The following is a 56731-nucleotide window of genomic DNA, read 5'->3' on the forward strand; positions in this document are numbered from 1 at the left end:
CGTGCTGTTTTTCGATCAGACGTCGTGGTTGCCCGACAATCTCCTGGAACGAGGCGACCGGATGATGATGGCCGGTTCAATCGAAGGAAGAATGCCTTTCCTCGATCGCGATCTGGTTGCCTTTGTCAGTTCGTTGCCCGATCGCTACAGACTGGGCCGGCGGCACAGCAAGCAGATCTTGCGCGACAGCATGGCCGACATGCTTCCCGAGGGAATTCTCCATCGCCGCAAAATCGGCTTCAAGGTCCCTGTCGCCGAATGGTTTCGCGGGTCGATGAGGAACTACGTGCACGACCATCTCTGCTCCTCCCATTCCGTCATCCGTGGCTATTTGAGTGCCAAGGAGCTGGACCGGATTGTCTCGGAACACGTCAAGGGCGCCGCGGACCACGAAAAGCTGATATGGGCGCTGTTGAACTTGGAGATATTCCACCGCGAATTCGAGCTTGGAGCGCCGCAGTGACGCCATAGGGTCAGCGTCAGCGCTTGACCGATTGGACGGTCTTCGACGCGGCCGACCTCCAGACATCGCAGATCGCGTTGACAAATGGTGCGAGATCGAGCCGCTCCCGATGCACCGCCATGGCGCCGGCGCCCAGGCGCTCGCGCAAGGTCTTGTCGTCGACCAGCCGTGTCAGCGCCTTGGTCAACGCCGCGACGTCGCCGGGCGGCACCAGCAACCCGGATTGCTCATTGGTGACGATATCCTCCACGGCGCCGACAGGCGTCGTCACCACCGCGAGACCGGCGGCCATCCCTTCGATGACCGAGACCGGCAGGTTTTCGGCAAAGGAGGGCAACACCAGAATATCGGCCGAAGCGATCAGCGACGCGACCTCATTGGGCCCGACCCATCCGGGAAAGGCGACGCGCTCGGCCAAGCCCAGTTCGGCCGATCTCGTTCGTGCCGTCTCGACTTCACCATCGCCGGCGATCGTGGCGCGCCAGCCCTTGATGGCCTTCATGCGGTGCAGCGCATCGCACAATTGCGGCACGCCCTTGCGATCGCCGATACGGCCCAGGAACAGGATGTGAACGCTGTCTCCGCCGCCGACATGCGCCAGGGATGGAACTTCAGTGGCATTGGGCACGATCACGATGTTGTCGGCAGCGCCTGGCGCCCGGCTTGCGATGAAGTCGCGCCAGATGCGGCCGAGAACCACAACGCGGCTGGCATGCTCGAACATCTGCCGGATGCGGTGGCTGATAAAGCTGCGGTCTTCATGCCAGAACGTCTGGTACTCCGCTCCATGCAGATGCAGCACATAGGGAATGCCGAGCAGCCGCGCGCATTTGGCAATCACCAGTTTGCGGTAGGTGCTGCCATATCCCGACAGGTTGATGTGGACGACATCGGCATGCCCGGCGATGCGTGCGGCCAGCATCCGCAGGCAAAAGCCGGTCATATAGAAGATCGACAAAGCGACCGGGCCCGAACCGCGGCTGGGAAGGAAACGGGCGTCGATATCGGGGCTCGCCCGCCGTTTGAGCCCGTGATTGAGCGTGGCCATGATGCGGTCGATGCCGCCCTGCCCCGAAACGCCCGAGGGCGTCGCGACCAGGACATGTACTTTTCGATTGTGAATGAGACGCTGGAGCATGACGGTGTTTCGGATAGCACAAGCCGCGTAACTGGAAAGCTAAGGTTCCCCATAAGGTTTACGACAAATCTCTTGTCTCAAACTGAATCTGTTCACCCTTCGCCGTCATCGCGCTGGCTTTTCCGCCGGTCGACAGTTAATCGAAGCTGAATTACCCAGGGACGTCCCCCTTTGCTGCTCCGCTCCACGCTCATCTATGCTCCGGCGATCTTGCTGACGCGTATCTCCGCGCTGCTCTTGCTGGTCATCGTGACGCGTCTGATCGACCAGACCGAGTACGGCCTGCTGACCCTGGTGGTGACCGTCGGCGAAATGACCGACATTGCCGTCACCAACTGGCTGCGCATCGCCTTGCTCAGGCTTGGCGGCAAGGGCGATGTCAGCCGTGGCAGCCTGATGCTGGCCGGACGGGTGCTGCTTGCCTCCACGACGCTGGCGCTAGTTGTATCCGTGGTCGCCTCGGCACTGATCGTACCGGAGCGCTGGGTCGAGTTTTCGATCGCCGTCGGCAGCTATCTCATTGCCGGCGCCGTCGGCCGCTTCGCGTTGACGGTACTGCAGATGCAGCAGCGTCATTCGGTCTATTCGATGCTGGAATTCCTGCGCGCGGTGCTGCAGCTCGCGCTGCCGATCTGCGCCATCGTCCTGTTCCAGGATTCCTTTCTGACGGTTTCGCTTGGCACGAGCCTCGGCGTTTTGATTGCCGGTATCGTGGCGGGCATCATGGCGTCCCGGCGCGTCGTTACCGGCCCGCCGCGCTTCACCCAGAAGGAGTTCTTCGCTCTCGGCGTGCCCCTGGTCATCATGGCGCTGGTGGGCTTCGGCCTCAACAGCGCGGAGCGCTTGTTCCTCAAGGTCTATTACGATGCTAGCGCCGTGGCCATCTTCGCCGCGGCCTATGCGTTGGCTCGCCAACCGATCGATATGGTCGCCAATGCCATCAACATGGGCGCCTTCCCCGAAGTTGTCAGCCGGTTCGATGAGGAAGGGCCCGCGGCTTCGGGCCGGCTGCTGTCGCAATTGATGGCTTTGATGGTCCGCCTTTGCCTGCCGATTGCAGCAATGCTGATCGCGCTCAGCAACGATATCACGCAGCTCATGCTGCCCGCCCAGTACCACGGGCGCTTCGGCCTGCTGTTTCCGATCATTGCCTTCAGCGTGCTGTGCGCCAACCTCACGAGCTTTGTCTACGGCGTCGTGGTGCACGCGCACAAGCGGCCGTGGCTGCTGATCATCGCCAACGCTTTCGGCTCGACAGCGACCATTGGACTGTCTTTGCTGTTGATCCCACGGATGGCGGAGGTCGGCGCCGCTTTGGCGCTGGCAGGCGGATCGCTGGTGGGTCTGGCAGCCTGCATCGTCATCAGTGAGCGGCTCACGCCAGTGCCGGTGCCATGGCGCGACATCGGCGTCTCAGTCGTCATATCGTTTGCCACCGGGCTGGCCGCGAGCATTGCCAGCGCTTTGCTCGCCGATGTGCCGACGATCTTCTCGCTTGTCGGGGGCGGCACTGCTGGCGCGGTGGTTTTCTTTGGGCTGACCTGGCTGTTCCACCCTGCGGCCACGATGCAATTCGTCGGCAAGCTCCGGGCGCGGCTACGGACCGCATAGACCGCGACGGCGCCAGCGCCGAGCGGTTCCGCCTTTGAGGCCGGTCAGCAGCCCAACGCGGAATTTATGAGTTGACGTTCCGGCGCCGCTGACGGTTCCAAAATTCCTGAAACAGCAGCCCTGCATAGGCGGTGTTGGTATCGTAGTAGCGGCGCCACAGGCGGCGTGGCTCCTGTGCAACGCGAAACAACCACTCCAGACCGGCCGCCTGGATCAGTTTCGGCGCCCGCGCGACCTTGCCGCCATAGACGTCGAAACTGCCGCCCACACCCATGACGAAACTCGGAGCGAGTTCGTTGCGATAGCGCTTGAGAAAGCGTTCCTTGCGCGGCGTCGGCATCGCCACCAACAGGCAATCGGCGTCAGAGCTATTGATCGCCTCGACGACAGCGGCCTCGTCTTCAGGCCTGAAATAGCCATTGCGCATGCCGGCGACAACGAGGTTCGGATGATCCTTGGCAAGTCGCTTTGCAACGGCATCGAGAACGTGCTGTTCGGCGCCCAGGAGGTAAGGTCTGTAGCCACGCTTCGCGCAGAGGTCGAGCAGATTGATCATGATGTCGACGCCGGCGACCCGCTCAGGAAACTCGACGCCGCAAAGACGCGCGCCCCAAAGCACGCCGATGCCGTCTACGTTGATAACATCCGCCGTCGCAACATCCTCTTGCAATTCGGCATTCTTGCGCATGTTCACCAGCTTGGCGACATTCACCACCACATGATGCAGCGGCCGCCGCAGGGTCATCGCCTCATCGGCGATTGCCAGCGTCTCGGCCATGGTCAGAGCATGGAGCGGAGCGCCAAGGAACTCCCGGCGCCGTGACGCCAACAGGGAATGCTGCGCCCATGCGGAGTCGTGCGCATTCATGCTGCCTCATCCCTGCTTGCTGGGAGTGCCCGGCGTTCGACCTGTGCTTTCTTCCCCTCGATGCGGGCGTCGGGCTTGCGTGCCTTGCGCCATGTCCACAGACCCCTTGTGTCGACGAGCTTCTTGTCCTTGAGGGCCTCGGGGTCGACAAAATTGAACTGCCGATGATCGACCAGAAGGACGACGATATCGCATTTGTCGATGGCGGAGAGTGCGTCGGTAAAGACGATGCCCCTGCCCTCCAGCTCATGCGGCAGCGCATGGGCATTGGGTTCAGCCGCGACGATCTTCAAATTGGGGATATCGGACAGAAGCTTCACCACTTCGACAGCCGGGCTCTCGCGCATATCGTCGATGTTGGGTTTGAAGCTGAGGCCCAGGCAAGCGATCGTCTGCTTGCGGGAAGGGTCGAGCAAAGCCTGGATGTCCCTGACCACCGACATGGGGCGCTCGGAGTTGATCCGGCGCGCTGAAGCTATCAGCCGCGTGCTGTTGGGCGCCGCGTCGATGATAAAATACGGATCGACCGCGATACAATGACCGCCGACGCCCGGGCTCGGCTGGAGGATGTTGACGCGCGGATGCCGGTTGGCAAGATCGATCACCTCCCAGACGTTGAGCGACAGATCCTGACATACTGCCGCAAGCTCATTGGCGAAGGCGATATTGACGTCGCGAAATGCGTTCTCGGTCAGCTTCACCAGTTCGGCGCTTTCGGCCTGGGTCATGAACAGGTCGCCGGCAACGAAGGTTGAATAAAGGGTCGCGGTCCGTTCGGACGATTTGCGGGACAGTCCACCGATCGAACGATCGTTGTTGATCAGCTCGGTCAGCACCTTTCCCGGCAACACGCGCTCCGGCGAATAGGCGACCAGGACATCGGCCTCCTCGCCATGCGCTAGAGGAAACTTGAGATCGGGCCGCAACTCGGCAAGCAGCCCGGTCATGATGCGCGTCGTGCCGACCGGCGATGTCGATTCCAGCACCACAAGGTCTCCCCGCTTCAACACCGGGGCGATGCTTCTTGCCGCCGCAAGCACGTAGCTCACATCCGGCCTGTGGTCTTCGGTCATCGGCGTCGGCACGGCGATGATATGGGCATCCGCCGGCTGCGGCGTGTTGAATGCTTTGAGCTTGCCGTTGGCGACGACCTTCTGGATCAGGCCGTCGAGGTCCGGCTCGACGATATGGATTTCACCGCGGTTGACCTTCTCGACCACCGCCTCGTTGACGTCGACGCCGATCACGTCGAGCCCGCGACTGGCGAAAATGGCGCAGGTCGGCAGGCCGATATAGCCCATGCCGATAACGGAAACGGTCTTGATGTCAGCCATGATGCAGCAATTCCTCAACGATCCGGTTACTGGCCCGGCCATCGCCATATGGGTTGTGTCGTTCCGCCATGCCGCGATAGGCCGCCTGGTCATCAAGCAGGCTATTGGCATTGGACAGGATTTTTTCGATATCGGTGCCGACGAGACGCGCGGTGCCCGCCACAATCCCCTCGGGCCGCTCGGTGTTCTCACGCATCACCAGCACCGGCTTGCCGAGCGAGGGCGCCTCCTCCTGCACGCCGCCGCTGTCGGTCAGTACCAGATAGCTCTGCTTCTGCAGGTACAGGAACGGCAGATAGTCCTGCGGGTCGACGAGATGGATGTTCGGCACGCCTTCCAATTCCCTGTTGACCACCGAGCGCACATTGGGGTTGGGATGGACGGGGTAGACGATCTGCACGTCCCCGCGTACCGCCAGCCCCTTCAATGCCGCACAGATGCGGTGGATGCCGCCGTCGAAATTTTCACGGCGATGACCGGTGACCAGGATCATTCTCTTGGCGGGATCGAGGAAGGGAAACCGGGCGGCGAGCCCGGCGCTCATCAGCCTGTCGGCGTCGATCGCGCTGGAAAAATGCAGCAGCGTGTCGATCACCGTGTTGCCGGTCACGAAGATGGTGTTCTCGGCCTTTCCTTCGGCGATGAGGTTGTCGCGCGCCTGATCGGTCGGCGCGAAATGCCAGGTCGCGATATTGCCGGCGATCTTGCGGTTCAGTTCCTCCGGAAAGGGAGAGTTGATATCGTGGCTGCGCAAGCCCGCTTCGACATGGGCGACCGGAATGCGCTTGTAGAAGGCAGCCAGAGCGGCGGCCATCGCCGTCGTCGTGTCGCCCTGTACGAGGACGATATCGGGCTTCGCCTTCTCCAGCACTTCGGCCATGCCCAGGAGCACGCGCGAGGTCACGTCGAACAGCGTCTGGCCTGGCTGCATGATGTTGAGGTCGTAATGCACCGGCAGGCCTGTCAGCTCGATCACCTGGTCGACCATCTCGCGGTGCTGGGCGGTGATGCATGTTTCGGTGACGAAACCTGGATGGGCAAGTGCCGCACGCACCACCGGAAAGCACTTGAGCGCCTCCGGCCGCGTGCCGAATACGATCAGCAGTTTCTGCCTGGAAGGCAGTTTTGGATGCGAAAGGACGTTCATTGCTGATGCTGATCCTGGGCGGCTGCAAGACCCTTAATAGCGGCAGAAAGCGGCTTCGTGGTGCCAAATCTTAATATATGATTAACAGCCAAGACCCTCTTATTCTCCCCTGATAAGCCTTTTGAAAGTCTAGGCAGATAGGTAGTCTACGAGGACAGTCTTGAAAAAGAACATATTCGATTGAGTAACATTTTAATCATCGGTCACGCCGACGGATCCCGGCGCTGGGAAAATGAACTTCTGAGGCGATTGAAGGCGGCTGGTCACGTGGTTTCGAGTGGCCTCGCGCCCGCGCCCGTGCCCGCCGCGCGCTGGCTGGACAAGGTGCTTGATATCGAGAGCCGGCGCTTCGGTCCCTCACTGGCAAGCCGCTCAGTGCCGTTGCCGTCGGGCGAGCCAGGTCCGGTCGACCTCATAGTCGATCTCACTGCCACTGCCGCGCGACGAGACACGCCGGTTCTGACGCTCGAGTTTTGCGGCCACGGCGCCTTTCCCGCCGGCGTGGCCGAGATGCTGGCGAGCGACCGATCGCCCGAACTCGCCGCTCGCCTCGATGGCGTTGCCGTCGCCAGGGGACGGCCTATGCTCAGCGATCGGCTCTGGCTGTCTCGCAGCTGCAACGACCTGCTCGCCGGGGCCATATCGCTGGTTGCTCAAAGTGTGGCCCGCTTTTTTGCGGGCGAACTTGTGCCAATTGCCGACAGCCCAGCGCCAATCCCAAGGAGCCGCGGTTTTTTCCGAAGCTATCTGCCCTTTTTCTGCAAGGGGTTGGCCGAACGCGTCGTGCAAAAAATCAGACTTGGACGCCGCCCCTTCTATTGGCAGGTTGCCTATCGGCTGATCGACGGGCCAGGCGTAGCCGAAACCGGACAACTCGACGGCACCCCGTTCACTGTGCTTGCCGACGACGGCCAGCGTTTCTACGCCGACCCGTTCGTCCTCGAGCGCGATGGCCGCCACTATCTGTTTGTCGAGGAATTTCCCTATGCCACGGGTCGCGGCGTGATTTCCGTCGCTGAACTTGATGACGACGGCGCTTTCGACGTGCCGAGGGTGGTGCTGGAAGAAGCGCACCATCTGTCCTATCCGCAGGTGTTCGCCCACGCTGGCGAGATTTTCATGATCCCCGAAAGCAGCGCGGCGCGCGAAGTTGTGCTCTACCGTGCCGCGCAATTTCCAGATCGCTGGGTACGCGACACCGTGCTGATCGCGGACAGGAATTTCAATGACGCCACGCTGCTCGAATCCGATGGACGCTTCTGGCTGCTGGGGACGGAGTGGTTCGGTCACGGCAGCGCGTCGGACACGATGGCCGTTTATTCCGCGCCCTCGCTGCGCGGGCCGTGGACCGCCCATCAGCTCAATCCCATCGCCGTCGATCACTCGGCCACTCGACCCGGCGGCGCCTTTATCCGGCAGGGCCACGCTCTGGTGCTACCGGTGCAAAACGGGTCAAGAGCCTATGGCGGCGGACTGGGGCTGATGCGGCTGGAGCGGCTTGACGATTTCGACGTCCGTTTTACGCCGCCCCGCCCGATTGAGCCGGGGACGGCATGGGCCCGCGCCGGCATCCACACGCTCAATCGCGCCGGCAATGTCGAAGTTGTGGACAGCGCTGGCTGACTGTTTCCCGAGACCTATCGAACCCGATCCAGTTTCGGCCTGGCTGCGACAGCGGCCGAAGCCGCGGCCACCGGCGGATTTCTATAGGCAAGCAGCAGCACCACGATGATCGTTATCTCCGGCGTCTTTGACGAGAGCGCGTTGTTCGATAGCGAAGCAAGCAGGAAAGTTATGGTGCCGATCCATGCCGGCATCGGCGTCCCCCGCAGCAGCCGAAAAATGAACCAGAATATCAGCGCGGTAAAAAGCAGCGCTATCGGCAAACCGAAGAGCATGACGATGACCACCGGCGCGCTTTCGATATAGGGCAGATGCAGCTTCTCGTTGACGATCGCCAGCAGGTCATCAACGTTCATGCCAAACAATATGTCCTTCCAACTGACAAGCCCGAACACCTGGTAGATCGTCACCCGCGCCATGAAGTTTTCGTCGAAGATCGTCTTGCTGAAGCGGTTCAGCAGGCCGCCCGAAACCAGCACGGTCGCCAGCACCGCGCCGACCGCCAGGGCGAACAGCAGCACGACGGACTTGGCCTGCCGCTGATGCTTGGGCGTCAGGCGCGGCCACGGCACGAACAGCAGTAGAATGAGGGTTTCACAGGCAGCGAGGATCAGGGCGGCGCGAGCGCCTGACGCTGCACAACCGACGAGCAGGACGAGGATCGCCGTCACCCTCACCCATATGCGCCAATGCGTCAGCGGCACAAATCCGATTGCTGTGGCGCAGAGCGCGCCCAGTGCCAGTGGGTGCGCCGACAGGCCGGTTGGCCTGAACTGCAGTTCGTTCAGACCGTAAGGCAGAAGCCGGTGTTGAGTGAGCGCCTCGATCGTGCCGATCACGGCGCTTAGTATCGCCATGCCAAGTACCACGTCTCCCAACGCCCGCCGCACATCTGGATTCAATGCCAGCATCAAAAGGCCCGCGGCGCCCGCGACCAGATAGGTATCGATGATGAACCCGGAAGAGCCCGCACGACCGGTGATGAACAGATACGGCACCAGCGCGAACATCAGCGCCGAGTAGCGCATCAGCGCCTTGAACAGTCCAATTTCCTCGCCCCGCAGCAAAAACGGTCGGCTGAAAAGAACGAAAGCAAGCAAGAGGAAGATGGCATAGGTGCCGAAATGCAGTTTCTCGTAAAACGAGCCGCCCTGGGCCGTATAGTCGACGACCATGTTCATCACCTGCGGCGACACCGTGAAGCGAAGCAGGAACGCGAATGCCGCGCACAGGAAAAACAGAATCGACAGCGCGTTCTGGCGGCGAGCCTGGCTGGACAGCAATCGTTCCGATCCGGTGGCGGTAGAGCTCATGGCCATCCAAGCGGGCATCCCAAAGGCATCCCGGCCAATGACGTTCATTCAAGATTCAATGAACGGATGTGGCGCGTGAAATGGTAAATAAGCCAACTTGGAAAATGAGATGTTAACGATGTTTCTGTAAGCAGGGCACGCGTAACGAATAACAGGGTTGCATCATGCCTGCCGCCTCCGGCCCATCCTCCCCGTCCGCGGCGGATTCCGATATCAGCGCACTCGAACGGATCGCCAACGCGCGGCGCAGGGCAATGGCGCAACAAGGCGCCCCAAGCGGCGCCCCATCCACGGCGGGCGTCGCCGGGCCGGTCGTGCCACCACATGCGTCAGAGCCAGTCGCGACGGTGACGCTGGACAAGATCGGCGATTTCCTCGAACTCGATTTTCGACGCCTGTTTGTCTGGTTGCGGGCCGGGCTTGCCCTGGCTTGCATGCTGGCGGTGGTCGGCGCGGTCGTCGGTGGCGCCTATGCCCTGCTGAGCAAACAGCGCTACACCGTCGCGACGGAAATCCTCATCAATCCCGCCAATTTGCAGGTTGTGGAAAACGATCTCTACTCGCAGTCGGGCCAGATCGACGGCCAACTGCTCAACGCGCGCAGCAAGCAGCGCATCCTGATCTCGGGCAACGTGCTTTCGCGTGTGGTGGACGAGCTCAACCTGACCAGCGATCCGGAATTTGTCGACCCGGATCGGAGCGCCTCGTCTGGCGTGAGCGGCAGCAAATCCGATCCGAAGCTTATCGCCCTGAAGAACCTGGATGAGCGGGTCAGCACCACCGCCGATGAAACGTCGTTTGTCACAACCCTCTCGGTATCGGCGGAAACCGCCGGCAAGGCGATCGAGATCTCGCAAGCCATAGTCAAGACTTTCAAGGAAGAGCTGGCCAAGGCCGAGGCTGACGGGGCCAGTCGTGCCGCGGCTGCGCTTGACGCTCAGCTCGGCCAGCTCAAGCGCGACGTGCAGACGGCCGAAGAGAAGGTCGAAGCCTACAGGCGCAGCCATAATCTGTCTTCCAGCAATGGCCAGCTCGTCAGTTCGCAAACGCTGACGCAGCTCAACAGCCAAATCGTAGAGGCGCAATCACGCGTCATCGCCGCGCAGGCGAGCTACGACGCTCTGGTTGCCTCGGGTGTCAATGGCTCCAACCCTGATCCGGCTGTCTCTGAGGCGCTCGCCGCGCTTCGCGAAAAGGCAAACCTCCTGCGGCAGCAGATCGATTCGCAGTCCATGACCTTTGGGCCACGCCATCCGACGATCGTCAGGCTAAAGACGGAATTGGCAACTGTCGGTTCTCAACTCAACGCAGAGTTCTCCCGCACCGTCGGCACGGCAAGAGCCAACCTTGATAGAGCCAAAGCCTCGTGGGCTTCTCTCAATACCAAGATGAATGATCTGCAGGGCAATGTTTTCTCCGACAACGAGTCCGAGGTGGCTCTGCGTGAGCTTGAACGCGACGCCGCGTCGAAAACGGCGATCTATGAGAGCTTCCTGTCGCGGGCGCGCCAGATCGCCGGGCGCGAGCAGATCGACACCACCAATGTTCAGGTGATTTCCAGCGCGGTGCCGCCAAAGGCGCGCTCCTGGCCACCCCGCACTGCCTTGGTGATAGGCGCGGGAGCGTTCGCTGGCTTTGCACTCGGCATGCTGCTTGCCTTGGCCATGGGCATCATGCGCGACATATGGCAGCCACCGAACCGATCGGGCGTTGGCGCCAGGCGAGCCTGAACCCCAAGGCATGGGAAAGCGCGTCATTTTTCATGTTGCCAGTCTCAGGGGCGGCGGCGCCGAGCGCGTCTTCGTCCTCATGGCAAATGAGTTGGCGTCGCGTGGGCACGATGTCACGCTTTTCACCTGGAACGCGGCAGGGCCTAACGCGGCGCTGCGCTCCCCTGCCGTGCATCTGGTCGATTTCGGCCTTCCCATCCGGGGTGAGGGTTACGGCAAACTGGCAACGCTGAAAGGCCTCTTGCGAAGCGCGCGTTTGTTCAGATCGCTCGATCCCGATGCGGTCTATAGCGCCCCGGAATTCGCCAATCTGGTCGTGGCGCTGGCGCTTTTCTTGGCGCGAAGCCGGGCGAAGTTCTTTCCAAGCTTCCACGCGGCCGCCTCCCTGCCTTCGGGCAGCCTCGGCGCAAGAATGGCGATCTGGCTTTCAGCGCTGGTTGCAGCGCGCGCAACCAAAGCCATCACCGTCTCAGTGGGTGTCGGCCGCGATATCATGGCCCGCGGCTTCCCCAAATCCAAGGTCGTCGTCATCCACAATCCCCTGCCCCCGGCAGCAGTGCCTCAGGCATATCCCTGGCAGGCGGAATTGGCGACGATGGGTGACGGCCCGGTCATCGCCACCGCCGGACGCCTGGTGCCGGTCAAGGACCATCTGACCTTGCTCAGGGCCTTTGCTCTCCTGCGCGCCAGCCGCCCCGCCCGGCTTGTCATCTTTGGCGAAGGGCCGCTGGCCGCAGAGTTGCGCGCCTATGCCGAAGAATGCGGTATCCGCGCCAACGTGCTCTTTGCCGGCTATGTCAACGATCCCGCGGCCTGTTATTCCGCGGCCGACCTGTTCGTCCTTTCATCCACGAGCGAGGGCTTTGGCAATGTGCTGGTCGAAGCGATGGCCGCCGGTGTCCCTGTCGTCTCGACGGATGCGCCTCATGGCCCGCGGGAGATTCTTGCCGACGGCCGTTTCGGCGCCCTGGTGCCGGTTGGCGATGCCGCTGCCTTGGCCAAGGCGATGGCCGAGATGCTGGACCATCCGACCCCCGTCGCCGTGCTGAAGAGCAGAGCAGCCGATTTCGAGGTTGAAAGGATCGGAGATCAATACGAAGCGTTGCTCTAAGCGCGTCGCGTTTGTGATCCGAGCCGACAAAACTCAATTCGCTACAAGAACTTTAATCTCGGTTTACCCGAAATTGGTAACAGCTAGAACTGCTGGTTTTCATCCGCCTAGCAAAGGGCCTGCCTTGCTGCAGCATCAAAATTCACCGGTCAGCCGCAGCAGCGATTGCAACTGGTTGATATTGCACCGCTTTTCCTGCGAACGCCTGACGTCCGTCGCGATAGCCAATGAGAAACCCCGGGTTGCGATGACCCGTGGGCGGGACCTCGGCGCCGGGATCTGGGCTTGAGCACCATCCGCGCTCTGGAAGCTGGCGACCTTCAGGCCGTCGCGGGCATGTTTCAACGCGTGCTGCGCAAGGACCGGACCGAAGCATCGGCCTCCCTTGTCGAGTACATGAGACGATTCTATCTGGACGCGCCCGGTGGCGACAGTGACCTCCGATCGCTTGTCCACGTCAACGACACCGGTCGCGTTTCCGGATTTGTCGGCGTTCATACGCTACCGATGACGTTCAGCGGCCGGCAACTGCGCGCCGCGGCCTGCAGCTCGCTGATGGTCGAGGATCATGAGCGCGACCCCATGGCCGGGGCCCGCCTGCTGAAGGCTTTCCTGGATGGTCCGCAGGACATCTCCTTCAGCGAGACGGCCAATGATATTTCCGCGAGATTGTGGACCCGGCTGCGCGGCGTGGTTCTGCCGCAATACAGCCTCGACTGGGTGCGCGTCATGCGTCCGTCGACCTTCATGGTCAGCCTTCTCGCCAATCGCACCGGGTTTGCCCGGATACTCAATCCGTTCGCACGTGCCGTGGACCGGTTCTACTGCAGGGGAATGCACCACAACGAGCGGCGCTGGTCCGGCGTGGCGGCGGACGGCGCAGGCCATGGCGCATTTCGAACGGCAGACATCGACAGCAGCGCATTTGCCAAACTCATCGAGCCGTTTACCGCTCACTTCGCGCTGCGCCCGGATTGGACGGAAAGCCAACTCGATCATATCTTGACCGACGCAGCACAAAAGCCGGATCTGGGCGAGCTTGTCTATGTTTCCGTGTCATCGCCGATCGGCGCCGATGTCGGCGCTTTCGCCTATTACGCACGACCGGACAGGATAGGTCGCGTGCTGCAGATCCTCGCCCTTCCCAGCCAGGTGGGCTCGGTGATCGATTGCCTGATCGATCATGCCGCGGCGCGCCGTGTCTGCGGCCTGCGCGGCCGCATCCAACCCGCGCTTCTGGAAGCAATGCTCGGACGGCGGATAGCTTTCGTGCCCGTTGCCTCGACCGTCGTGCATTCACGCGATCCCGCGCTGATGGATGCCATGAAAAACGCGCAAGTCTTCCTCAATGGGCTTGCGGGCGAGCAGTGGAGCCAGCTCATTGGCGGCCGCTTCACCTGAAACGCTGTTCAAGGCCCGGTCGAAGCAGCTTAGGTGCCGACTTCCTCGACTTCGTCGACGAGTTGCGGGCGCAGGTGCAGATAGCGCGTGGCCTTTCGCTTGGCGGCGATGTCGGCCCAGACGCGTTCCACTTGCGAGGCGTCCAGTCCCGCCGCCTGCCCGACCACTTCGGCCGCCATGCCCTTGTTGAGGCCGCAGAGGCAGATATCCATGCGGTCATAGGGAAGCGAGAAGTAGAACTCCTCCTGCGTCTGCGCCAGCGAGTAGGTATCGGTGGTCGGCGGCCGGTTCAGGATTTCCTCTGGGACACCGAGATAGGCCGCCAGCGCATAGACCTGCGTTTTGTAGAGATGTGCGATCGGCTTGACGTCGGCGGCGCCGTCACCGTTCTTGACGAAGAACCCCTGATCATATTCCAGCCGGTTCGGCGTTCCAAGAACGGCGAAGTTCAGGCGATCGGCATGATAATATTCGATCTGCTTGCGGGTGCGCTGCTTCATGTTGGTGGCGGCGACGACACCGAGATAGACCGGCAGCGGCATTCTTGTCTTGGTCCGCTTGCCCTTGGGATCCTGCACCACCAGCGACGAAATATTGTAGCCCTCGCTCTCGAGCGCATTCGCGATCACGATCTTCGAGGCCCAGCCTTCGCCGTATTCCGGGACCAGTTCGCGGAAGAAGGCGTCGCGACGCTCATAGCAGCCCATCGCGCGCAGAGCCGGGCCGATATCCTCCACAATGGCCTCGACACCGAACGTGTCGGCGACAAGGCGGCCGAGCCGCAGGCTTTCCGGATCGGAATCGTTTTCCGGCATGAACAGGCACAAGACATTCTGCGGGCCCGCGGCTCGCGCGGCCAGCGCCACCGAAACGCTTGAATCGATCCCGCCGGAAAGACCGAGCACGAGGCCCCGCTTGCGAATCCCGCGTAACTGCTGGCGCAAGGCGGTCACGATCCTGTCCGTCTCGGCGGCGGGGTCTATCGCCAGCGCCTGCGCCAAAATTGCCTTCGCGTCCTCGCTTGGACGGACACTCATTGCGCGGCCTCCATCATTTCCGCCGCAAGCCGGCGGCTTACCTTGCCCGTATCCGTCTTTGGCAATTCCGAGCGAAATTCGATGACCTTGGGAACCATGAAATCCTCGAGATGACGTGCGCAGTGGCGCATGACATCCTTTTCGCTGAGCGTCGGATCCGAGCGTATGACGACTGCGCCGATCGCATGTCCAAGCACGGGATCGGGCACGCCGACGACAACGGCCTCCGCGATGCCCGGATGGGCGTGAAGCACGGCTTCCACTTCCTTCGGAGCCACCTTCTCGCCCCGCGTCTTTATGATGTCGTCCTTGCGTCCGACGAAATAGAGAAAGCCGTCCTCATCGGTCCTGAACAGGTCGCCGGTGTAGAGAACCTTCTCCCAGGGGTTCGGTCCTGGCCGCAGGGCCTGCTCGGTCGCAGCTTCGTTTCGCCAGTAACCTTGCATGACATGCGGCCCGCGAATGACCAACTCACCGGCCACGCCCGGCGGCACGATTTGCCCGTGATCGTCGACGACGAAGGCTTCGGTGTTCGGAATGGCTATTCCGACCGAACCCGGCCGGCGATCGAGCTCCTCAGGCGGCAGATAGGTGCATCGCTTGCATTCCGTCAGGCCATACATCGAATACAGCCTGACACTGGGAAAAAGGAAGCACAGGCGTTCTATGTGAGCCTGCGGCAAGGCCGCCGCCGTGTTGGAAATATAGCGAAGACTGGGCAGGAAGCCCGGCGTCAGGTCCCGCATCTGCAGGATCATCGCGGCCATCGTGGGCACCAGCGGAAGACCGGTGACGCCCTCCTCGCGGATACGTTCGAAGATCGCTTGAGGAAAGGCGAAGGACTTTTCGAGCACGAGCGTGGCGCCCAGTCTGACAGCCATCAGCAACTGATAGAGACCATAGTCGAAAGCAAGCGGAAGAACATTCAAAATGACGTCATCCGGCGAGTTGCGCAGATAGGTGGTGATGGAGTCGGCGGCCGCGTCGCAATTGCGGTGGGTCATCATCACGCCCTTGGGCCGGCCCGTTGAACCCGAGGTGTAGATCAGCATCGCAAGATCGATGTCGATGCCGCGGTGGTCTATCTCTCTGGCTTCCAACGTCAGGCAGTTCGCCAGGGACGTCGCCCCTGCCGGGCATTGGTTGTCGGCGCCAACGGTGGAAGCCACGAAGATGCCGGTCTTGCCGCCCGATCCACAGGCTTCAGCGACGACGGGCATCAGTTTTGCTAGCGTGAGGATCGCGGCTGCGTCGCAATCGCCGATGATATAGGCAAGCTTGTCGGCCTTGGTGGATGAGTTGATCGGGCTGAACGTCGCCCCTGCCTTGAGGACCGCGAAAATCGAAACCGCGGCCTCCCAGCAATTGTCCATGAAGATCAGGACCCGGTCGTTGCGCCTGACGCCGTTCGCGAAAAGAGCGGCGGCCAGGCGGCTGGAAAGATCGTCCAGTTCTTCGTAGCGCAGCCTTTTGTCCTTGGTGATCAATGCCGTTTTGGCGGGATGGGCAGCGGCCTTCGCGGCCAGGAAATGTTCGATCCGCATAACCCCTCCTCGCCGACCGCAATTACGCTGCCAGCGCCTTTGCTCTTGCACTGATGAAGGATGAGAGACGTTCAATCGAATCCAGATTGGCCGGCACGACGTCGGAATCGACCATCGCTATGCCGAAATCGTCCTCTATGAAGGCCACCAGTTCCAGCACCGCGGTCGAGTCGATGATGTCGTTCTCGATCAGCGAGTCTGTGTCCGCAAGCTGGTACGACTTGTCGCCGAACAGGAAGTTGTCGACGATGAAAGTTCTGACCTTGTCCTTGACTGTAACCATTTTTCTTTCCTTCCCTTCTCAGGCTGCTCGTGCCGCGCCGACCTCTTGGCCGGTGAAATTCTTCTGCCACAGTTGCGTCGACAGGATGCCGACGAAGGCCGCATTGTCGCGAAACCCGGACGCAGGCTGCGTGCGGCATTTCTCATGAAGCTTTGCGACCGCCTTGGCGTTGAACAGTCCGCCGGCGGCGATGCTCGCTTCGCTCAAAGCGTCGCGGACGTAATCCAATTCTCCGGCTCCCACGAAGGAGCTGGCGTCCGGGGCCCGGTAAGGCTGTTTGGTGCGCTTCCCGATCGCCTTCGGAAGCAGGTGCCCGGTTGCCTTGCGTAATATGTGCTTTTCCACCAACCCCTTCAGCTTCATTTCCGGCGGAAGCCTTGCTGCGAACTCCACCAAACGATGGTCGAGGAATGGGAACCGTCCCTCGATGCCGTGCGCCATGGCCATGCGATCGCCTTGGCTGGAAAGGATGTAGCCTGGCAGAAGGAAGCGGGTTTCGAGATATTGCGCCTGATGCAGCGGGTGCCAGAGCGAGAATGCCTCTGGCAACCGGTCGGCCAGTTCCTCGACAGCGTTGTATCCGTCCAACATCGCACGCAGATCGCCTGAGAAGAATATCTTCGCCGCCGACGTGGTCTTGAAGCGTGGCCGATGCGAGAATAGTGGGTCGTCGAGAGAGGCGTTATCAACACCAAAGAATGCGGACAGATACTCGACGGATTGCTGTTGCAGACCAGGCAGATAGGGATATAGCTTGCGGAACAGCTTTGGCCTCATGCGCGATGCCGGCTGACGCGCGCAGAACCGGCGAACACGTGCCTCTTTGAAGATGTCATATCCAGCGAAGACCTCGTCGGCGCCCTCGCCGGTCAGCACGACCTTCAGACCGGCCTGGCGAACCAGGCCGGACAATTGATAGAGCGGCGCCGGCGCCGTGCGGATGATCGGCTTTTCGGCAAAATGGATGACTTCGGGGAAGACACGGGCGATATCGCCAGCACGGCTGAGGATGGTTCGGTGATCAGCGCCAATTGCTGACGCCATCTCGGTCTGGAAGGCGCTTTCGTCATGCTCGGCGCTGTCAAAGGCCACGGAAAATGTCTGCAATTTCCGAGGCGTCATGCCGGTGGCGAGCGCCGAAACAACCGAGGAATCGAGCCCGCCCGAAAGATAGGAGCCGACCGGCACGTCCGCCCGCATGCGAAGCTTCACCGCATCGGTCAAAAGCGCCTGCAGTTCCTCAGCCGCCTGATCCTCGTTGGTGACCTTCTGCTGCGAGTCCCGATGCGGATAGTCCAGCTGCCAATAAGGTTTGATCGTGACCTGCCCCTGCGCCGCTATCATGACGCTCGCCGGCTCCAACTCGCTGATATTGCGGAAAGCCGTGCGCGGGGCGATCGGCGCCCACAGCGTAAAGATCTGGTCGAGTGCAATCGGATCGATCTCGGCCGAGACGCCGGGCACCTCCAGCAGGGCCTTGATCTCCGAGGCGAAGTAAAGCACCCCGTCCTTGCTGGTGTAGAACAGCGGCCGGACACCCATCCGGTCTCGCGCAAGCATCATGCGCCGACGCCTGTTGTCCCATAGCGCGAAGGCGAAATCGCCGTTCAGCAGGGACAGGCAGTCTTCGCCCATCTCGTCATAAAGCTGCAGGATGACTTCCGTGTCGCTCGACGTACGGAAGCGCCGGCCCTTGGCCAGCAGCCCTTGGCGCAGTTCCACGTAGTTGAAAATCTCGCCGTTGAACGCAATCGTCAGATCGCCTGACACGTCCGACATCGGCTGCTGGCCGTCACCGATACCGACCACGGACAGCCGCGCATGCCCGAGCCCGGCGTCGGGCGCCACGAATTTCCCGTTCTCATCCGGTCCACGATGGGCGATCGCCACTATCATGCGCGAGAGCAAAGCTTCCGCATCCCGGATAGAACCGAAATAGCCCCCGAATCCGCACATTCCCAAGACTCATGTGAACCGCAACCATCGATATATAGCCGCGAAAATAGGCATCCGCGGTTAATCGGATATTTTCCCCGCGCATGCGGTTAACGGGAAGTTAAGGCATCAATCGCACCTGTCGGATCACTGCCCGGCTTTAGCAACATTGCGCTCATGACGGCTTGCAAATCACCTGCAGCGCAATTGAAGGAATTTCAAAAACCGACCGCGCGAAGAACAGATTTCCAAAGAGGCCTCCAATCGAGCGCCCATTCCGCCGCTGCAACTCAAAATTAGAACGAGAATCTATTGAGATGACGGCACTTCGCTTGCTAGCGTTGAAGCGCTTCAATTGGGTCGATCATCGTGCAACGCAAGCGCCCTACCATTGCAGATGTCGCACATGCCGCCGGCGTTTCCATCGGCACGGTGTCGAACTTCATCAACGATACGGCTGTCGTCAAGGACAGCACGCGCGAACGCATCCAGAAAGCGATTTCCGACCTGATGTACCGGCCAAGTGCCTTTGCGCGCTCGCTGCCGGGCCAGGCTCCACGCCGATCCAGGGATGTCGAAGGCTTGCCGCGACTGCTCGTCGTCGGCCGTGTCAGCGTCGATTTTCTCTGCCGTGTCGATGTGCTGCCGCACCGCGACGACCGCATCACCGCGCGCCATATCGAGAAAGCCCTGGGCGGTCCCGCCGCCAATCTTGCTGTCGCCGCCGCAGCCGTCGGCGCGCCCTTTGCCCTCGATGTTGAACTGGCGACGGCCGTCGGCGACGATCCCGAAAGCGACTGGGCTCTGGCCGAGCTTTCGAAGCTCGGCGTCCACGCCTTGCCGATCAGGCGCACATTCAACAATCGCCTCTCGCAGGCGATTGTCATCATCGAACTCAACGGCAGCCGCACGATCATCAGCGAACCGTTCGAACTCAGCGAAGTCGATCTGACTGCGAATATGGATGTCCAGACGCAGGCTCGTCCCGCCTGCCTTCACATCGAGGGCTTCCACTATGAAAGCATGATCGGCTCCATCGATCGCTTTCATCAGGCAGGTTGGAAAGTGAGCCTGCATTCGGCCGGCCTGCCCCGGAGTTCGAGAAACCCCGACGCCTTCGTGGAAATGGTCAAGCGGGTCGATCTCACCTTCATCAACGATGTCATGCTGCGCGAGATCTTCGATCTCCGCACACCGCTTGCGACAATGATCCAGCAGACCCGCGACACCCTCGCCCGCATCAAGCAGCGCGGCACCGTGGTGGTGACGCTTGGCGAGTTCGGCGCGGTCGTCTTTCCCAAGTCCGGCGGACCGCAGATCGAGGTTCCAGCACTTCCCGTCGACAGGGTCGACGCCACCGGAGCGGGCGACAGTTTCGCCGGCATCTTTCTCAGCCTGTGGCTGCACGGCGCCTCCCTGGAAGAGGCCGCTCGCTACGCCGCGGTGGGCGCCAGCCTGACGACGACGGCCGAAGGCGCGCAGGGACACATCGCCGATTTCGAGGAACTGAAGACGGCACTGACGCCGGACAACATCGCGGCTGCCGGATGATGCCGCCGGTCATAAGGAGATCATGCAGTGAGCAAGACAAAGGTGCTTCTGGTCGGAGAGAGCTGGGTCAGCGCGGCGACGCACTACAAGGGCTTCGATCAGTTCGGCAGCGTGACGTTTCATCTTGGCGCCGAGCCTTTGGTCAAGGCGCTGAAGGACAGCGAATTCGAGCTGGAGTACATGCCGGCGCATGAGGCGGTGGAAAAGCTGCCGTTCACTATCGAAGGCCTGTCCCGCTACGACGCCATCATCCTCTCCGACATCGGCGCCAACTCGCTGCTGCTGCATCCGGACGTCTGGCTGCACGGCAAGACGGTGCCGAACCGGTTGAAGCTTCTGCGGGACTGGACCAGGGCCGGCGGCGGGCTGGTCATGGTCGGAGGCTATTTCAGTTTCCAGGGCATCGACGGCAAAGCCCGCTGGCATCGCACGGCTGTCGAAGAGGCTTTGCCCGTGACATGCCTGCCAAACGACGATCGCCTCGAAATACCGGAAGGGTTCCGCCCCTCGATAACCGGTTCGAAGGACCACCCGATCCTTGCCGGCATCGAAGGGGAATGGCCGCTGCTTCTCGGCGCCAACGAGGTCATCACCAAGGATCGCGACGATGTCGAGGTCTTGGCATCGCTGCCGGAAGATGAAGGCGGCCATCCCCTGCTTGTGACCGGTCGCTACGGCAAGGGGCGCACGGTGGCCTGGACCTCCGACATCGGTCCGCACTGGCTGCCCAACAGCTTCGTCGAATGGCCCGGTTACGCGCGCCTTTGGAAAAACGTGCTGAGTTGGGTGAGCAAGGCCGCCTAGCAATTCACCCTATGGGATTGTCGCCATGACCGCTCCTTTTCTCGTTGCCAAGGGGATAGCCAAGCGCTTCGGCGCGCTGACGGCGCTCTCCGGCGTCGATCTGGAAATCCGCTCCGGAGAAGTGCTGGCGCTGCTCGGCGACAATGGCGCGGGCAAGTCGACCTTCATCAAGATCCTGGCTGGCGCGCATCCGGCAAGCGATGGCGAGTTGGTCATCGAGGGCGTGCCGGTGGCATTCTCCTCGCCGAAGGATGCGGCAGCTGCGGGCATCGCAACGATCTTCCAGGAACTGGCGCTTTCCGAAAACCTGTCGATCTCGGAAAATGTGTTTCTTGGCCGCGAACTCAAGCGCTCGGTGCTCGGCGTTCCGTTTCTGCGCCGCGCTGACATGCGGCAGCGTGTCGACGGCCTGCTCAAGGAGCTGGACGCCCATATTTCCGATCCGGAAGCCCCGGTCGGCAGCCTGTCGGGCGGCCAGCGCCAGGCCGTCGCCATCTGCCGCGCACTCAATCTGAACGCCAGGCTGGTGATCATGGACGAGCCGACCGCGGCACTTGCCGTGGCCGAGACGCGCAAGGTCTTGGCCCTGACGCGGCGCCTGGCCGAGCGCGGCTGCGCCGTGGTGCTGATCAGCCATAACATCTCCGAAGTCTTCGAGGTCGCCGACCGCATCGTCGTGTTCCGGCGCGGCCGCAAGGTGGCCGAGCGGCTGCGTGCCGAGACCAATCCCGAAGAAATCGTTTCCTTCATAACAGGCGCTCATCCCGACGTGCGGGCGCTCGAAAAAGCCAACTAGAAATGCACGTCAAATTCCAGAGAGGTTCAAACCAAATGCTCAAGCACATCAGGAAAGCTCTTGCGATCTCGGCACTTTCTCTTGCCGTTTCGACCGCCGCCTTTGCCCAGGACAAGCCCAAAGTTGCCTTCGTGCCGCAATTGATCGGCATCCCCTATTTCAACGCCATGGAAGCCGGCGGCAACCGCGCGGCGAAGGAACTCGGCGTCGATTTCATCTACAGCGGCCCTGTCGACACCAATCCTGTCGACCAGTTGCAGATCGTGCAGAACCTTATCGACCAGGGCGTCAACGCGATCTCGGTCAGCGTGCTCGACGCCTCCAGCATCGCCCCCGTCGTCGAGGCCGCCAAGGCCAAGGGCATCAAGCTGTTCACCAGCGACAGCGATGCGCCGGACAGCGGCCGCGCGGTCTATGTCGCTCAGGCGACGGACGAAGGCCTCGGCAACACCATCATCGACGAGCTGGTGAAGCGCGTCGGCGAGGACGCCAAGATCGGCATCGTTTCCGGCGAAGCGACGGCCTCCAACCTGAATGCCTGGATCGGCTTCATGCAGAAGCAGGCAGCGGCGAAATATCCGAAGCTCAAGCTTCTGGAGCCGCAATATGCCGGCGGCACGGCAGAGCGCGCCGCGCAGATCTCCGGCGATCTGATGGCCGCCAACCCCGACATCAAGGCCATCATCGCGGTTGCGTCCACGACCTGCCCCGGCGTCGCGCAAGCAATCGAGACCGCGGGCAAGATCGGCAGCGTGATCGGTGCGGGCTATTGCAGCCCGAACACGGCGCGCTCCTACCTCAAGAGCGGCGCTTTCGGCTTCACCGTACTGTGGGACCCGGCGCAGCTCGGCTATCTCACTGTCTGGGCTGGAAAGCAGCTGATCGACGGAAAGGCATTCGAAGCGGAAAACAAGGTTCCGGGCTTCGACAACCCCGTCACTTACGATGCCACCAAAGGCATTCTCCTGCTCGGACCGCCGGCTGTGTTTACGGCCGAGAATGTCGACAAGTTTGATTTCTGAGCCCGATACGGACGATGCGACAGCTCAGGAACGGTGTTTTCTCTTTGAATGGGCGCGAGTGGTCCCTGCTCGTCGCCTGTATCTTGGCGATCATCGTCTTTTCTGTCGCATCGCCCTACTACGCCACCTCAGGCAATGCCGGGACGGTCTTGCGCAACAGCATCGAATTGCTGCTGGTCGGCTTGGGAATGATGCTGCTGCTGGCCATGGGCGGCATCGACGTGTCCGTCGGCGTCGTCATGGGCCTGGCGGCGATCGGCGTTGGCAGGGCGCTCGGAGCCGGCGTCGATCCCGTTCTCACTGCTTTTGTCGGCCCGCTGACAGGTGCGCTGCTGGGCCTGCTGACGGCCGCCGTCATCGTGCTTGGCCGGGTCCCCGCCATTGTCGGCACGCTTGGTCTTCTCGGTGTCTACCGCACGGCGATCTTCGTCCTGCTTGGCGGCCAATGGCTTTCCGGCCTGCCGACCGGCCTGACGCTGCTGCTTGGCACGACCATTCTCGGCCTGCCGGTCGCCGCCTGGGTGATCGCGCTCGCCTATCTCGCCGTCTGGATCGCGCTGAGGCGAACGCCCTTTGGCTTGCATCTTCTGGCCATCGGCAATTCGGAAGAAAAGGCGCGGCTGTCCGGCATCCCGGTCGTCAAGATCAGATTTGCGACCTTCATCGTCAGCGGCGCCCTCACCGGCCTCGCCGCCACCTTCTACGTCGCCAACTATCGCAACGTCGAAATGACAGTTGGCAGCACGCTGGCGCTTGATGCGATCGCCGCCGTGGTGCTTGGCGGCACCAGCATACTGGGCGGCAGATGCAGTCTTGTCGGCACTGTCCTTGGCGTGCTGCTCCTGAGGATCCTCCAGAACGGGCTGCTGCTGACAGGCGTTCCTTCGCTCTGGCAACCGGTGGTCACCGGCTCGTTGCTGATCGGCGTACTCGGTTTCGAGGTCCTTTCCAATCGTCTGTCCCTCTCACGGCTTGGGTGGGCCAGCAAATGAACCGCATCCGCAAGCTGCAAGGGCCAGCGCTCATTCTCGCTTTGTTGGCCCTGTTATGGATCATCGTGATCCTCGTCCTGCTTGTGTTGAAGCCGTCCGTGTTCAGCCTGGGGACGGTAACGACGATCCTCCAGTTCTCGACCATCCTGGCGCTCGTCGCTCTCGGACAGGCGATCGTCATCCTGGCTGGTGGAGCCGGCATCGATCTCTCCGTCGGCGGCATTGTTTCGCTGTCGGCCATAGCCGGCATGCTGGCCATGAAACTCGGGCTTCCTTCGTTTCTCCTGCCGCCTGCATGCATAATCGCCGGAGCCGCCCTCGGCGCCTTCAACGGCGTCCTCGTCACCAAGCTGTCCATCCTGCCGCTGATCGCGACGCTTGGCACGTTCTTCGTCTATTCGGGCCTGGCGTTGGCGCTGACCGGAGGCGCGGCGCAATCGGGTGTGCCGAGCTGGCTGCTGATCTGGGGGCGCGGCGTTTTCTCCGGCATTCCGGTTCCCTTCCTCACCATCGCAATTCCTGTCTTCGCCATCGCCGGGATCGTGCTGATGTGGACGGCCTGGGGCCGCTGGATCTACGCCATGGGGTTCAACGAGCGCTCGGCGCGTCTGGTCGGCATTCCGGTCGATCGCGCCCGGCTCATCCTCTACAGTTTGAGCGGCGTGCTTTCCGGAGCCGCCGCCCTGATCTCGCTGGCATGGCTCGGAAGCGGCCGGCCCAATATCGGGCAAAACCTCGAACTGGAATCGCTGACGGCCGCGATGCTGGGCGGCATTGCCATCTTGGGCGGCCGTGGCGGCGTCGGCGGTGTCTTTGCCGCCGTCATGCTCTTGGTAACGCTCAAGACCGGGCTCTTGCAGCTTAACGTCAACACCGTCTGGCAAGTGGGCATCGTCGGCGCTCTCCTGGTGTTCGTGCTTCTGGCCGATCGACTTTCCCAAAATTGGAGATAATTCATGCCGTCTTTCGAGGACATCATTGCCAAGCGGGTCGAGGCGGAAGCCGATCGCATCGTGCAAACATTGAGCGACCTCGTGTCGTTTCCGTCCATCGTCAAGTCGAACCCGAAAGACGCCGGCCCAGGCGAACGGGATTGCCAGCTCTATCTGCAAAAGAGGCTGGAGAAGCTGGGCTTCACCACCGATCTCTGGGATCCGGACGGGCCGGCACTTTACGAAAAATACAAAGGGCGTCCCGGCGCCAACAAGGGCCGGACCTTCGAAGGCAGGCCCAATCTCGGCGGCGTGCTCAAAGGCACGGGCGGCGGCCGCTCGATCATGCTTACCGGCCATATCGACGTCGTGCCGCCGGGTGCGCCCGAACACTGGACGACCGACCCGTTCCAGCCCGTCCTGAAGGACGGCTTTCTGCATGGCCGCGGCACCGTGGACATGAAAGGCGGTGTCGCCTGCATGCTGATGGCCGTGGAAATCCTCAGGGAGCTTCAGGTGCCCCTATCGGGCGACATCGTCTTTACGACCGTGGTTGACGAGGAGATCGGCGGCATGGGCTCGCTGGCGATGGTCGACCGCGGCTTTCGCGCCGATGCCGGTATCATGACGGAGCCGACGGCCAACAAGATCGCGCCCCTGTGCCACGGTATTCTCTGGGGACGGATCATCATCGACGGCATCGGCGGCCATGCCGAGCTGACACCGAATGCCTGGTATTCGAGCGGTCCGGTCGATGCCATTCAACTGTGCAGGCAGATGCTCGACGGCATCGACATATTGAACCGTCGCTGGATGTTCGACCCAAGCAAGAACCATCCTCTCATGGACCTGCCCAACCAGATCATCGTCACCCAGCTGAACGCCGGAGAACATCCCTCCTCCATGGCCGGCCGGGCGGAGATCGTCATCGATGCGCAATATCTGCCGAGCGAAAAGGACGAGTTCGGCCTCGGCGGCAAGGTCAAGCGCGAGATCGAGGAACATGTCCTGAACATCTGCCAGGCCGATCCCTATCTGCGCGAACATCCCGCCCGTGTGGAGTGGATCCTCGATGCCGACTGCGCCGAAATTCCAGCCGACAGCCCGTTCGTCGGCGTCTTCCAGGACGCGGTCGAGAGAGCAAACCTGTCGCCGGTCCTGTCGGGTTTCGGCGCGCACAGCGATATCGGTTTGCCGACGGGCTTGGGGAAAACCCCGACCGTCAATTTCGGCCCGGGCGATCCGGCCCAGGCGCATCAGCCCAACGAGCGCGTGTCGGTGCGTGATCTCATCGATTGCACGAAGGCGATCGCACTGGCGATTGAGCAATGGTGCCGGTGAGAGCGCGGTCCTTATTTGCCGCCGTTTTGTTCGAGGTCGTCGAAATAGACCTCGAAATAACGCCGCGCCAGGATCGAGGTAAGCGAGAACTTTCGCTCCGGGGCGACGATCAGGGATAATGTCAGCGGCGGAATGCTCTTGTCGCCAAGCGGCAGATATGTGAGGCCGTCCTTGGTGTCGGTCGATGATCTGTCGGAAATTGCGGTCAGGCCGAAGCCGCAGCCTTCCCGCACCATCGACCTCATCAGTTCCAGATTGTTCGTCGTCAGGATTGGCTGAAGCCGGGCCCTGCTCTTGGCGGCGGCGATGTCGACGATGTCGCGCAGGTGAACGCTGGCGTCTGGAACGATGGTTGGACGCTGAAAAAACTCGCTCAGCGATATGGACTTTCTGGGCCTCAGGTCGTTCTCGGCAGGCACGACCGCCCTGACGTTAAACCGCGCCGAGCGCGTGGCGGTTACCCCCGGCAGAGGTGGCGGGCTGAAGGTAAGGCCGAAATCGGCCTGACCGTCCAGCACCATCTGGCGTATCCGGTCCGGCTCGACAACCGCGACATGGTTGGCGATGCGCGGGTGATCCTTCATGAAGCTTGCCAGGGCACGCGGCAGGAAATCGAACACCGTTTCCTGAGACACCGCGATTTTCACCTCGCCTCGGCGCAGGCCCCTCAACTCTTCGATTTCGAAGCGAACACGGGCAAGATCCCTCTGCCAGCTCCGCACGCCGTGCAGGAGGATTTCGCCTGCCGAGGTGAGCCGCATTCCGCGCGGCAAGCGTTCGAAAAGGGCGACCCCTAGCGCTTCCTCCGCATGGATAAGCTGCTTGTCGATGGCCGAAGCCGACACATTCAGCTTATCCGCGGCCTTACGGATCGACCCCAACCGGGCGATTTCGTCCAGATAATTGGCGAACCGGGAAAACAGAACTCGCCGCATCGAGCGCCTTTCCGAGCGTCAAGAAAAAGAGAACGCTCAACACGTTTTTTTTCGTTTGTAATGATGCGCCCAATCGCCGTCTATCACGTTGCGCCTCGAATCTGCGGCGTATCCCACTATGAATGGGTCTCCCGGCCGACAAGAAGGAAGCCGCCCGTAATGCTTGTCCGTCAAGGCCAGTTGCCGCCAAACGTCAGGTGCCCAGGACGCGGATGCCCAAGGATCGGGTGCCCAAGGATAGGCTACCAAGAATGCTGATCGCCAAGCCCGAATTCTATCAGGCGGAAATAGCCGGCGAAGCGTTCAGCCTGCCGATCATCCAGCTCGACGACCGGCGGGCGATCGCCCTGCTGATGGTGATCGACATGGGCGTGCGCTTTGGCGATATCGTTGGCGAGGCCATCGCCCGGCATTTCGGGCCCTTCAAGCCCGACATCGTCGTCGGCAGCGCCACATTGGGAATTCCGATCGCGATCGAGGTTTCGCGCCGCCTCGGCAAGGACCAGTACGTGATTTTGCAGAAGTCGCCGAAGTTCCATCTTGCCGACGCAATGGTCGAGGACGTCCGCTCGATCACCACGGCCACACCGCAGCGGCTGCTGCTCGACCGGCGATCGATCACGCTTCTGCAGGGCAAACGCGTGCTGGTGGTCGACGACGTGGTGGCGACCGGTTCGAGCATGGCCGCCGCCATCCGCCTTGTGCGCCGTGCCGGCGCCGAGGTGCTGGGCGCCGGCGTCATTCTCACCGAGGGTCATTCCTGGCGCGACGCGCTCGGCAAGGATGCCGAACTGATCGAAAGCCTCGGCCATATTCCTCAGTTCGATGTCGTGGATGGCGTGGCGACGCCCGATCCGGCGACCGAAAGCGGCGCGTGGCCTGGCGGCGCGCCACGATTGGCCAGGACTGCGTCAAGGTAGGTGTGAAAAGAATGAAATCGTGTCCGGCGTGACGGTAGCGTTTCAACAAAAAGAAGAAGGCGGCTGAACGCATGCGGTTCGGCCTGTCTTACGAACAATGGATGGGAGGACTTCGATCGGGACACTCGCTGTTCCGGTCGCGTGTTGCGTTAACTCCGGCTCTGCCGGGTATGTCCTGACAAATGCAAACAAGGGGAACAGTCAAATGCAGTCATCAACAATATCGCAAGACGAAGGCAACACCCTCTTCCCGATCGTGCTTTCCATCGTCGCAGCCGCGGCGACAGGCGTCCTGTGGGCGTATGCCAACCCGATCCAACTGGTGCCAGGCGTAATCCAATGGCGGATTTTCGCCTTTCTGCCGCCTTTGATCGGCATCCTGCTCGGCTGGCGCAGCGGCTTTATCTGCGGCTACCTCGGCACCATCGTCTGGTCTCTTCTGGCCGGCACGTTCATCCCTGCCCATTCGTTGCTGGTCGACGGCATAATGGTCGGATTGACCGGCCTGATCCCGGGGATGCTGTTCGATCCGTCGAAATTGACGTTCGACCGCGGCGTGCTGATCAGGATCGCCCTGGTCTGCTTGGTCGTTGGAGTGGTGATGGTGGCGGCCGTGTCGGCAAGCCTCGCCTATCTCGGCATCTTCCCGTTCTGGTGGGCGTTCGGCTATATCGGCCTCTCCGACATCGTGCCGATGGTCATCGGAACCCCGCTGCTGATCGTTCCGGCGCTGAAGATTCTGAAAGCCGCTCATCCGGCGGGTTTCAAACGCTTCTGAACGGCGGCAGCGTATCGAAGTGCTGAATATCGCGAATCTGAACCTCGGTTTCGGCGGGCCCGCCCAGGTCGTCGCCGAAGCCACATGCAGCGTGGCGGACGGTCAGCGGCTGCTGATCTGCGGCGCGGCCGGCAGCGGCAAGACGACGTTCCTGAATGCAGCGGCAGGCCTCATCCCGAGATTGCTGGCGATCCCATACTTTAGCGGAGACGTCACCCTCAGAGGGCGTCCGGTCTCCACCATCGCCAAGGACGAGCTGTTCAGCACGGTCGGCTTCGTGTCGCAGAATGTCGAGGACCAGCTATGGGATCTCAGTGTCGAGGACGCCATTGCCTTTCCGATGGAAAACCGCGGCATCGACAAGGAGAAGATCCGCGCCCGGCTTGAGGAGCTGATCGACGGCCTCAGGCTGGCGCCGCTTCTGGGGCGCCGCGTGCTGACCTTGTCCGGCGGCGAACGCCGCATGGTTGCAATCGCCGCGGCCCTGGCGTCGAACCCGGCCCTGCTGGTGCTCGACGAGCCGACGACCGGGCTCGATCCGCAGGCGCGCGAAAGGCTGTCGCGCACGCTGCGCGAAGCGGCGGCCTCGGTCTCGGCTCTTCTGGTGTCGGAGCAGGACCCCGCCTCCCTGCGTTCCGTCGTCGACACCATCGTCCTCTTGAAGGAGAGGCGGCTGTCGGCGCCGTACCGCCGCGACGACATCCTGCCGCTGGAACGGCCCTGGCTGGAGGCAGGCATCCTGCCGCCGAACCGGACCCGCTCGCAGCGAAAGCCGGCTAATCCCGGCGCGGTGCTGCTTGAAATATCCGGCTTGACGACGCGGCTGGCGCGATCGGACGGCAAGCCGGTGCTAAGGGATGTCGGTTTTCAGATCAGGGCAGGCGAAGCCGTCGCGCTGATCGGCCGCAACGGTGCGGGCAAGACGACGCTGTTCAAGTCCATCCTCGGGCTTGCCAGGATCGCCTCCGGCTCGATCCTCCTTGACGGTGCCGACGCAGACGGCTGGACCGCCGCCCGGCGTGCCCGCAAGGTCGCCTACGTGCCGCAGAACATGCGCCATATCCTGTTCAACATGACGGTGATCGGCGAGGTCGTGTTCTCCATCACCGCTTCGACCGCGACGACAGCCGACAAGGCAGTGGCCGATCGGGCCGCCGCCATGCTGGCACGCTACGGCCTTTCCGGACTTGCGCAAGCCAATCCCTTCGCACTGTCCGCGCGCCAGCTGGCGCTGCTCGGCCTGGCCTGCGCCGATGCCGCCGGCGCACCCGTGGCCATCGTCGACGAGCCGCTGCTGGCGCGCGATGTCGAAGGGCGCCGCATGCTCGATATATTTCTCTCCTCCATGCTCGATTCCGGCCGCGCGGTGATGCTGATCTCGCACGATCTGGAACTGGTGGACGATGTCGCCACGCGCCTGATGATCCTGGACGACGGCGGGATCGCCTTTGACGGCGCGGTGATGGACGGCTGGAAGAGCCCGACCTTCGCAGCCCTTGGCTGGGCCGAGCCCTACGCCACACCGAAGCTCGGAGGTGTCGCATGAGCCAGATGCACGACCTCAACTTCTTCGTTAAGCTGGCGCTTGCTTTCGCGGTCATGGCGGTGGCCTGGCTGGTACCGGGCTGGCGGTTCGGCGTGCCTTTTGCCGTGCTCTGCGTGCTGGTGCTATGGGCGATAGGCGTCCCTGGCCTGCGCGGATACGTCAAGGGCGCGCTGCTGCTCACCGCCATGGTCATGGCGAGCTGGCTGGTCAATCTGTTTTTCCAGGGCGTCGGCATCGGCGACGCCCTGCCCGTGGCGGCGGCGATGGCTGCCCGGCTGATCGCCACGACGGCGGCGTTCTATTTCGTCATGGAGACGAGTTCGCCGGGGTCGATCCTCGCCGCCGCCAGCGCCGCGCGGCTGCCGCCGATAGCGACCCTGGTCCTGTCCCTCACCTTCGGCATCATTCCGATGCTGCGCGACGATTTCGAGCGCATTGCCGATGCCCAGCGCGCGCGTGGCATGGAAGTCGACGACGTCGCCTTGCCGACGAAGCTGCGCTTCGCGCTGGCGCGCGGCGTGCCGCTGCTGGTGCAGGCGATCCGCATGGCGCATGCGATTTCCTTTTCCCTCGCCATCTACGGGTTCGACCTCAAGCGCAACCGCACGACGTGGCGCAATGTCGGCCTGATGGTCGAACCTCGCTTCCCCTGGAAGGACACCAATGATGAAACCTGACAAATCGGAGCTTGCCGCCCACCAGCTTTGGACGGTCGATGTCGCCGGCTATCCGGTCGAGCTGCCGATTGTGCCGATCAAGCCCGACTTTGCCATTTCCCTGATGATGGTGATCGATCTCGGCGTGAGGTTCGGCGAACATGTCGGCCGCGAGCTTGCCGCGAGGCTGGCGCCGCTGAAGCCTGACATCATCGTCGGCGCCGCCACTCTCGGCATTCCGGTTGCAATCGAGGTGACGCGGGCGCTTGGCCAGGATCACTATGTTATCTTGCAGAAATCACCCAAGATCCACCTGACCGACGCGCTCGAACAGCGCATCTCGTCGATCACCTCCAAGGGCGAGCAGCGCCTGCTTCTCGACAGGGAGGCAATCCCGCTGCTGGCGGGCCGGCGCGTCGTGGTGGTCGACGACGTCGTGGCTTCCGGGTCCAGCCTCAAGGGAGCGCTCGAACTGGTACGCCGCGCCGGTGGCGATGTCGTCGGCATAGGCGTCATCCTCACCGAGGCGCGCGACTGGCAGGAAGCGCTGGGAGCGGATTGCGCGCTGCTCCACAGCCTCGCTCACATACCCCAGTTCACCAGCCACGGTGCGGCCGGATGGGTGCCTATTGCGGAAACCTTCCTGTAGTGCTCCGTGCCCATGTGGTCATCGCGGCGCATCGATCGCTGCAATCTCCCTAAGTGAAAGCGACCGCTGCCGAGTTGCTCAAGGCAATTCAGCATTGCAGGTGCCGGCGATCTGGCCGACGGCCTCGCTGGCCCCGGCAAGGTCGAAATCGGCCTCGCCTCGCCCCGACAGCAGCCCGAACCGCCAGGATAGCAGCAGCCGGTTCGCCGAAACCAGGCGCCTGACGCCGTCGGCGCCATCGCGGACCAGCATCCTGCCGCGCGTGCCGACCGCCCAGCTTTCGCTGACCTTCTTGCCCTGGTCGGCGGTCACCGACATGGTGATCGTGCCTCTGGCGGAGACGGCATCGTTCACATGCAGCCATTCGCTCCAGCGCGGTTCACCGTCCTTGCGGCAGGCGATGGTCAGCACCGGGCTGTAGCTCAAGGCGCCGCCGCCGGTGATCAGCTTGTTGGTGGCATAGAGCGAGGCCGTGACCAGGCCGTCGCTGCCCTCGTCGAAGCGCCAATTGTCGAGCGCGGCGCCGGCCTGGGCGACGCCGCAGACCGAGGCAAGCAGCAATGCCGTGGCGATCGCGCCTCCGATACCAACGAGTAACCTCAACGATGCCTCCAGCAGCCCTGCGCTTCGCAACACAGCGCAGATAATGATCAAGGCTTCGTATCGCCAGTCGCTACCTCTCACTTGCCCGGATGCCTGTTGCCGCGGCGCCACAACGAAGAAGGCGGTCTTTGGCAACCTGTTCTTCGATGTAGCCTTCCCAGGCTTTTCCACATCATTGCTATGCTTTTTCGGTCGATCCGAAGACCGCACTAGAATTTCGACGGCAAATCAAGCTATGATGCAACAGGCATTTTCCCGGGACGGCTTCGCGCCCCCTGAAATGTCGGGAGGAACGGGACATGGCCATAGCGCTTGTACTCGTTTTGATTGTCGTGGGCTCAGTGTTGTTCCACTTCCTGAGCCCATGGTGGTGGACGCCGATTGCTTCCAATTGGGACTATATCGACAACACCATCATCATTACCTTCTGGATCACCGGCGTCGTCTTCGCCGCCGTCGTCCTATTCATGGCCTATTGCGTCTTCCGCTTCCGTCATCGTGAAGGGAACCGGGCGGCGTATGAACCGGAGAGCAAGCGGCTTGAATGGTGGCTGACGGTCGTCACCGCGGCTGGAGTCACCGCCTTGCTGGTTCCGGGCCTGTTCGTCTGGAACCGCTTCGTCAATGTTCCGAGCGACGCGACCGATGTCGAAGTCGTCGGCCAGCAATGGCAGTGGAGTTTCCGCCTGCCCGGCAAGGACGGCAAGCTCGGCACATCCGACACCCGTGACGTCACGCCCGAGAATCCGCTGGGCGTGATCGCCAGCGATCCCAATGGCCAGGACGATGTCGTCGTCGAGGCGGCCGATCTGCACCTGCCGGTCGGCAAGCCGGTCAAGATGCTGCTCCGCTCGATCGATGTGCTGCATGATTTCTATGTGCCGGAATTCCGTGCCAAGATGGACATGATCCCGGGCTCCGTTACCTATTTCTGGTTCACCCCGACCAAGACCGGAACCTTCCAGGTCCTGTGCGCCGAACTTTGCGGCCAGGGGCATTCCTTGATGCATGGTGTGGTCATGGTCGATAGCCAGGAAGACTATCTGGCCTGGCTCGGTGAACAGCAGACTTTCGCGCAATTGACGGCGCCTGAGCAGACGGGCTCGGCCGACCAGATACCGGGAAAGACGATCGCGTCAGGTCAGGAAATTGCAGCAGAGCTCGAAACGGTCGGGTCTCGCTGAAAAGGGCACGGAGGTGCTCCCATGGTCGATGTCACGCCTGCAGATGCCATCCCGCCGGCCGAAGTCGCGGAAATGGAACTCTACCATCCGCATAGCTGGTGGACGAAGTATGTCTTCTCGCAGGACGCCAAGGTCATCGCCATCCAGTATTCGGCGACGGCGACGGCGATCGGCTTTGTCGCCCTGGTGCTGTCCTGGCTGATGCGGCTGCAGCTTGGCTTCCCCGGCACGTTCGACTTCATCACCCCGGAAGCCTACTATCAGTTCATCACCATGCACGGCATGATCATGGTGATCTACCTGCTCACGGCACTGTTCCTCGGCGGCTTCGGCAATTATCTGATCCCGCTGATGGTCGGCGCTCGCGACATGGTTTTCCCCTATGTCAACATGCTGAGCTACTGGATCTACCTGCTCGCCGTGCTGGTTCTGGTGGCGAGCTTTTTTGCGCCCGGCGGACCGACCGGCGCAGGTTGGACGCTCTACCCGCCGCAAGCCATCATGACCGGCACGCCAGGCGGCCAGGACTGGGGCATCATGCTGATGCTGGTCTCGCTGATCCTGTTCATCATCGGCTTCACGATGGGCGGCCTGAACTACGTCGTGACGGTGCTGCAGGGCCGCACGCGCGGCATGACGCTGATGCGCCTGCCGCTGACTGTCTGGGGCATCTTCACCGCGACCGTCATGGCGCTGCTTGCCTTCCCGGCGCTGTTCGTCGCCTGCGTGATGATGTTGTTCGACCGCGCGCTCGGCACCTCCTTCTTCATGCCGGCGATCGTCGAGATGGGCGAACAATTGCAGCATAGCGGCGGCAGCCCGATCCTGTTCCAGCACCTGTTCTGGTTCTTCGGCCATCCCGAGGTCTACATCGTCGCGCTGCCGGCCTTCGGCATCGTGTCCGACCTGATCAGCGTCCACGCACGCAAGAACATCTTCGGCTACCGCATGATGGTCTGGGCCATCATCGGCATCGGCGCGCTGAGCTTCGTGGTCTGGGCGCACCACATGTATGTCAGCGGCATGCATCCCTATTTCGGCTTCTTCTTCGCCACCACGACATTGATCATCGCCGTCCCGACGGCCATCAAGGTCTACAATTGGGTGCTGACGCTGTGGCGCGGCGACATCCACCTCACAATACCGATGCTTTTTGCCCTGGCTTTCATCGTCACCTTCGTCAATGGCGGCTTGACCGGGCTGTTTCTCGGCAATGTCGTCGTCGACGTTCCGCTGTCGGACACGATGTTCGTCGTCGCCCATTTCCATATGGTCATGGGCGTCGCCCCGATCGTCGTGATCTTCGGCGCGATCTACCACTGGTACCCGAAGGTCACCGGCCGGATGCTGGACGAGAGGCTGGGCCAGTTCCATTTCTGGGTGACGTTCCTCGGCGCCTATCTGATTTTCTTCCCCATGCATTATATCGGCCTGATGGGCGTGCCGCGGCGCTACAACGAACTGACCGACGTGACTGTCATGACGGAGTCGGCGCAGCATCTGAATTCGTTCATCTCCATCATGGCGTTCATTGTCGGCTTTGCGCAGATCGTCTTCCTGTTCAATCTGATCTGGAGCATCCGCCATGGCCGCGAGGCCGGCGGCAACCCGTGGCGGGCGACGACGCTCGAATGGCAAACGCCGCAGACACCGCCTGCCCACGGCAATTTTGGCAAGGAACTGCCGATCGTCTATCGCTGGGCTTATGACTACAGCGTGCCCGGCGCCAAGGAGGACTTCATCCCGCAGAACATGCCGGGCGCCTTCGGCACCTCCAGGGAGCCGGCATGAGCGTCATCCTGGTCTTCTTGGCTGTGATCGCCGGCTTTGGCGGATGGTGGCTTTCCCATCAGCGGCTGATGGCGAAGCCATGGCTCGAACAAGGTGTGATCGGGGACCTTGTCGGCATGGAAGGCTCGGCGCTGCCGACCGCCAAGATCGGCCTTGGCGTCTTCCTCGCCGTCGTCGGTTGCCTGTTCGCGCTGTTCACCAGCGCCTACTTCATGCGCATGGAGCTGTCGGACTGGCAGCCGCTGCCGATCCCGCGCCTGCTCTGGTTCAACACCGGGGTGCTGGTGCTGAGCAGCGTTGCGTTGCAATGCGCCTCGGTCGCCGCGCGCAAGGGCCAGATCGACACAGTCAGGCTCGGCCTTACCACCGCCGGGCTCACGGCGCTCGCCTTCCTGGTCGGACAGCTCGTGGCATGGCGGGAACTGACCGCCGACGGCTATCTGCTGACCGCCAATCCGGCCAACAGTTTCTTTTACCTGATAACCGGGATGCATGGCCTGCACATACTGGGAGGACTGGTGGCGCTGGGCAGAACGACCGCCGGCGCCTGGAACGGCGCGCGGCCGCAGCGGCTTCGCCTCAGCGTCGAACTCTGCGCCATGTATTGGCATTTCCTGCTTTTCGTCTGGCTCGCCATCTTTGCGCTTCTGGCCGGCTGGGCGGCGACGTTCATCGACATTTGCCGGCAGTTGCTGACCTAAGGGGATCGGGCTGATGACGGAGACGACACTGACGCATATCGGCCAAACAGAGCCCCGCCCCGCCGGCTGGCAAGGCATCGCCGCCGACTGGTCGTCGGATCAGCGCGCGTTCAAGAACGTGTCCTGGGGCAAGGCCATGATGTGGATCTTCCTGCTCAGCGACACCTTCGTCTTCGGCTGCTTCCTGCTCTCCTACATGACCGCACGCATGTCCACGCGGGTGCCCTGGCCCAATCCGAGCGAGGTCTTTGCCCTTCATATAGGCGGCTCGAACGTTCCGCTGATCCTCATCGCCATCATGACCTTTGTGCTGATCTCGAGCAGCGGAACCATGGCCATGGCGGTCAACTTCGGCTATCGCCGCGACCGCCGCAAGACGGCGATCCTGATGCTTCTGACCGCGGTGCTCGGCGCGACCTTTGTCGGCATGCAAGCCTTCGAATGGACCAAACTGATCACCGAAGGGGTGCGCCCCTGGGGCAACCCCTGGGGCGCCGCGCAGTTCGGATCATCCTTCTTCATGATCACCGGCTTCCACGGCACGCATGTGACGATCGGCGTGATCTTCCTGGTCATCGTGGCGAGAAAGGTCTGGCGCGGCGATTACGACACCGGACGACCCGGCTTCTTCACCAGCCGCAAGGGCCACTACGAGAATGTCGAGATCATGGGGCTATACTGGCATTTCGTCGATCTGGTCTGGGTGTTCATTTTCGCATTCTTCTATCTTTGGTGAGAGGCAGATATGGCTGAAGCAACCGCAAACGGCCTGGGGCAACACGCACTTCACGCGGCGCATGAAGCGCCAGCGGCCGGGGTCGCCCAAGCGGAGGTTCATCAAGAGCATCCGATCAAGCTCTATCTGGTGGTCTGGGCATGGCTGTTCATCCTCAGCGCCTGCTCCTACATGGTCGATTATTTCGGCGTCCACGGCTATCTCAGATGGTCGCTGATCCTGATCTTCATGATGCTGAAGGCAGGGCTGATCGTTGCCGTCTTCATGCATATGGCCTGGGAGCGGCTGGCGCTGACCTATGCGATCATCCTGCCGCCGGTGCTGGTGCTGGTGTTCGTGGCAATGATGGTCTTCGAAGCGGATTACACGCTGCTCACGCGACTGTCATTCTTCGGCGCCGGCCCCTGACGCGCGGCGCGTCCGGATCGACGCTCTTCGCCGCTCGAACCAGCCTGCCGCGCCGGCGCTCTCGCCGATGCGGCAAGGCAGGGTTCTTTCAGGTCGCCGGTCTGGCGGACGCCGGCGGTTCCACGACCTTGCGGTAAACGTGCCAGGTGGCGTGACCGAGGATCGGCAGCACGACCGCCAGCCCCGCGAACACCGGCACCGAGCCGATGATCAGGGCGACGGCGACGATCAATCCCCAGACAGCCATGGTGATCGGGTTCGCCAGCACCGCCCGCACTGAAGTGTGAATGGCTTCGTAAGCGCCGACGTCGCGGTCGAGCAGCAGCGGGAAGGCGACGACCGTTGTGCACAACACCACCACGGCGAAGACGAAGCCGATGGCGTGCCCGAGGATAATCAGCGTCCAGCCGCGACCGGTTGCGAATATCTCATTGATGAAGCCGGATATCGATGCCGGCGGAGCCGGGCCAAAGAGATATTGGTAGAACAACTGCGCCGTCAAAAGCCAGGTGATGAAGATTGCCAGCAGCATGATCCCGACCGCCGCGATCGCCGGCAAGGCCGGAGAATTCCTGACCTCGAAAGCGTGCCGCCAGGACGTATCGAGCCCGGCCTCCCGCCTGCGGCTTATCTCATAGAGGCCGATCGCCGCAAACGGACCGATCAGCGCGAAGCCGGACACCAGCGGAAACAGAAGCGGCAACGCGTTGGCGCCCGATGTCCAGGCCGCGAGCACGACGCCGACGAGCGGATAGATCAGGCAGAGAAAGACGATATGCGAGGGCTTGACCATGAAATCGTCGACGCCGCGCCTGAGCGCGTCGAAGAGGTCGGAAACACCGATCTTTCTGACTTTCGTATGCTCCAGCGTCTCGCTGGCGCCTGCTATCACGTGAAAGCTTGCCATGACCATTCCTCCAGATCAGGTCCGGCGAGGTCGCGAGTTTCAATGGTGCTACCGTTCGGCGTGATTGGCCACGCACAATCGCGACCGCACCATGATCAACATACTCTCTTGCGGGAGATTTGTCGCCCTTTGTCAGAGAGGTTTGATATCGTCAGGCTAGCTCTGGAAGCCTTTCTTCGATATTCTTTGCGTGTCGAAGGTAGAGCTCATGGACGGAAAGACTGTTCTCATACTGGGCCTCGGCATAGTTATTCTGCTGCTGCTGGGATTCTGTGCGCTGCCGGTGTGACGTATGAGCCCCGGCCCATGTCTTCCGTGCGGCAACTGCCGGCCTCGAAGCAGCAGGTACCCAAGGAAAGACTGGTCGTGCCGTCAATTTCCGGCAGACATGACCGCGCGCATCGCGATGGTGTCGGCAAGCAGCATGGCGAAGATCGCAAAAAGATAGAAAATCGAATAGGCAAACAGCGCTTTTGCGAATTTTGTCTCCTGATCGGGAAAGACCAGAAGCTTCCAGGCGTGCCAGATGAAGCCCGCGCCCAATGCAGCCGAAACGATTCCGTAGAATCCGCTCGCGAATCCGAACGCCCAGGGCAGCACGGCGACTGGCGCCAGAAGCAGCGAATAGGCAAGGATTTGTTTTCTGGTCGAAGCCTGTCCGGCGACATTCGGCATCATCGGGATGCCGGCCGCCGCGTAATCACCGACCTTGAACAGCGCGAGCGCCCAGAAATGCGGCGGCGTCCACAGGAACACGATCAGAAACAGAATGACGCTTTCAATGCCGATGCCGCCAGTGGCGGCCGCCCACCCGATGACCGGAGGAAGAGCGCCGGCGGCGCCGCCGATGACGATATTCTGCGGCGTCGAGCGCTTCAGCCACATCGTATAGATGACGACATAGAAGAAGATAGTGAAGGCCAGCAGCGATGCCGCAAGCCACCCCACCAGCACCCCGAGCGTCATGACCGAAAGTGCAGAAAGCACCAGGCCGAAGCCGAGAGCTTCGCCCGGCGTGACGCGGCCTGACGGAATCGGTCGCTTTGACGTGCGCGACATCAGCGCGTCGATATCGGCGTCGTACCACATGTTAAGCGCGCCGGCCGCTCCTGCTCCAACGGCAATTGCGCCGATTGCAACCAGGGCGATGACCGGGTTCATCGCCTCCGGCGCCACCATCAGCCCGACGAAAGCGGTGAAGACAGCCAGCGCCATGACACGTGGTTTCAGAAGCGCGAAGAAATCGGCTGCAGTCGCTTCCGAGAGGCGGATGCTGGTATCCCCAAGGCGGCTTTCCCTAGTCGACATTTCCAGGCGACCACTAATGAAATCGGGTTACTTCCTGCGGAAGAACCGGGTTACTTTGAGAATTGCTTCAGATAGGCGATGACATTGGCGACGTCTTCGTCCTTCTTGAGGCCGGGAAACGCCATCTTCGAGCCTTTGACCATGGCCTTGGGATCGTGAAGATAGGTTGTCAGCGTAGGCTCATCCCATACAACGCCCGACTTGCCGGCCGCCACCATGGCTTCGGAATATTTGAAATCCGGATGCGTGCCGGCCGTCCGGCCAATGACGCCGTTCAACGATGGGCCGACCTTGTTCTTGTCCTCGTCCGCGACGTGGCAGACCTTGCATTTGGTGAAGACCTTCTCACCCGCCGCGGCATCCTGCGCCTGGCATTGGCCCGTGATCAAAGTCGCAACGGACATGACGGCGAAAAACGCAGTTGCGCGCATGGCATCTCCTCACCGATCGCCAAGATATGGACGATCCACGCGTGCCGATGCTTGAGCCGGCATGCGCCTTGCTCGACGAAGCGGAATATCGCTTCTCCTCCCTGTAACTACGGCATTTTGCATACCACAGAATCTGGCCGGCAGATAGCAGAAGCCAATCATGCCGTGTCATTTCAGTCTCTTGGTAGCTTCAGGTGCTGGCTTCTTCTTGGATTCTTCCGCCGCGTCGCCCTCGAAAACCCGTTAGAGGCAGGCGGCCATCAGCGTGTCGGTCTCGATTCCGGGTGCGGAGAATTCCTGGACGAAGTTCCCGTCCTTCAACACCAGGACCCGGTCGCAGACCTTCGGCAGTTCCTCGATCTCGCTGGACACGAAGATGATGCTTTTGCCCTCCGCGGCGAGCTGGCGGATGATGGCATAGATTTGCGACTTCGCTTCGACATCGACGCCACGGGTCGGCTCGTCGAGCAGCAGAATACGGCTGCCCGCATAGACCCAGCGGCCGATCACCACTTTCTGCTGGTTGCCGCCCGAGAGCGTGCCGACCGGCGTGTCGATACGCGCCGTCTTGATGCCGATGCGGCGGACGATGTCACCTGCCGCTTCCGCCATTCTCGATGCCGAGATGACGCCGCTCACCGCCACTTTCGAGAAATCGGTGGCGACAGTGTTCTCGTCGACGCCGAGCAGCGGCATGATGCCGTCCTCCTTGCGGCTTTCCGGCGTCATGCCGATGCCGCTCTTGACCCGCTCGCCATACGAGGCGCGGGTGATGTCCTTGTCATCGAGCAGCACGGCGCCGGCGCGCACGCCATCGAGGCCGCCGATCGCCCTCAGCAGCTCGGTTCGCCCTGAGCCGAGCAGGCCGGCAAAACCCAGCACCTCGCCGCGCTTCAGATCGAACGAGACCCCCGAAAGCTTCGGCGGCACGGCAAGATCGCGCACCGACAGCACGGTATCGCCTCCCCTCGCCTCGCCGACCAGGCGATCCTCCTGTTCGCTGCGGCCAAGCATCAGCCGGATGATCTCGGCGGTGTCGGCGCCGGCGACCTCGACAGTCCCTGCCACCTTGCCGTCGCGCATCACCGTGGCGGCCTGGGCGATCTGCCGGATCTCGCTCATACGATGGCTGACATAGATCACCGCGATGCCGGCGGCGGCCAGGCTGCGCACGGCCTTGAACAGGAACTGGACCTCGGCGGCCGCGAGCGAACTGGTCGGCTCGTCGAGGATGACGAGCTTCGGTTCGCCGATCATGACGCGGGCGATCTCGACGAGTTGTCGTTCGGCTGGGCTCAGCGTCGCGACGCGCCGACGCGGATCGAGCGTCAGCCCAAGCCGGGCCAGCGTCTCGCGCGCCCGATGCTCCATTTCGCCATGGGAGAGCACGCCCATGCTGGACGGCCAGCGGCCGAGGAACAGGTTCTCGGCAATGCTCATGCCGACGATCAGGCTGAGTTCCTGATAGACGGCCCGCACACCGAGCCGGGCCGCTTCGACCGTGCGCTGGGTGCCAGAACCAGTCAGTGCCGCGCCGTCGATCGTTACCTCGCCGCTATCGGGCATGGTGGCCCCGGTCAGCAGTCGGATCAGAGTCGATTTTCCCGCGCCGTTCTTGCCGAGCAAGGCGCGGACTTCGCCCCGGCCGATCTCGAAATCGACATCGTCCAGCGCCAGCACGCCGGGATAGCGCTTGGTGGCGCCACGCACCGCGGCTACCAAGGGCTGCGGGTCCTGCTGGCGGGCGGTCTGCATCGCTGGTCCTCCCGATCCGTCAGGCGCCGAAAATGCGGCGTTCGCGATAGCGCGTAACCAGGATATTGGCGAGCACGGCTGCGACGATGATGACGCCGCGCACCACTTCCTGGAAGAACGGATTGATGCCGCGCAGCACCAGCCCGTTCCCGATCAACGTAATGACGAAGACGCCGAGCAACGTGCCGAGCATCGAGCCGCGCCCGCCCGACAGCGCCGTGCCGCCGATGACGACGGCGGCGATCACGTCGAATTCGAGGCCGGAGGCGGTGCCGGCATTGCCGGAGCCGAGCCGCGCGGTCAAAAGCACGCCGGCAAGTGCCGCCATCACGCCCGACGTGGTGAAGATCAGCACACGAATGCGCGCGACGTTGATGCCGCAGAGTTCCGCGGCATTGGCATTCCCGCCGACGGCGAAGATCGACCGGCCATAGGCGGTCTTCTGGCTGACGAAGGAAAAGATTGCGAACAGCACCAGCATGACGATGGCGGAGGTTGGGATGCCGAACATGTTATCGGCAAGGATGTCGAGAAAGGCGTTGTCGGGAAAGGTGACGGGCAGCGCGTTGGTGGTGAAGAACGACATGCCGCGCAGCGCGCTCCACAGGCCGAGCGTGGCGACGAAGGACGGCACCCCGAAATAGGCGCGCAACGATCCGGCAAAGGTGCCGAGCGCGCCGCCGATGGCGAGCGCCGCCAGGATGGCCAGCGCAACGTTGACATCGGCCTTCAGCATGAAGGCGAGGCAGACGGAGGTGAAGGCGACCATCGGCCCGACGCTGACGTCGATCTCGCCGGCGATGATGATCAGCGTCACCGCCCAGGCGGCGATCGCGATGGAAGCAGCGTCGCGCAACAGCGAGAGATGGTTGTTGGCCGACAGAAAGCCGTTGGTGGTCGCGCCGAAGCCGAAATAGAGGACGAGCAGGATGACGATCAGGCCGATCTCGTTCATATCGAGCGCGAACAGGCGAAAGCCGCGCCGATGGTTGGTTGTGGTCGCGCTCATCGCAGTCTTCCTCGTCAAGGCCGGTGGCATGTATAGCGAACGGAGCCCGTGAGGCTTTCACCGGGGCCTAACCTCACCAGCCCGCCGCCGGAGGCCATGTTATGCCCGTCGGCGCTGTGGCTCATCGGTTCGAAACAAAAGAAATCATAGTCGTAGCCGGCATCGAAGGCCGGATCGGAGACAAAGACCAGATAGCGGGAAAAGATCGGGTCGGCAGCGATCTCCAACGAAAGCCTGCGCTCCGGCCAGTCGATATCAGCCCTGCCGTTCCAGCCCTCGAAAACCGTGTTCACCCAGCGGCGCGGCACGCCGCGCGGCTGGGCGAAGTCGATGTCGCCGGCGACCGGATGCTCGACAGTCGGCAGCCAGGAGGAATCTTCGTCCCAACAGGAGCGAGCGGCAGCCTTGAGCGTCGTCCCTTTCGTCAGCGGAAAATAGGGATGCCAGCCAAGACCGAACGGCAGCGCGAACTCGCCGCGGTTGGTGACGGACAGCGTCGTCGTCAGCGTGGGGCCGTCGATCGAAAAGCGTTGTTCGGCATCATAGGCGTACGGCGTGCCGGTGCCGCGATGGCTGAATGCAAGTGCGATCTCCGTGCCTATGTGGCGGACAATCTGCCATTCGCTGGTCCAGCCGTCGCCATGCAGATAGTGCCTGTCCCAGTCCATGTTGGGTTTGAGCGAATATTCACGGCCTTCGAAGGTAAAGCGGTTACCCCGCACCCGGTTGCCGAAAGGCACCAGCGGAAAGCAGCCCGATTTCAACGCCGCGCGTTCCCGCCCTTGCGGTGGCTCGCGAAACAGCGGCATCTCCACGCCGTCCGACCGGGAAAGGAACCGCCAGATCACTCCGCCGGTGGTGGTGACGGTTAGGCTCAGCGCTTCGTTGGCGATTTCGATATCGGCCATCGCTCAGTCCGGAAATTCGACGATGACTTTTCCGGAGCGTCCGCCTGCCATCAGCGCATAGGCCTCGGTCGCCTTTTCCAGCGGGAAAGCGTCGGTGATGATGTCGTGCGGGTGCAGGCCCCAGGCGTCGAGATCCTCGCAGCACTGATCCATATTGTGAACGCTGGTCACCCACGAGCCGTAGATGGTCCGCTGGCGGTGCAGAAGGTCGTCGCTGACGTCGAACTCGACCTTGCCGGTTTCGCCGATATAGACGCAGCGTCCCCAGGTGCGCGTCGCCTGCAGCGCCAGCACCCGGCCACGCGGATTGCCCGAGCAGTCGATGGCGACCGCTGCACCGCCCTTGGTCAATTCATTGATGGCGCCGAGCGCCTCCGGCCCGGCGACGAGGCCGTGATCGAGCAGGCCGAGCTTCCTCGCCGTCTCGACCCGATCGGGCTGGGTATCGACACCGATTGCCAGGCGCGCACCACGGCCCTTGGCCAGCATCAGCGCGGCCATGCCGACCGGCCCGAGGCCGACGACGAGCACGGCATCGCTGCCCGAAACATTGCCGCGCAGCACAGCCTCGTAAGCGGTGCCGACGCCGCAAGAGATGAAACAGCCGTCGCGATAGGACAGTGTGTCGGGCAGATGCACGAGGTCGCGCTCGTCGGCGACGAGATATTCGGCATGGCCGCCATCGCGCTGCCAGCCATAGGCGGCGCGCTGCGGATCGGTGCAGGAGATCTGAAAACCCTTGCGGCAGTTGCGGCAAAAGCCGCAGCCGGAAATGTGATAGACGGCGACACGGTCGCCCGGCTTGAAATGCCGGCAGCCGGCGCCCAGCTCGACCACCTGACCCGCCGGCTCGTGCCCCGCCACCACGCCCTGATAGGAGGTGCGCGGATCGTCGCCGAGATGCTTGTGGTAGATGTAGTGGATGTCGCTGCCGCAGATACCGGACGCTTTCATCTTCAGCAGCACTTGGCCGATGCCCGGCTGCGGGCGGTCGATCTCGCGCAGGTCGACAGTGGAATTGCCTGGCAGGTAGGCGGCAAGCATCTTTGGCATGGTCAGGCTCCGGACCCCGGCTCTTTCGGCCGCGGGCAGTATCCGAGATTGTCGGTTTCCCGAAAAGTTGTCAGTTCCCGAAAGGACTGGCCGCCGCAATGCGGCGGCCAGCATCGCATGGTTGGGGAGGATGCGATCAGGAAAGGCCGTCCTTGTGGGTTTCGAGCCACTTCTTGGCATCGTCGGCCGATTTGAAGATCGATATGCCCATGGGCACGATGATATCGGCGGCCTTCTTGCCCTCGGCGCCGTTCAGCGCCTGTTCGAGCGCCAGCTTGCCGATGCCCTGGCCCGACACGTCGGCGACTGCCTTCATCACCGAGAAATCGGCGAGTTCGGTCGCGGCCGAGGACGTCATGTCGGCGGCGAAGACGACGACCTTTCCGGTCAGGCCGCGCTGCTTGATGGTGCGCACCGCGCCGGTGCCGGCATCGCCGCCCTCGCCGAAGAAAGCGTTGATGTCGGGATTGGCCGACAGCATCTGGTCGCTCACCGACACGGCATCATCGAGCACGGTGCCGCGCTGGTTCGCCGAGATGACATAGCCGGGAACCTTGGCCTTGAGTGCTGCCTCAAAGCCTTCGCGGCGCTTGACGCAGACTTCCACGAATTCGCAGTTCAGCACGCCGATCTTCGGCTCCTTGATGCCCTGGGCGATGAAATAGTCGGCCGCGACGTCGCCGAGCTGGCGGCCAAACTCCGTCGGATCGGCGACCGCATAGGCATAGACATATTTCTTCATGTCGGCGTCGTTGATGCAGGTGTTGTAGCACACGACCGGAATGCCGGCCTCATGCGCCCGCTTGATGGCGCGCACCGAACCGTCGGCGGAGACGGCTGACAGGATGATCGCCTTGACGTCGGCCGAGATCAGGCGGTCGATGAAAGAGGCTTCTGCGCCGGGATCGGCGCGCGCATTGGTCTCGAGCAGGTCGATCTTCTTGCCCATCGAATTGGCGCCGTCCTGGATGCCCTTGCGCACGGCGGCATAGAAGCCGACGTCGTCGAGATAGATGGCGCCAACTCCGGTCGAATCGGCCAGTGCCGGAGCGGCCGCCGAGGCAAACGTGGCCGCCGCAAGTGCTGCAATTGCAAACTGCTTTATGGATTTCATGTCGTCCTCCCAACGGATGGTGAATTGCGCCCGTCGCGGCGCCGCAGCCAAATCGGACTGCGGGCAACCTATTCCTACGGGACTTGCCCAATCCGAGATCGACGCTAGCATCTAGATCGGATCAAACTGATTTATAGATACTATGTTTGGCGCGGCTGTCAACGCCTTTCTGGGGCACCATAGAGCAGGATTGCGCCAGATTTGCTGCATCGCAGCATCACAATTGACGTTGAACGCACCATCAAAGTCGACTAACGTGCGATATAGATATGATCTATTAAGCGATTGCGCGGGAGTTCCCAGGTGAAGATCACAGGCATCGAGACCCGCGTGGTCAATGCGGAAATGCGAAACTGGGTGTTCGTAAAGGTGCTGACCGATGAGCCGGGGCTGCATGGCTGGGGCGAAGCGACACTGGAATGGAAGACAAGGGCCGTGGTCGGCGCGGTCGAGGATCTGGCGCCGCTGATCGTCGGGCGCGACCCTCGCGACATCGAACAGGCCGTTCGGGTCATGCGCAAACAATCGTTCTGGCGGCTCGGCGCCATCGGTATGAGTGCGATCTCCGGCATCGAGATGGCCTTGTGGGATATCATGGGCAAGCATTTCGGCGTGCCCGTCTGGCGTCTGCTTGGCGGCAAGGTGCGCGACAAGGTCGGCGTATATACCCATCTCGGCCTTGGCGACATGCGTGCCGTCTACGAGACGATGGAGACCGATCCGCTGGTCGAGCGCGCGCATGCCGTGGTCGCGAAAGGCTATCGCGCCTTCAAGGCGGTGTTCATTCCCTACACCCACTACCATGCGCCGCTGCCCGATGTGGATAAGGTGGCGCGGCTGATGGAGGCGCTGCGCAAGGCGGTTGGCCCAGGAATTGAGATCATGGTCGATTTTCATGGCCGCCCGGCGTCGGTTGGCGCGGCACTTGCCTATATCGACGCCCTCGCCCCCGGCCGGCCGATGTTTGTCGAGGAGCCGCTGCCGCCCGGCGACACGGCCGGGCTGAAGGCGCTCGCCGCCCGCACCTCGGTGCCGCTGGCGACCGGCGAGCGGCTGGTCGAACGCGCGGAGTTCGTCGACTTGCTGTCGGCCAGCGCGGTCAGCATCATCCAGCCCGATATCTGCCATTGCGGCGGCCTCTCGGAGGCCAAGAAGATCGCGGCCCATGCCGAGGCCGTCGGCGTCGGCGTCGCTCCTCATAACCCGCTCGGGCCGATCGCCGGCGTCGCCGCCCTGCACTTCGCCGTCTCGACGCCAAACCATGTCATCCAGGAGGAAATGGTCGGCGCGGTGCCGTGGTATTTCGACGTGGTCGAGGGTCCGATCCGCATGGTCGACGGTTTCTGGCAGGTGCCGGACGCACCCGGTCTGGGCATCGAGGTTGACGAGGCGGCTTGCGCGCGCCATCCCTTCGCGCCCGAGGTGCTGCACACGCAGAACGCCGTGATGCCGGACGGCACGATCGTCGACTGGTGAGGACGAAATGACTGGACGCCTGCAGGACAAGGTCGCGATCATAACCGGCGCCGGGCGCGGCATCGGCGAAGCGATTGCCCGCGTCTTCCATCGCGAAGGCGCGAAGGTCGTCATCGCCGAGATCGACGAGGCGACCGGCGAGGCGGTCGCAAAGGATCTTTCGCCAAACAGGACAAGCGTCCTGTTTGTGCCGTGCGACGTCCGCCAGACCGCTTCCGTCGAAGCCGTCGCTGCGCTGGCGAAAGAGAGCTTTGGCCGGATCGACATCCTCGTCAACAATGCCGGCATCAACGTCTTCCACGATCCGCTGGAGACGAGCGAGGCCGAATGGCGGCGCTGCTTCGACATCGATCTCGACGGCGTCTGGCGCATGAGCAAGGCCGTGCTGCCGGCCATGCTCGACCAGGGCGCCGGCTCGATCGTCAACATCGCCTCCACGCACAGTTTTTCGATCATCCCAGGTTGCTTCCCCTACCCCGTCGCCAAGCACGGGCTCCTCGGCCTTACCCGCGCGCTCGGCATCGACTACGCGGCCAGGGGAGTGCGGGTGAACGCCATCGCGCCCGGCTACATCGAGACGCAGATCGCCGTCGACTACTGGAACACGTTTCCGGACCCCGAGGCGGAGCGGCGGCGTACCTATGATTTGCATCCGCAAAAGCGCATCGGCAAACCCGAGGAGGTGGCCATGACGGCGCTGTTCCTCGCCTCCGACGAGGCGCCCTTCCTCAACGCCGCCTGCATCGTCGTCGATGGCGGCCGCTCGGTGCTCTATCATGACTGACCGCGTCGTTGCGCGGCGCGCCGGTCGCGCCTATGAGTTGCAGGCTGGAGAAGGGTCGGGAAATCATGGCGTCTGATCTTGGCGTGGCTGAAGACGGTTCGTTGCGCCGCGTCGAGACCGAAGGCGGTGGTGGCAGCCGTATCCACGATTCCGTGGTCAACGTGCTTGGCAGCCGCATCCTTGGCGGCGCCTATCGGCCGGGCGAAGTGCTGCCGCGCGAGGAAGAGCTCTGTGCCATGCTCGGCGTCAGCCGCACCTCGGTGCGCGAAGCGGTCAAGGTGCTGTCGGCCAAGGGGCTGGTGGAGGCGCGCCGCCGGGTCGGCGTGCGCGTGCTGTCGCGCGACGACTGGCGGCTGCTCGATCCGGTGGTGCTGAGCTGGCACCCGGATATCCAGAACGACAGCGAATTGATCTCCGGCCTGATCGAGGCGCGCCGCATCTTCGAACCGGCAGCCGCCGAGCTCGCCGCCAGGCGCGGCACCGGCTCCGATCTCGCCGCGATCGAGGCGGCCTTCAACGCCATGCGCGATTCGATCCCGCATGACCTCGACGGCGTTTGCCGGGCGGACCTTGCCTTCCACCGCAGCGTGATCGCGGCCAGCCACAACGTCGTTCTGAAGGGACTGATCGGGATGCTGGAGGCGGCACTGAGCGCGTCCTTCCTCGTCACCAACAGGCTGATGGAAGCGCAGTCGCGGGCGCTTGCCGCGCATCAGGCCGTGCTCGAGGCGATCCGCATGCGCGACACCGCCGGAGCCAGGGCCGCGATGAACCGGCTGCTCGACATCGCCGCCGACGATCTGCAAGTCGCCTAAAAAGGAAAAGGCCGCCACGAGGGCGGCCTTTCGCAATTCGGTGGAATACCGCGTTTATTCGTCGTCCTTGGCGGCCTTCTTCTTCGGCGCGGCCTTCTTCTTGGGCTCTTCCCCGTCGTCGGCCTTCTCAGCCTTCTTCGCAGCGGCTTTCTTCGCCGGCTTCGCCTTGGTCGTCTCGGTTTCCTCGTCGTCGGCCATCAGCTCTTCCTTGCTGACCTTGACGTCGGTGACGGAGATCTGGCCGAGCAGATGGTCGACGACCTTCTCCTCGAACATCGGCGCGCGCAGCGTGTTCAGCGCCTCGGGGTTGCTGCGGTAGAATTCGAACGCTTCCTGCTGCTGGTTGGCCGGATAGCGGCGCACCTGCTCGAAAAGGCCGCGCTGCAATTCCTCGTCCGACACGGTGACGCCGGCCTTCTCGCCGATCTCGGCCAGAACCAGGCCAAGGCGCACGCGGCGCTCGGCAAGGCGCATATATTCGGCGCGCGCCTCTTCTTCCGTCGTCTCCTCGTCGGCGAAGGTGCGGCCGGCAGCTTCGAGATCGCGGGTGACCTGGTTCCAGATGTTGGAGAACTCGGCCTCGACGAGCTTCGACGGTGCCTCGAACGAATAGGCCGCGTCGAGCTGGTCGAGCAGCTGGCGCTTGACCTTCTGGCGCGTCATCGAACCGAACTGGTTCTCGATCTGGGTGCGCACCACCTCACGCAGGCGCTCGAGCGACTCCAGGCCGAGATTCTTGGCCGTCTCGTCGTTGATCTCCAGCGCGCCGGGCTTGGAGACTTCCTTGACGGTGACGTCGAAGGTGGCTTCCTTGCCGGCCAGATGCGCCGCCTGGTAGTTTTCCGGGAAGGTCACGGTGACCTGCTTCTCATCGCCGGCCTTGCTGCCGATGAGCTGATCCTCGAAGCCCGGGATGAATTCCTTGGAGCCGAGCACCAGCGGCTGGTCGGTGCCGGCGCCGCCGGCAAATGCCTCACCGTCGATCTTGCCGACATAGTCGATGCTCACGCGGTCGCCTTCGGCGGCCTTGCCGGTCTTAGGCTCGTAGCTGCGTGCCGATTCGGCGACGCGCTGGACCTGCTCGTCGATCTCGGAGTCAGGCACGTCGAACACCTGGCGCGTCACCTTGATGTCGGAGAAATCCTTGATCTCGATCTCCGGGATGATCTCGTAGTTCAGGCGGAACTCGAAGTCGGCGCCGCCGGCCAGGATCTTCTCGGCCTCCTTCTCGTCCTCGGTCATGATCACTTCGGGCTGCATGGCGGCCTTTTCGCCGCGCCCGGTGATGATCGAACGGGTCGAATCGTTGAGGATCTCATTGACCACTTCGGCCATGAACGACTTGCCGTAGACCTTGCGCAGGTGCTGCACCGGCACCTTGCCGGGGCGGAAGCCGTTGATGCGGACCTTGTTCCTGGCGTCGGAAAGCCGCGCCATCAGCTTGGCTTCCATGTCACCGGCCGGCACGGTGATCTTGATCTCGCGCTTGAGACCGGAGTTGAGCGTTTCGGTGACCTGCATCATAAAACCTTTGTTTCCACCAATGAGGCCGCCAAACGGCTTCTGCCGTTACAACCTGCCGGTATGATCTTTGCCGGGAATGGCTTTGGCGCGGGACTTCAGGGTTTTGCCCGCCCAACGCGGCTCAAATCCTCAGGAAATACGCTCCAAAATGTGAATAAGTCTTTGTTTTTCCTACTTCTTATCACATTCAGCAGAAGCGGATCGTCGCGTCCCGTCACATTCGACACGCCTTTTGTCACAGGCGCGGCCGATTTTCAACCATCTTCGCAACTACAGCGCCGCGCGTCCTCTTGGACCCGCAAAGGACGCTGTAGCACCCTGATCTTGGCGCATGACCCTTCCCGAAATCGATTTTTCGATTTTCACGATCATGCGCCAGCCAACGACCCGATGTGGCCTGCGACATTGACAGAATGATGGCTACATGGGATTGGCCGGGCAATGCGGATGTGGCGGAATTGGTAGACGCCCTGGATTTAGGTTCCAGTGCCGAAAGGCGTGGGGGTTCGAGTCCCTTCATCCGCACCACCCTTCGCTCTGGCGAGCTTCGGGTGGCGGGCCACCCTGAAGCTCGTCAAAGCGAAGGGTGTCCTCCGAAGCCTTGGCGAAGGAGGACGGCGCACTGTCCAGCAGTTAACGCCGACACCTATGCGTGCTAATAAAGCGGCTCCTCGAACAGCGTCTTGTCGCCGTCCATCAGCGCCTTGATCTGCGCCGTGCCATCCCTGGCGAGCGCGACACGGATACCGAATGGCCGCACCCGCATGTCGTTCTGGATCGCTATCCCCTCGCCTTCCGGCAGATAGAACCGCTCGATGCCGTAGTCCGGCGCGATCGTCGTTTCTGGCATGCTCAGATCCCAGCCCGCGGCGACGTGCCCGACGATATCGGCCTCGTCGGCTGCGGCCGGCGCCGGCGCCTGCCCGAACCACGCGGCAATCGGCTGCCAATAGCCGTCGGCGCCCGGCTTCAGCCTGACCACGATCGGCGTGTCGTCGCTCGAGAGCTTGCCGGCCGGAATGTTGGCGATCAGCTTCACCGGTATCCGTGAGATATCGGAGCCGAGGCGAATATAGTCGCCGCGCAGCAGGTCGCGCGGATCGACCGGCTCGACCTTCAGGAGAACCTCCTTCCCGTCGCGCAGGATCGCCGCCCGGCCGGCGATGATCCAGCTCAAAAAGCCGATCTGGACGAGCGCCAGCACCAACGCCGAGATGACAAGTCTTTTCCCGGTCATCATGCTCTCGCTCCTTCCACGCCAGGCGCCTTCATGCGCTTTTCGATGCGGATGATGACAAAGGCCAGGATGCCGAGAAGCACGGCGGCGGCCAGGAAGAAGCCAGCCGTATCGAGCATCGATTGCAGCATCACCACATAGATAATGGCGAGCTCGAAGGCAAAGCCGGCATAGGCAACCCAGCGCAAACCCCTGCTCTCGCGGCCGCCGAGCACGATTGCCGCGACAATGCCAGCGAGCGCCACGGCCGAGGCCATGGCAAAGCCGCTGCTGTAGCTCGCTTCATTGGCCAGTTGGAACTGGATCATCGCCAGGCCGGTGAGGAAGCCGATCAGCGCGTGCAGAGGCAGCCGGCCGCCAAGCTGCAGGATCCTGTCGACAGGACCGGCGGCGAAGATCGCCGCCGCGAACAGCAGCGCCGAAACGACCACGAGCGGAATGGCGACGTGCAGCGTCTCGTAATCCATCGCCAACAGCACGAGATAGAAGATGACCGACAGGACAATCAGATGCCGCGCCGCCTGGCTGCGGGTCCAGAACGAAATGGCAAACAGCACGATTGCCATGATGACGAAGAGATGCGGAAATTCCGTGCGCCGGAAATAGTCGAACCCCTTCAGGAACAGCCAGGCATCGGCGATGCCGACGGCAGCGACGGTCAGCGGGTTTGAGCGCAGCGCGACGGCCGCCAGCGCCGTGCCCGCACCCCAGGTGATCAGCGCCGATGCCTCGTCGCCGGACAGATGGTACATCTGGCCGATCAGCGCGATCGATCCACCGAAGGCAGCGGCGGCGACGATCCACAGCGCCTCGCCGATCGCCGCATGGTCGCGCATCTTCAACACCGCGCCGCCGACATAACCGGCCAGAATGATGGCGAAGAGCGCCGCCACCCGTGCCAGCCGCGGAATGGCCTCCCAATTGGCGGCGACGAAGATCAGGATGGCCGCGCCAAACAGCAGCGCCGCCATCATCGCCAGGATCGAACCGAAGCTCAGCGATTTGCGTTCATTGGCCTCGACGTCGCTCGCCAGCGCATCGGCCGTCGATGCATCGATCAGGCCGGCCTGCGCCCATCGTGCGATATCGGCCCTCACCCGTGACGAATAGCTCGCCATGCCTTTCCCCCATTGCTTGGTCGTTTTTTCAGCCGAACCAGACAAGCCGTTGGCGCAACGGCATTTTCCAATTCGGGCTTCTTTGTGACGAAGCCGTGAGCGCGTCGTGATGTTGCATTGCACAATTTGCATTGCTGCCATGCAGCGATAGCGCTTTTAAACCGATATAACCCCACCTATCTTCACGGCGTACACAAAGACGGAATGATCCGAAAGAAAGACGAAACGAGAAATACCATGAACTTGATCCGCAACTACCGCAACTGGCGCCGCTACCGGGACACCGTTTCCGAGCTGAGCCGCCTGAGCAACCGCGAACTGACCGACCTCGGCATCAGCCGCAGCGACATCCACTACGTCGCTCGCAGGGCGGTCTAATCCCTTCGGACCGCAAATGGTCCGAACCAGTTTTGAAAAGAGAACGACAATGAACCTGATCCGCAACTATCGTAACTGGCGCGTTTACCGCGACACGGTTAACGAGCTGGGTCGCCTTTCGAACCGCCAGCTCCATGATCTCGGCATCATCCGCGACGAGATCAAGATCATCGCCCGCAAGGCGATCTGAAGTTTCTGAAGTTAAGGAATTTCGCCAGGGTCGACCTCCTCCCCGACCCTGACGGATACGGTCAGCCTTCACCTCCTCCCGAGGGTTGACCACCAAAACGGCGCCCGCCGCACCTCCTCCCGCGGCGGGCGCTGTTTCCAGGGCGAAAGAATTTCGTCCCAAGGGGTTTCGCCCCCTTTCATCAGGCGAAAGGAATTTCGTCAAAGCCGACCTCCTCCCCGGCGATGACGAATACGGTCGATCTTCACCTCCTCCCGAGGATCGACCACCAAAACGACACCCGCCGGACCTCCTCCCCCGGCGGGTGTTGTTGTTTTGGACCTGAAATCCTTGTGTTTGAAAACATTGAGGTCGGCGGCTAGAGACCGGACGAGAAACCACCACGCGAAGCCGACGATGGCCGAACCAGTCGGCCAGCTTGACAGGCACAGGGCAGCTTAAATAGTTGCCTGTGTCAGCCTATGGCGTCGGTATTCCAGCGGACTCGTGCCTAGCCAGCGCTGGCAAGCATGGCTTAGCGCGCTGGGTTGCTGAAACCCGAGCAGCCAGGCGATCTGCGAGATTTGCAAATCCCTCTGTTCCAGGTAGCGGACGGCGAGATCTCGCCGCAGTCCATCGAGTATCTCGCTGAACGTCAGTCCTTCGGAAGCCAACCGGCGCGCGAATGTCCTCTCGCTTATTCCAAGGTGCCTGGCGACTGTTTTGATGTCCGCCTCAGCATGAGGCAGGGCTGGCGCGATGACATTCTCCACAACAGTTCGGAAGGCGCTCGCATTGGAAGGACGGGCCCGGATCGCGTCCTCGCAGTTTTTCAACATCAGCTCATGCAGAAAAGGATCGCCTCCCACCACCTGCAAATCGAGCAATGCGGGTTCCAAACTCAACTCGTCGGTGTCGGCGCCAAACTGAACATCGCAACCCAACAGCTTTCTGGTCGGTGGATCGGATGGCCGGTGATGCACAAACTTGACTCCAAGCGGCGAGAACTTTTGACCGACGAGCTGACGACATAGCCGCAATAAGATCAAAGTCAGGAATTCCATGTGGTGCCGGTCGAGATGACGCGACACGCCGGCATAAGCAACATTGATCCGGCACGGCGACCCCTTGCGAATCCGTAAGATCAGGGCTTCGTTCCCCACCCGCACAAAACGCTCAAGGCGGCCCAGTGCATCGCCGAGACGCTGGGATGAAGCGGCTACGTAGTAAAGTATCCCCAATTCGCGCAGATCGACCGACTCGGCCAGGGAGAGGCCAAAATGGTGGTCGCGCACGGCCTTCGAAGCCAGCTCAAGAAACTCGATCTGCGATTTAACCCTGATGCGGTCGCGGCGGCTGAGAGCGGCGGCGGACAGACGACAGCGCGCGAGCAATGGCTTAGGGTCAACCGCGTGCCTTATGAGCTCTTCCACGGCCAAGCGAGCAGCCAAACCTGCTGCTGTCGGACCTGCGGCCAGGCCCTGAGAAATTGTCTCGCTTTTTTCCGCTGTCATGCGCCCCCCACACACAAGCCAGCCAATTATCAGCTTATGGGGCACCCAGCGCAAATCCTTGTCAAGCGGCTGCCAGTGACATCCGGCAAGCTCAGCCTCCTTCGGATTCCCTCTCTGATAGTAATCAGCCCAGAATTAGCGCACTCCATTGGCACAAGGCACGGCGGCGCGGGTTGCCTTGTTCTTCTTAGGTCGCGCGCCGCCGGCCCTCACGCGGTACGGCCGGATGGCCGTCGCGAGCGGTGAATGGAAAGATCTAGAAAGGCGTAGGCGAACGCGAGCGCCAAGCCCTAAGGCTGTTTTGCAGGCAGCCCGCACAGCCCCTTTGCTTCCGATGATCCGTGCGGGCTGGGGATTACCTCGAACGGCCCGCCAGCGCTTGCTTGCAGCTGCCAAAAACATGCCTCGAAATGCCACCCTTGGCAGGTCGGGCAGCATCTGCAGCGTCATGCGAGTGCGGCGGACACCTATCCGCTGGGGGCGAACCCCGGTACAATTGCAATCGCAGCTACAAGCGATTATTCCGGCGCATGATCAAAAATCCCATTCATATCATCGGCGGCGGCCTCGCCGGCTCCGAGGCCGCATGGCAGGCCGCGGAAGCCGGCATTCCCGTCATGCTGCATGAAATGCGGCCCGTGCGCGGCACCGATGCGCACAAGACCGAGGGGCTGGCCGAGCTGGTCTGCTCCAATTCCTTCCGCTCCGACGATGCCGAGACCAACGCGGTCGGCCTGCTGCATGCCGAAATGCGGCTGGCCGGATCGCTGATCATGAGCGCCGGCGATGCAAACCAGGTGCCGGCAGGTGGCGCGCTGGCCGTCGACCGCGACGGGTTTTCGCAGGCTGTGACCAAAAAGCTAGAAGCCCACCCGCTGATCACCATCCAGCGCGAGGAAGTGCCGGGCCTGCCGCCGGCGGACTGGGACCAGGCGATCATCGCCACCGGACCGCTGACCGCACCTTCGCTTGCCCAGGCGATCGGCGAAGCGACCGGCGCCGACGCACTTGCCTTCTTCGACGCCATCGCGCCGATCATCCATTTCGACACGATCGACATGAACGTCTGCTGGTTCCAGTCGCGCTACGACAAGGTCGGCCCGGGTGGCACCGGCAAGGACTACATCAACTGTCCGATGGACAACGAGCAATATCTCGCCTTCGTGCAGGCGCTGGTCGACGGCCAGAAGACCGAATTCAAGCAATGGGAAGGCACGCCCTATTTCGACGGCTGCCTGCCGATCGAGGTGATGGCCGAACGCGGCGTCGAGACGCTGCGCCATGGACCGATGAAGCCGATGGGGCTGACCAATGCCCACAATCCCAGCGTGAAGGCCTATGCCGTCGTCCAGCTCCGCCAGGACAATGCGCTGGGCACGCTCTACAACATGGTCGGTTTCCAGACCAAGCTGAAGCATGCCGAGCAGGTGCGCGTGTTCCGCACCATTCCCGGCCTTGAAAACGCCGATTTCGCCCGGCTCGGCGGCCTGCACCGCAACACCTACATCAACTCGCCGACGCTGCTCGACGCTTCGCTGCAGTTGAAGTCGCGGCCCGGCTTGCGCTTTGCCGGCCAGATCACCGGCTGCGAGGGCTATGTCGAGAGTGCCGCCATCGGCCTGTTGGCCGGACGCTTCGCCGCCGCCGAGCGGCTCGGCCATCAGGCCTCGCTGCCGCCGCTGACCACGGCTTTCGGCGCGCTGCTCAACCACATCACCGGCGGCCACATCGTGTCCGACGATGAGCCGGGCAAGCGATCCTTCCAGCCGATGAACGTCAATTTCGGCCTGTTCCCGCCGGTGGAAGCACCGAAAGCCGAGGGCAAGCGCCTGCGCGGCAAGGACAAGATCGTCGCCAAGCGGCGCGCCGTGACGTCGCGGGCGCTGGCCGATTGCCGCCAATGGCTTGGCTTGCCCGAGCGGGCGGAAGCGGCCGAATAGCTACTCAGCCGGTCCGAGGGTAACCACCGGCAAACCGGGCTTGCCCGCTTCGCCGGGATTCCTTCTGACATAGGCCGCCTTCAGGCTCTCCGAGGTTTCGCGCGAACCGTCATGGCTCCAGCCCGGCGGCTTGATCAGATAGTTGAGGCGGTCGCTGAGCGTGAGCCCCGGCGCCAACGCATCCGCGAACATGCCGATCCACTCGTGGAAGGCCACTTTCAGCGGGTTGAAGGTGCCGATGTTTTTGACGATGCCGTAGCGCGGGCGATCCTCCTCCAGCTCCTCGACGAAGGTGCCGAACATGCGGTCCCAGATGATCAGCGTGCCAGCAAAGTTGGCGTCGAGATAGCGCGGATTGGTGGCGTGGTGGACACGGTGATGCGAGGGCGTGTTGAAGATGAACTCGAA

At 62.4% G+C, this 56731-nt stretch carries 53 protein-coding genes and 1 tRNA gene (2 of these 54 running past the window's edge); 30 read left to right on the top strand and 24 right to left on the bottom strand.

Annotated elements, in window-relative coordinates:
- On the top strand, nucleotides 1–463 hold the 3' end of the coding sequence (asnB, locus tag C9427_RS04980) for an asparagine synthase (glutamine-hydrolyzing) (RefSeq protein WP_107648065.1). The gene continues 1427 nt to the left of window position 1, outside the view; 463 of the gene's 1890 nt are visible here — the last part of the coding sequence; its start codon lies off the left edge, out of view; it ends in the stop codon at nucleotides 461–463.
- 16 nt (nucleotides 464–479) lie between these two features.
- Here asnB (C9427_RS04980) and C9427_RS04985 read toward each other — a convergent pair whose 3' ends face one another.
- On the bottom strand, nucleotides 480–1601 hold the full coding sequence (locus tag C9427_RS04985; protein WP_107648066.1) for a glycosyltransferase family 4 protein: 1122 nt from the start codon (nucleotides 1599–1601) through the stop codon (nucleotides 480–482).
- 171 nt (nucleotides 1602–1772) lie between these two features.
- Here C9427_RS04985 and C9427_RS04990 point away from each other — a divergent pair, with 171 nt between their 5' ends.
- The gene (locus C9427_RS04990; protein ID WP_107648067.1) at nucleotides 1773–3212 is read left to right on the top strand and encodes a lipopolysaccharide biosynthesis protein; all 1440 of its coding nucleotides are present in this window, start codon (nucleotides 1773–1775) and stop codon (nucleotides 3210–3212) included.
- Between the two features lie 64 nt (nucleotides 3213–3276).
- Here the strand turns inward: C9427_RS04990 and C9427_RS04995 are convergent, their stop codons facing one another.
- From C9427_RS04995 to wecB, 3 genes are read right to left on the bottom strand one after another with little or no spacing between them, the layout of a single operon-like run.
- On the bottom strand, nucleotides 3277–4080 hold the full coding sequence (locus tag C9427_RS04995; protein WP_107648068.1) for a WecB/TagA/CpsF family glycosyltransferase: 804 nt from the start codon (nucleotides 4078–4080) through the stop codon (nucleotides 3277–3279).
- On the bottom strand, nucleotides 4077–5414 hold the full coding sequence (gene wecC, locus C9427_RS05000) for a UDP-N-acetyl-D-mannosamine dehydrogenase (protein ID WP_107648069.1): 1338 nt from the start codon (nucleotides 5412–5414) through the stop codon (nucleotides 4077–4079). Before wecC ends, C9427_RS04995 begins: the two co-directional genes overlap by 4 nt.
- Entirely contained in the window at nucleotides 5407–6561 is a 1155-nt protein-coding gene (wecB, locus tag C9427_RS05005) for a non-hydrolyzing UDP-N-acetylglucosamine 2-epimerase (RefSeq protein ID WP_107648070.1), read from the bottom strand. Before wecB ends, wecC begins: the two co-directional genes overlap by 8 nt.
- 267 nt (nucleotides 6562–6828) lie before the next feature.
- Between wecB and C9427_RS05010 the strand changes: the two genes are divergently transcribed.
- Nucleotides 6829–8184 (top strand): glucosamine inositolphosphorylceramide transferase family protein, encoded by a 1356-nt coding sequence (locus C9427_RS05010; RefSeq protein WP_245436979.1) that lies wholly within the window; start codon nucleotides 6829–6831, stop codon nucleotides 8182–8184.
- Nucleotides 8185–8198: 14 nt separating this feature from the next.
- Here the strand turns inward: C9427_RS05010 and C9427_RS05015 are convergent, their stop codons facing one another.
- Nucleotides 8199–9497: a VpsF family polysaccharide biosynthesis protein gene (locus C9427_RS05015; RefSeq protein ID WP_245436980.1), complete on the bottom strand. Its 1299-nt coding sequence runs from the start codon at nucleotides 9495–9497 to the stop codon at nucleotides 8199–8201.
- 164 nt (nucleotides 9498–9661) lie between these two features.
- Here C9427_RS05015 and C9427_RS05020 point away from each other — a divergent pair, with 164 nt between their 5' ends.
- From C9427_RS05020 to C9427_RS05030, 3 genes are all read left to right on the top strand, one after another.
- A complete protein-coding gene (locus C9427_RS05020) occupies nucleotides 9662–11227 on the top strand; it encodes a GumC family protein (RefSeq protein WP_107648072.1) in 1566 nt (521 codons plus the stop codon).
- Nucleotides 11228–11237: 10 nt separating this feature from the next.
- Nucleotides 11238–12338: a glycosyltransferase gene (locus C9427_RS05025; RefSeq protein ID WP_107648073.1), complete on the top strand. Its 1101-nt coding sequence runs from the start codon at nucleotides 11238–11240 to the stop codon at nucleotides 12336–12338.
- 285 nt (nucleotides 12339–12623) lie between these two features.
- The gene (locus C9427_RS05030) at nucleotides 12624–13739 is read left to right on the top strand and encodes a hypothetical protein (RefSeq protein ID WP_107648074.1); all 1116 of its coding nucleotides are present in this window, start codon (nucleotides 12624–12626) and stop codon (nucleotides 13737–13739) included.
- A 29-nt stretch (nucleotides 13740–13768) separates the two neighbouring features.
- On the opposite strand, the gene nadE is transcribed toward C9427_RS05030, so the two are convergent.
- The 4 genes from nadE to asnB (C9427_RS05050) are packed head-to-tail and all read right to left on the bottom strand — an operon-like array spanning nucleotide 13769 to nucleotide 18559.
- Nucleotides 13769–14776: an NAD(+) synthase gene (gene nadE / locus C9427_RS05035; protein WP_107648075.1), complete on the bottom strand. Its 1008-nt coding sequence runs from the start codon at nucleotides 14774–14776 to the stop codon at nucleotides 13769–13771.
- Entirely contained in the window at nucleotides 14773–16320 is a 1548-nt protein-coding gene (locus C9427_RS05040; RefSeq protein WP_107648076.1) for a class I adenylate-forming enzyme family protein, read from the bottom strand. Before C9427_RS05040 ends, nadE begins: the two co-directional genes overlap by 4 nt.
- Before the next feature lie 22 nt (nucleotides 16321–16342).
- Nucleotides 16343–16603, bottom strand: a complete 261-nt coding sequence (locus C9427_RS05045; protein ID WP_107648077.1) for an acyl carrier protein — start codon at nucleotides 16601–16603, stop codon at nucleotides 16343–16345.
- Between the two features lie 18 nt (nucleotides 16604–16621).
- The gene (gene asnB, locus C9427_RS05050; RefSeq protein ID WP_107648078.1) at nucleotides 16622–18559 is read right to left on the bottom strand and encodes an asparagine synthase (glutamine-hydrolyzing); all 1938 of its coding nucleotides are present in this window, start codon (nucleotides 18557–18559) and stop codon (nucleotides 16622–16624) included.
- 348 nt (nucleotides 18560–18907) lie between these two features.
- On the opposite strand from asnB (C9427_RS05050), the gene C9427_RS05055 reads away from it, so the two are divergent.
- From C9427_RS05055 to C9427_RS05085, 7 genes are read left to right on the top strand one after another with little or no spacing between them, the layout of a single operon-like run.
- Nucleotides 18908–20089 (top strand): carbohydrate kinase family protein, encoded by a 1182-nt coding sequence (locus tag C9427_RS05055; RefSeq protein ID WP_167434251.1) that lies wholly within the window; start codon nucleotides 18908–18910, stop codon nucleotides 20087–20089.
- A 27-nt stretch (nucleotides 20090–20116) separates the two neighbouring features.
- Entirely contained in the window at nucleotides 20117–20893 is a 777-nt protein-coding gene (locus C9427_RS05060) for a glutamine amidotransferase (RefSeq protein WP_107648080.1), read from the top strand.
- A 25-nt stretch (nucleotides 20894–20918) separates the two neighbouring features.
- A complete protein-coding gene (locus C9427_RS05065; protein ID WP_107648081.1) occupies nucleotides 20919–21689 on the top strand; it encodes an ATP-binding cassette domain-containing protein in 771 nt (256 codons plus the stop codon).
- 35 nt (nucleotides 21690–21724) lie between these two features.
- Nucleotides 21725–22711, top strand: coding sequence for an autoinducer 2 ABC transporter substrate-binding protein (locus C9427_RS05070; RefSeq protein ID WP_107648082.1), 987 nt, complete (start codon nucleotides 21725–21727; stop codon nucleotides 22709–22711).
- Nucleotides 22712–22725: 14 nt separating this feature from the next.
- Nucleotides 22726–23703: an ABC transporter permease gene (locus tag C9427_RS05075; protein ID WP_107648083.1), complete on the top strand. Its 978-nt coding sequence runs from the start codon at nucleotides 22726–22728 to the stop codon at nucleotides 23701–23703.
- Nucleotides 23700–24656, top strand: coding sequence for an ABC transporter permease (locus tag C9427_RS05080; RefSeq protein ID WP_107648084.1), 957 nt, complete (start codon nucleotides 23700–23702; stop codon nucleotides 24654–24656). The genes C9427_RS05075 and C9427_RS05080 overlap by 4 nt, the downstream gene beginning before the upstream one ends.
- A gap of 3 nt (nucleotides 24657–24659) precedes the next feature.
- Nucleotides 24660–25976 (top strand): M20 family metallopeptidase, encoded by a 1317-nt coding sequence (locus C9427_RS05085; protein ID WP_107648085.1) that lies wholly within the window; start codon nucleotides 24660–24662, stop codon nucleotides 25974–25976.
- 11 nt (nucleotides 25977–25987) lie between these two features.
- Here C9427_RS05085 and C9427_RS05090 read toward each other — a convergent pair whose 3' ends face one another.
- On the bottom strand, nucleotides 25988–26911 hold the full coding sequence (locus C9427_RS05090; RefSeq protein WP_107648086.1) for a LysR family transcriptional regulator: 924 nt from the start codon (nucleotides 26909–26911) through the stop codon (nucleotides 25988–25990).
- A 251-nt stretch (nucleotides 26912–27162) separates the two neighbouring features.
- Here C9427_RS05090 and C9427_RS05095 point away from each other — a divergent pair, with 251 nt between their 5' ends.
- The 5 genes from C9427_RS05095 (at nucleotide 27163) to C9427_RS05115 (ending at nucleotide 31460) form a co-directional block, all read left to right on the top strand.
- On the top strand, nucleotides 27163–27831 hold the full coding sequence (locus C9427_RS05095; RefSeq protein WP_107648087.1) for a phosphoribosyltransferase family protein: 669 nt from the start codon (nucleotides 27163–27165) through the stop codon (nucleotides 27829–27831).
- 205 nt (nucleotides 27832–28036) lie between these two features.
- Entirely contained in the window at nucleotides 28037–28609 is a 573-nt protein-coding gene (locus C9427_RS05100) for an aminotriazole resistance protein (protein ID WP_107648088.1), read from the top strand.
- 19 nt (nucleotides 28610–28628) lie between these two features.
- Complete coding sequence (locus C9427_RS05105) at nucleotides 28629–30155, top strand: ABC transporter ATP-binding protein (RefSeq protein WP_107648089.1); 1527 nt, start codon at nucleotides 28629–28631, stop codon at nucleotides 30153–30155.
- A complete protein-coding gene (locus C9427_RS05110; RefSeq protein WP_107648090.1) occupies nucleotides 30152–30832 on the top strand; it encodes an energy-coupling factor transporter transmembrane component T family protein in 681 nt (226 codons plus the stop codon). The genes C9427_RS05105 and C9427_RS05110 overlap by 4 nt, the downstream gene beginning before the upstream one ends.
- Before the next feature lie 106 nt (nucleotides 30833–30938).
- Entirely contained in the window at nucleotides 30939–31460 is a 522-nt protein-coding gene (locus tag C9427_RS05115; protein WP_425351631.1) for a phosphoribosyltransferase family protein, read from the top strand.
- Between the two features lie 78 nt (nucleotides 31461–31538).
- Here C9427_RS05115 and C9427_RS05120 read toward each other — a convergent pair whose 3' ends face one another.
- Nucleotides 31539–32063 (bottom strand): hypothetical protein, encoded by a 525-nt coding sequence (locus C9427_RS05120; RefSeq protein WP_107648201.1) that lies wholly within the window; start codon nucleotides 32061–32063, stop codon nucleotides 31539–31541.
- 299 nt (nucleotides 32064–32362) lie between these two features.
- Here C9427_RS05120 and coxB point away from each other — a divergent pair, with 299 nt between their 5' ends.
- The 5 genes from coxB to C9427_RS05145 are packed head-to-tail and all read left to right on the top strand — an operon-like array spanning nucleotide 32363 to nucleotide 36883.
- Entirely contained in the window at nucleotides 32363–33247 is an 885-nt protein-coding gene (gene coxB / locus C9427_RS05125) for a cytochrome c oxidase subunit II (protein WP_107648092.1), read from the top strand.
- Between the two features lie 21 nt (nucleotides 33248–33268).
- Complete coding sequence (gene ctaD / locus C9427_RS05130; RefSeq protein ID WP_107648093.1) at nucleotides 33269–35038, top strand: cytochrome c oxidase subunit I; 1770 nt, start codon at nucleotides 33269–33271, stop codon at nucleotides 35036–35038.
- Nucleotides 35035–35739: a cytochrome c oxidase subunit 3 gene (locus tag C9427_RS05135; RefSeq protein WP_107648094.1), complete on the top strand. Its 705-nt coding sequence runs from the start codon at nucleotides 35035–35037 to the stop codon at nucleotides 35737–35739. Before ctaD ends, C9427_RS05135 begins: the two co-directional genes overlap by 4 nt.
- Nucleotides 35740–35752: 13 nt before the next feature.
- Nucleotides 35753–36475, top strand: a complete 723-nt coding sequence (locus tag C9427_RS05140; RefSeq protein ID WP_107648095.1) for a heme-copper oxidase subunit III family protein — start codon at nucleotides 35753–35755, stop codon at nucleotides 36473–36475.
- A gap of 9 nt (nucleotides 36476–36484) precedes the next feature.
- Nucleotides 36485–36883 carry a cytochrome C oxidase subunit IV family protein gene (locus C9427_RS05145; RefSeq protein WP_107648096.1) on the top strand — a complete coding sequence of 133 codons (399 nt, stop codon included), beginning with the start codon at nucleotides 36485–36487 and terminating at the stop codon, nucleotides 36881–36883.
- Between the two features lie 88 nt (nucleotides 36884–36971).
- Here the strand turns inward: C9427_RS05145 and C9427_RS05150 are convergent, their stop codons facing one another.
- The 8 genes from C9427_RS05150 to C9427_RS05185 form a co-directional block, all read right to left on the bottom strand.
- Nucleotides 36972–37790 (bottom strand): DUF2189 domain-containing protein, encoded by an 819-nt coding sequence (locus C9427_RS05150; RefSeq protein ID WP_107648202.1) that lies wholly within the window; start codon nucleotides 37788–37790, stop codon nucleotides 36972–36974.
- 372 nt (nucleotides 37791–38162) lie between these two features.
- Complete coding sequence (locus C9427_RS05155; protein WP_107648097.1) at nucleotides 38163–39098, bottom strand: heme o synthase; 936 nt, start codon at nucleotides 39096–39098, stop codon at nucleotides 38163–38165.
- Nucleotides 39099–39148: 50 nt separating this feature from the next.
- Nucleotides 39149–39529, bottom strand: a complete 381-nt coding sequence (locus C9427_RS05160; protein ID WP_107648098.1) for a c-type cytochrome — start codon at nucleotides 39527–39529, stop codon at nucleotides 39149–39151.
- Between the two features lie 243 nt (nucleotides 39530–39772).
- On the bottom strand, nucleotides 39773–41284 hold the full coding sequence (locus tag C9427_RS05165; RefSeq protein WP_107648099.1) for a sugar ABC transporter ATP-binding protein: 1512 nt from the start codon (nucleotides 41282–41284) through the stop codon (nucleotides 39773–39775).
- 19 nt (nucleotides 41285–41303) lie between these two features.
- A complete protein-coding gene (locus tag C9427_RS05170; RefSeq protein WP_107648100.1) occupies nucleotides 41304–42293 on the bottom strand; it encodes an ABC transporter permease in 990 nt (329 codons plus the stop codon).
- A gap of 14 nt (nucleotides 42294–42307) precedes the next feature.
- Nucleotides 42308–43201, bottom strand: coding sequence for an aldose 1-epimerase (locus tag C9427_RS05175; RefSeq protein ID WP_107648101.1), 894 nt, complete (start codon nucleotides 43199–43201; stop codon nucleotides 42308–42310).
- A gap of 3 nt (nucleotides 43202–43204) precedes the next feature.
- The gene (locus C9427_RS05180) at nucleotides 43205–44254 is read right to left on the bottom strand and encodes a zinc-dependent alcohol dehydrogenase family protein (RefSeq protein WP_107648102.1); all 1050 of its coding nucleotides are present in this window, start codon (nucleotides 44252–44254) and stop codon (nucleotides 43205–43207) included.
- 136 nt (nucleotides 44255–44390) lie between these two features.
- A complete protein-coding gene (locus tag C9427_RS05185) occupies nucleotides 44391–45368 on the bottom strand; it encodes a substrate-binding domain-containing protein (protein WP_107648103.1) in 978 nt (325 codons plus the stop codon).
- Nucleotides 45369–45671: 303 nt separating this feature from the next.
- On the opposite strand from C9427_RS05185, the gene dgoD reads away from it, so the two are divergent.
- The 3 genes from dgoD to C9427_RS05200 all read left to right on the top strand — a co-directional run bounded on the left by dgoD (nucleotide 45672) and on the right by C9427_RS05200 (nucleotide 48443).
- Nucleotides 45672–46844 (top strand): galactonate dehydratase, encoded by a 1173-nt coding sequence (gene dgoD / locus C9427_RS05190; protein WP_107648104.1) that lies wholly within the window; start codon nucleotides 45672–45674, stop codon nucleotides 46842–46844.
- Between the two features lie 7 nt (nucleotides 46845–46851).
- Entirely contained in the window at nucleotides 46852–47628 is a 777-nt protein-coding gene (locus tag C9427_RS05195; protein ID WP_107648105.1) for an SDR family oxidoreductase, read from the top strand.
- A 65-nt stretch (nucleotides 47629–47693) separates the two neighbouring features.
- Entirely contained in the window at nucleotides 47694–48443 is a 750-nt protein-coding gene (locus C9427_RS05200) for a FadR/GntR family transcriptional regulator (RefSeq protein ID WP_133117269.1), read from the top strand.
- Nucleotides 48444–48497: 54 nt separating this feature from the next.
- Here the strand turns inward: C9427_RS05200 and tig are convergent, their stop codons facing one another.
- A complete protein-coding gene (gene tig, locus C9427_RS05205) occupies nucleotides 48498–49964 on the bottom strand; it encodes a trigger factor (RefSeq protein WP_107648203.1) in 1467 nt (488 codons plus the stop codon).
- 446 nt (nucleotides 49965–50410) lie between these two features.
- Here tig and C9427_RS05210 point away from each other — a divergent pair.
- Nucleotides 50411–50495, top strand: a tRNA-Leu gene (locus tag C9427_RS05210).
- A gap of 127 nt (nucleotides 50496–50622) precedes the next feature.
- On the opposite strand, the gene C9427_RS05215 is transcribed toward C9427_RS05210, so the two are convergent.
- Nucleotides 50623–51207, bottom strand: a complete 585-nt coding sequence (locus tag C9427_RS05215) for a GDYXXLXY domain-containing protein (RefSeq protein WP_107648107.1) — start codon at nucleotides 51205–51207, stop codon at nucleotides 50623–50625.
- Nucleotides 51204–52322, bottom strand: coding sequence for a DUF2157 domain-containing protein (locus tag C9427_RS05220; RefSeq protein WP_107648108.1), 1119 nt, complete (start codon nucleotides 52320–52322; stop codon nucleotides 51204–51206). The genes C9427_RS05215 and C9427_RS05220 overlap by 4 nt, the downstream gene beginning before the upstream one ends.
- A gap of 237 nt (nucleotides 52323–52559) precedes the next feature.
- Between C9427_RS05220 and C9427_RS05225 the strand changes: the two genes are divergently transcribed.
- Nucleotides 52560–52700, top strand: a complete 141-nt coding sequence (locus C9427_RS05225; protein ID WP_097576669.1) for a DUF1127 domain-containing protein — start codon at nucleotides 52560–52562, stop codon at nucleotides 52698–52700.
- A gap of 49 nt (nucleotides 52701–52749) precedes the next feature.
- Nucleotides 52750–52890, top strand: coding sequence for a DUF1127 domain-containing protein (locus tag C9427_RS05230; RefSeq protein ID WP_006335195.1), 141 nt, complete (start codon nucleotides 52750–52752; stop codon nucleotides 52888–52890).
- 437 nt (nucleotides 52891–53327) lie between these two features.
- Here C9427_RS05230 and C9427_RS05235 read toward each other — a convergent pair whose 3' ends face one another.
- Nucleotides 53328–54383, bottom strand: coding sequence for an AraC family transcriptional regulator (locus tag C9427_RS05235; protein ID WP_107648109.1), 1056 nt, complete (start codon nucleotides 54381–54383; stop codon nucleotides 53328–53330).
- Nucleotides 54384–54913: 530 nt separating this feature from the next.
- Here C9427_RS05235 and trmFO point away from each other — a divergent pair.
- On the top strand, nucleotides 54914–56323 hold the full coding sequence (gene trmFO, locus C9427_RS05240; RefSeq protein ID WP_107648110.1) for a methylenetetrahydrofolate--tRNA-(uracil(54)-C(5))-methyltransferase (FADH(2)-oxidizing) TrmFO: 1410 nt from the start codon (nucleotides 54914–54916) through the stop codon (nucleotides 56321–56323).
- On the opposite strand, the gene C9427_RS05245 is transcribed toward trmFO, so the two are convergent.
- Nucleotides 56324–56731: the 3' end of a sterol desaturase family protein gene (locus C9427_RS05245; protein ID WP_208636348.1), read on the bottom strand. It continues 543 nt past the right edge of the window; 408 of the gene's 951 nt are visible here — the last part of the coding sequence; the start codon falls outside the window, past its right edge; the stop codon is at nucleotides 56324–56326.

Origin of the sequence: Mesorhizobium helmanticense (assembly GCF_003034915.1) — a bacterium.
GTDB lineage: Bacteria > Pseudomonadota > Alphaproteobacteria > Rhizobiales > Rhizobiaceae > Mesorhizobium > Mesorhizobium helmanticense.

Bases quoted from the DNA above. Each gene is read 5' to 3' on its own strand.
- C9427_RS04985 (WP_107648066.1), bottom strand. From the start codon at position 1,601: ATGCTCCAGCGTCTCATTCACAATCGAAAAGTACATGTCCTGGTCGCG.
- C9427_RS04995 (WP_107648068.1), bottom strand. From the start codon at position 4,080: ATGAATGCGCACGACTCCGCATGGGCGCAGCATTCCCTGTTGGCGTCA.
- wecC (WP_107648069.1), bottom strand. From the start codon at position 5,414: ATGGCTGACATCAAGACCGTTTCCGTTATCGGCATGGGCTATATCGGC.
- wecB (WP_107648070.1), bottom strand. From the start codon at position 6,561: ATGAACGTCCTTTCGCATCCAAAACTGCCTTCCAGGCAGAAACTGCTG.
- C9427_RS05015 (WP_245436980.1), bottom strand. From the start codon at position 9,497: ATGAGCTCTACCGCCACCGGATCGGAACGATTGCTGTCCAGCCAGGCT.
- C9427_RS05020 (WP_107648072.1), top strand. From the start codon at position 9,662: ATGCCTGCCGCCTCCGGCCCATCCTCCCCGTCCGCGGCGGATTCCGAT.
- C9427_RS05025 (WP_107648073.1), top strand. From the start codon at position 11,238: ATGGGAAAGCGCGTCATTTTTCATGTTGCCAGTCTCAGGGGCGGCGGC.
- nadE (WP_107648075.1), bottom strand. From the start codon at position 14,776: ATGAGTGTCCGTCCAAGCGAGGACGCGAAGGCAATTTTGGCGCAGGCG.
- C9427_RS05040 (WP_107648076.1), bottom strand. From the start codon at position 16,320: ATGCGGATCGAACATTTCCTGGCCGCGAAGGCCGCTGCCCATCCCGCC.
- C9427_RS05045 (WP_107648077.1), bottom strand. From the start codon at position 16,603: ATGGTTACAGTCAAGGACAAGGTCAGAACTTTCATCGTCGACAACTTC.
- asnB (WP_107648078.1), bottom strand. From the start codon at position 18,559: ATGTGCGGATTCGGGGGCTATTTCGGTTCTATCCGGGATGCGGAAGCT.
- C9427_RS05065 (WP_107648081.1), top strand. From the start codon at position 20,919: ATGACCGCTCCTTTTCTCGTTGCCAAGGGGATAGCCAAGCGCTTCGGC.
- C9427_RS05070 (WP_107648082.1), top strand. From the start codon at position 21,725: ATGCTCAAGCACATCAGGAAAGCTCTTGCGATCTCGGCACTTTCTCTT.
- C9427_RS05075 (WP_107648083.1), top strand. From the start codon at position 22,726: ATGCGACAGCTCAGGAACGGTGTTTTCTCTTTGAATGGGCGCGAGTGG.
- C9427_RS05080 (WP_107648084.1), top strand. From the start codon at position 23,700: ATGAACCGCATCCGCAAGCTGCAAGGGCCAGCGCTCATTCTCGCTTTG.
- C9427_RS05085 (WP_107648085.1), top strand. From the start codon at position 24,660: ATGCCGTCTTTCGAGGACATCATTGCCAAGCGGGTCGAGGCGGAAGCC.
- C9427_RS05090 (WP_107648086.1), bottom strand. From the start codon at position 26,911: ATGCGGCGAGTTCTGTTTTCCCGGTTCGCCAATTATCTGGACGAAATC.
- C9427_RS05095 (WP_107648087.1), top strand. From the start codon at position 27,163: ATGCTGATCGCCAAGCCCGAATTCTATCAGGCGGAAATAGCCGGCGAA.
- C9427_RS05100 (WP_107648088.1), top strand. From the start codon at position 28,037: ATGCAGTCATCAACAATATCGCAAGACGAAGGCAACACCCTCTTCCCG.
- C9427_RS05110 (WP_107648090.1), top strand. From the start codon at position 30,152: ATGAGCCAGATGCACGACCTCAACTTCTTCGTTAAGCTGGCGCTTGCT.
- C9427_RS05115 (WP_425351631.1), top strand. From the start codon at position 30,939: ATGGTGATCGATCTCGGCGTGAGGTTCGGCGAACATGTCGGCCGCGAG.
- coxB (WP_107648092.1), top strand. From the start codon at position 32,363: ATGGCCATAGCGCTTGTACTCGTTTTGATTGTCGTGGGCTCAGTGTTG.
- ctaD (WP_107648093.1), top strand. From the start codon at position 33,269: ATGGTCGATGTCACGCCTGCAGATGCCATCCCGCCGGCCGAAGTCGCG.
- C9427_RS05135 (WP_107648094.1), top strand. From the start codon at position 35,035: ATGAGCGTCATCCTGGTCTTCTTGGCTGTGATCGCCGGCTTTGGCGGA.
- C9427_RS05140 (WP_107648095.1), top strand. From the start codon at position 35,753: ATGACGGAGACGACACTGACGCATATCGGCCAAACAGAGCCCCGCCCC.
- C9427_RS05145 (WP_107648096.1), top strand. From the start codon at position 36,485: ATGGCTGAAGCAACCGCAAACGGCCTGGGGCAACACGCACTTCACGCG.
- C9427_RS05150 (WP_107648202.1), bottom strand. From the start codon at position 37,790: ATGGCAAGCTTTCACGTGATAGCAGGCGCCAGCGAGACGCTGGAGCAT.
- C9427_RS05155 (WP_107648097.1), bottom strand. From the start codon at position 39,098: ATGTCGACTAGGGAAAGCCGCCTTGGGGATACCAGCATCCGCCTCTCG.
- C9427_RS05160 (WP_107648098.1), bottom strand. From the start codon at position 39,529: ATGCGCGCAACTGCGTTTTTCGCCGTCATGTCCGTTGCGACTTTGATC.
- C9427_RS05165 (WP_107648099.1), bottom strand. From the start codon at position 41,284: ATGCAGACCGCCCGCCAGCAGGACCCGCAGCCCTTGGTAGCCGCGGTG.
- C9427_RS05170 (WP_107648100.1), bottom strand. From the start codon at position 42,293: ATGAGCGCGACCACAACCAACCATCGGCGCGGCTTTCGCCTGTTCGCG.
- C9427_RS05175 (WP_107648101.1), bottom strand. From the start codon at position 43,201: ATGGCCGATATCGAAATCGCCAACGAAGCGCTGAGCCTAACCGTCACC.
- C9427_RS05180 (WP_107648102.1), bottom strand. From the start codon at position 44,254: ATGCCAAAGATGCTTGCCGCCTACCTGCCAGGCAATTCCACTGTCGAC.
- C9427_RS05185 (WP_107648103.1), bottom strand. From the start codon at position 45,368: ATGAAATCCATAAAGCAGTTTGCAATTGCAGCACTTGCGGCGGCCACG.
- C9427_RS05195 (WP_107648105.1), top strand. From the start codon at position 46,852: ATGACTGGACGCCTGCAGGACAAGGTCGCGATCATAACCGGCGCCGGG.
- C9427_RS05200 (WP_133117269.1), top strand. From the start codon at position 47,694: ATGGCGTCTGATCTTGGCGTGGCTGAAGACGGTTCGTTGCGCCGCGTC.
- tig (WP_107648203.1), bottom strand. From the start codon at position 49,964: ATGCAGGTCACCGAAACGCTCAACTCCGGTCTCAAGCGCGAGATCAAG.
- C9427_RS05215 (WP_107648107.1), bottom strand. From the start codon at position 51,207: ATGATGACCGGGAAAAGACTTGTCATCTCGGCGTTGGTGCTGGCGCTC.
- C9427_RS05220 (WP_107648108.1), bottom strand. From the start codon at position 52,322: ATGGCGAGCTATTCGTCACGGGTGAGGGCCGATATCGCACGATGGGCG.
- C9427_RS05225 (WP_097576669.1), top strand. From the start codon at position 52,560: ATGAACTTGATCCGCAACTACCGCAACTGGCGCCGCTACCGGGACACC.
- C9427_RS05230 (WP_006335195.1), top strand. From the start codon at position 52,750: ATGAACCTGATCCGCAACTATCGTAACTGGCGCGTTTACCGCGACACG.
- C9427_RS05235 (WP_107648109.1), bottom strand. From the start codon at position 54,383: ATGACAGCGGAAAAAAGCGAGACAATTTCTCAGGGCCTGGCCGCAGGT.
- trmFO (WP_107648110.1), top strand. From the start codon at position 54,914: ATGATCAAAAATCCCATTCATATCATCGGCGGCGGCCTCGCCGGCTCC.